This is a genomic window from Rhodococcus sp. NPDC055024, assembly GCF_053608585.1.
In genome coordinates this window covers 437,137-492,635 of sequence record NZ_JBSGVT010000002.1, presented here as the reverse complement: position 1 = coordinate 492,635, position 55,499 = coordinate 437,137, and the positions used below count along the sequence as shown (strand labels likewise).

Below are 55,499 nucleotides of genomic sequence, written 5' to 3'. Positions count from 1 at the left end.
ACGAGGCGAACTCGGAGACCCCGGCGTTGCACACGTCGGGGCTTGATCAGGACAGGCGCTCGAAGACCGCAGCCAAGCCCTGCCCGCCGCCGATGCACATCGTCTCGAGGCCGTAACGCGCTTCGCGACGGTCCATCTCGCGCAACAGGGTGGCCAGGATTCGTCCACCCGTGGCACCGACCGGATGTCCGAGGGAGATGCCGGAGCCGTTGGGGTTGATGCGCGGGTTGTCGGGTTCGAGCTTCCAGGTCCGCAGGACTGCAAGTGCCTGTGCCGCAAAGGCTTCGTTGAGTTCGATGACATCCATGTCCGCCAGGGTCAGTCCGAGGCGGCCGAGTGCCTTCTCCGACGCCGGCACGGGGCCGATGCCCATGGTGCGCGGGGGAACGCCCGCAACGCTCCAACTCGCCAGGCGTGCTAGCGGTCGCAGTCCGAGCGCACGGGCCTTGTCGACGGTGGTGACAATCGCCAATGCTGCGCCGTCGTTCTGCCCGCTGGCATTACCTGCGGTGACAGTGGAGTCGGGGTCGATCTTTCCGCGCATGGGTCGAAGGCGCGCAAGCGATTCCATCGAGGTGTCGGCGCGCGGATGCTCGTCGGTGTCGACGAGGAGGGCCTCACCCTTGCGCTGCGGAACGGATACCGGAACGATTTCCTCGGCGAAGACGCCGTTCTTCTGTGCTGCGACGGCACGCTGATGGGACTGCACCGCGAGGGCGTCCTGATCTTCGCGGCTGATCGAGAACTCGGCGCGCAGGTTCTCCGCCGTTTCGATCATTCCGCCGGGGACCGGGAAGTCGCGTCCACCGGCTGTGACGCGGGCGCGGGCCAGACGATCGTTGAGTGCAACACCCTCACCCTTGACGCCCCAACGCATTCCGGTCGCGTAGAACTCGGCCTGGCTCATCGACTCGGCACCGCCGGCGAGGACCAGATCACTGCCACCGGACTGAACCTGCATGACAGCCTGGATGATTGCCTGCAATCCCGACCCGCACCGGCGATCGACCTGCATGCCGGGAACGTCCACACCTAGACCGGCGTTCAGCGCCGCGATGCGTCCGATCGCCGGAGCCTCACCGTTCGGTGAAGCCTGGCCGAGGATGACGTCGTCGATCTCCGCGCCGGAAATGCCGGTACGCGTGACGAGTTCGGTGATCAGCGTCGAGGCGAGATCTTCCGGGGCAACGTCGCGGAATACACCGCCGAAGCGGCCGACAGGGGTGCGGAGCGGTTCACAGATGACAACGTCAGGCATTGGTTCTTCCTTGGGTCTGCCCGGTCAGCGAGTAGCTGCCGAGTGATTGTTGGACGACTGAGTACGTCCGAGATCGATGGAGATGGCGTCTGCGGTGGCGACTGCGGCCGGAACCAGTTCATCGCGAACAGCTTCGGCGCTGTAGCGGGCAGCCTGGGTGGAGATGTTGACGGCTGCGACCACGTCACCGGTTGCGTCCCGGATGGGTGCGGCAAGAGAGCGCAGACCCTCTTCGAGTTCTTGATCGACTATCGCGAATCCGTCGGCGCGAATCTTCTCGAGTTCGGCGCGTAGTCCGTCGGCCGTGGAGATGGTCTTGCCGGTCAGGCGGGCGAAGGACACTCGAGAGAGGTATGCGTTTAATGCGTCGTCGGGTAGGCCCGCGAGCAGGACCCTGCCCATGGACGTCGCATAGGCGGGAAAGCGCGTGCCGATGGTGATGGACACCGTCATGATGCGGCTGACCGGAACTCGGGCCACGTAGACGACGTCGTCACCGTCGAGGATCGACACGGACGTGGATTCACGGACCTTGACGGACAAAGCTTCCAGATGCGGCCCGGCAATCTCGGGGAGAGACAGACTGGACAGGTAGCTGTAGCCGAGTTCGAGGACGCGAGGCGTCAACCAGAACACCGAACCGTCAGTACGTACGTATTCGAGTTCGACGAGTGTGAGCAGGAAGCGGCGAGCGGTCGCACGCGTGAGATCGGTATGCCTGGCAACCTCGCTGAGGGTGCGACGCGGGTGCTCACCGTCGAAAGCCTTGATGACGGAAAGCCCACGGGCCAGCGACTGCACGTAGTCCGGGGACGGCCCCGGCGCTTGCTCGCTGCTGTTCTCACTCATGTTGTCTCGTTCTCCTCAGGTTCGGCCGAGAGGTCCGCGAGTGCTTGCTTTCCCAGCGCAAAAGCCAAGTTGCTGTTCGGCACACCCGCGTAGACCGCGGTGTGGAGAAATACTTCCACGAGTTCGTCGGGATCGATCCCGGCACGCAGCGCAGCGCGAATGTGCATGTCGAGTTCGTGTTCGTTCCCGACGGCGGTGAGGATCGCGAGAGTGAGGAGCCTGCGGGTGTGGTGATCGAGGCCGGGGCGTGACCAGATGTCGCCCCACGCCGTGCGAGTGATGAAGTCCTGGAACGGGGCCGTGAATTCGGTGGCACCCGCGATGGAACGGTTGACGTGGGCGTCGCCGAGCACCTGGCGTCGTACGGTCATGCCTGCCGACACCGCGGCGCTACGTTGGGCGAGCGCAGATGTGTGCGAGGCGATATGCGTGGCAAGTAGTTTGGTGACGCGCCCGGCCTGCTCGACATTGGTGAGGTGTGCACCGGGATCAACGACGTGCAGTACCGCGTCGGCGATACCGTCGGCGATCGCGCTCAACGTCGCCGGAGGCGTCGCTGGATCCTGCTCGCCCGCGATGAGGAGCGTCGGAGCGACGATGCGGGCCAGGTCGGCGCGGCCGTCCCACACCGAAAGTGCCTCGCAGCAAGCGGCATAGCCCTCGTCAGGTGTGGCCTCGACCATCGCGACGTGGCGCGCGACTAGTTCTGGATCGTTTTCGGCCAGTCCCGGAGTGAACCAGCGTCCGACCACGGCGGCCGCGATGGATGCAATTCCGTCCGCACGGACAGCCTTGGCGCGATCGATCCACGGCTGAGCCGGGGCGAACTGCGCGGACGTGCACATCAAGGTCAACGTCCCGACGCGAGTGGGGTGGTGCGCGGCGATCCACTGGCTGACGGCGCCGCCGAGGGAGAGCCCGACCAGATGAACGGATTCGAGTTCGAGCGAATCGAGGAGAGCGATGACATCATCGGCGAGATCGGCGATGGAATAGGGGCCTGCGGGGACCGGCGACTTGCCATGGCCGCGATGGTCGACGGCGATGACGCGGTACCGATTCGACAGCGCGTGAATCTGCGGCTGCCACATGGACAGATCGGACCCGAGTGAACCCAGGAGAACTACTGCGGGAGCATCAGGATTGCCGGTCTGTTGAAAGTTGAGCGCGACGCTCATCGAGATCCTCCTGTAGGGCGTTCGGTGAGGGCACGGTCGACCAGATCGGTGGCGTGGCCCAGATAGTGTGCGGGGTCGAGTAGTTCGGCGATCTCCGCTTCGGTCAAGTGCTCTGCGATGGCGGGATCACGATCCAACCTGGTTCCGGAAGTGGCTGCCGCGGTGACGATGTCGCGCGCTCGATCGGTGTGCGCGGACAGTGCCTTGGTGACCCGCTCGGCGAGAATCAGGCCACCGGTGATGTCGAGATTGCGTGCCATCGACTCGGTGTGTACTTGCAGACCGGTGAGGCTGACGGAAAGCTGGTGCGCTGCTCCGCCTGCCAGACGCAGGAGTTCGGTGACTGTTTCCCACTCGGCGTGCCAGGGGCCTGCAGCGCGGGCGAATTCGTGATCCATGTTCGACAGGGCTGTGGCGACCAGTGCAGGAGCACGTCGCGCTGCTGCGCGAGCGGTGATGGCCGCGACGGGATTCTGCTTGTGCGGCATGGCCGATGAGCCACCCGGAGCGCTTTCGGCGACCTCGGAGAGTTCGGTGGACGCCATGACGGTGATGTCGGTGGCGGGCTTGGAAACAGCGCCGGCGACGATACCGAGCGTGGTCGCGAGTTCTGCTATGGTCACGCGGTCGGTGTGCCAGGGAGCAACCTGCCTGGCCAGACCGAGTTCGTCTGCCAGTGCATCGGCGATCCTGAGCCCGTCGGGATACAACGCAGCGAGTGTGCCTGCGGCGCCGCCGAACTGAACCGGCAACGTGGACAGCACGATCTCGAGGCGGATCGCGGCGGCGTCGAGTGCCGTGAACCAACTCGAGGCCAGAAGGCCGAAAGTGGTCGGAAGTGCCTGCTGGCCCAAAGTTCTCGCGACCATCGGAGTGGAGCGATGGAGGCGGGCGAGGTGGGCGGCGGAATCGGCGGCGCGTGTCAGGTCGGCAAGAACCACCGCGCCCGCGCGTCGCGTCAACAGCATGAGAGCGCAGTCCATGATGTCCTGGCTGGTGGCTCCCGGATGCACCACGGAGGCAGGCACACCTTCCTGTCCCACCCTTTCGCGAAGCATCTTCACCAGCGGGATGACAGGGTTTCCACCGGCTGCCGACGCCCGGCCGAGCGCCACGATGTCCAGACCACCCGGTTGTGAGAGTTCGGCCGCAGCAGCAGCCACCGCAGCGCAATGTTCCCCGTCCGCCAATCCGACGGTGGCCATCGCGCAGCTCAGCGCGGCTTCCACGTCGAGCAACGCGGTGACCCACGCCTGGTCGGACAGGTGTTCCGCTACTCGGGTGGCCCCGAACACCGGATCGAACAGTGCGCCGCGAGTGGGCATGTGTACTCCTCTTACAGTTCGAAGAAGGGCGTCTCGACGCCGTTCGCGTCCTCGTCCTGAACATAGACCGTCCAGGAGTACCCACCGTCGACCTTGGTTGCAACCAACTTCGCGCGTTCGATTTCGCTCAGTGACGACAGGACCGGATCTGTTGCGTGTGCGTCGGCGTCGTCGGGGAAGTACAAGCGGGTGACCAGGCGGTCGAGCATGCCGCGCGCAAATACCGACACGTTGACGTGTGGGGCTTCGCTCACGTCAGCTTCGGTGGGCAGCGCACCGGGCTTGACGGTGTGAACCAGTGCGGTGCCCGTGGGATCCGCTGCGCTGCGGGCGAATTCGCGAAAACCAGCCGGAGTGAGGTCCACTGCGCCGCGGGGATCGTCCGGATGGTTGAAGCGTCCGAGCGTATCGGCCTGCCACGTTTCGATCATCGCATCTGCGACCGGTGTGCGGGCGCCGTCGATCACCGTGATGGCCAGCGTGATTCGTCCGGATGCGTCGGCCGGGGCGGCGTCGGGGCCATCCGTCCAATGGAGGCCGATGTGCCAGTACGGTCCGACGGTCTGAGAGGGCGTGACACCGAAGGGGGCAGTGGTGAAGTCGCCGGGGACGACCGGATAAGTGGGTGCGGGCTTCGCGGTGTGATCAGTCATCGTGGTCTTCCTCGTTCTCGAATACGGAGGCATTACGGCCGCGCAGGACGATGTCGAAGCGGAACCCGAGAGCCCAGTTGGGGACTGTGGCGTCGTAGTCGAAGACGCTGACCATGCGGTGACGTGCTGCTTCGGGTACCGCGTTGTAGATCGGGTCCTGGAAGAACATCGGATCGTCGGGGAAGTACATCTGCGTCACGAGGCGCTGCGTGAATGCCGTGCCGAACAGCGAGAAATGGATGTGGGCCGGTCGCCAGGCGTTGTCGTGGTTCATCCACGGGTAGGCGCCGGGCTTGATCGTGGTGAAGCTGTAGTGGCCGTTTGCGTCGGTCACACAGCGACCGAGCCCGTTGAAGAACGGGTCCAGCGGCGCGGGCCAGTTGTCGCCGGTGTGGCGGTAGCGTCCACCGGCGTTGGCCTGCCACACCTCGAGCAGCGTGTGGGGGACAGGCTTTCCGTCGCCGTCGAGTACGCGCCCGTGGACGACGATGCGTTGCCCCTGTGCTTCGCCGCCGTTGGCGATGGTCAGGTCGTTTTCGCCGGCTCCGACGCGATCTTCGCCGAATACCGGCCCGGTGAGTTCCGTGAGTCGCTGGGGGAGCAGCTTCAGCGGTTGCTTCGGGTGGCGAAGGGAAGTGGTCTTGTAGTCCGCGAAATCGGCCGGGGCGTTGACGCCTGTCGGCCGCTGGTACCTCGGCGGTAGATGCAGCATAGGGAACCTCGTCGTTCGGTTACGTGAAGTTGTTCGCAATGTGTACATGTGTTGCGCTCTGCGAACAGAATAGTTCGTGAATGTGACCCAGGCAATGCCGGGGGGCGAAAAATGTTCGTGATGCGCACGGGGGTTCACAATACGTACGCATCGCGCTACTGTGATCGACATGATGGACAAAGTCATTCCCACTGCTGCCGAGGCCGTCGCCGACGTGCCGGACGGCGTCACGATCGCTGTCGGAGGTTTCGGACTCGTCGGAGTGCCGGAGATCCTCATCGATGCGCTCCTCGCGCAGGGCGCGACGTCACTCGAAACGGTGAGCAACAACTGCGGCACCGACGGGTTCGGGCTCGGAGTGCTCCTGGAGAAGGGGCGCATCCGCCGTACTGTCAGCTCGTACGTCGGCTCCAACAAGGAGTTCGCGCGTCAGTACCTTTCCGGTGAGCTCGAAGTCGAACTGACGCCGCAGGGCACGCTCGCCGAGCGCATGCGCGCCGGGGGAGCCGGAATTCCCGCGTTCTTCACCCCGGCCGGCGTCGGCACCCAGGTTGCGGACGGCGGCCTGCCACTGCGGTACGACGGCAACGGCGGCATCGCAGTTGCCAGTCCGCCCAAGGAAACTCGCGACTTCGACGGCGTCACCTACGTGATGGAGCGCGGTATCGTCGCCGACTACGCACTGGTTCACGCTTGGAAGGGTGACCGGCACGGCAACCTCGTCTATCGCGCGAGTACCCAGAACTTCAATCCGGCTGCAGCAACGTCGGGTCGCATCACCATTGCGCAGGTCGAGCACCTCGTCGAACCCGGCGAACTCGACCCCGCCGAGATCCACACGCCCGGCATTCACGTTCAGCGCGTTGTCCACGTCGGCCCGGTGACGGTCGGCATCGAGAATCGGACGGTACGAGCATGACTTCCGTAATACCCACCAAGCTCACCCGTGAAGAGATGGCGGCCCGCGTCGCGCGCGAACTCGAGGACGGGCAGTACGTGAACCTCGGCATCGGTATGCCGACGCTGGTTCCGAACTACCTCCCGACCGACATCACCGTCGTATTGCACTCGGAGAACGGCGTTCTGGGCGTAGGGCCGTACCCCACCGAGGACCAACTCGATCCCGAGCTGATCAATGCAGGCAAGGAGACCATCACCGTTCTCCCCGGTGCGTCGTTCTTCGACTCCTCCGCGTCGTTCGGCATGATCCGGGGCGGCCAGGTCGACGTTGCCGTGCTCGGTGCCATGCAGGTCAGTGCCACCGGAGACCTCGCGAACTGGATGATCCCCGGCCACATGGTCAAAGGCATGGGCGGCGCGATGGATCTGGTCCACGGCGCAAAGCGCGTCATCGTGATGATGGAGCACGTCTCGAAGAAGGGCGAGCACAAGATCGTCGAGGAGTGCTCACTTCCGTTGACCGGTAAGGGCTGCGTCCAGCGAATCATCACCGACATGGCCGTGATCGACGTGACTGACGACGGTCTCCGCCTGGTGGAGACGGCTCCGGGCATCAGCGTCGACGACGTGGTTGCTGCCACCGGTGCGAAACTGATTCTCTGACACGTCGTTTCATCGATGTGCTCAGCCGCCGGGTCCTGACTTTCCACCGACCCGGCGGCAGCATTACGCCCCGACGTCGTTCAGTTCGCTCTCGACCGGAATCCAAAGTTCGAATCGCGCGACGGTGAAATCGTCGTTGTACTCGGTACGCATTATCTCGGGACCAGGCACGGAGCGAAAAGGGTTGGCCGGGAACCATTCCGTGTAGATGTCTCGCCACAGATACTGCACAGACTCGATTGCCGATCCGTCGGCGGTGAACACGGCCCACGTGTGTGCGTCGACCGAAAGCGCGTCGAAGCCTGAGGGCGCGGTTTCGCCGGTGACCACTCCCAGGTAGTAATCCAGTTCTGTGCCTTCGGTTCTGGGATGCGCCAAATTGTCGACAACACTGACGATTCCCTCCGGTTCTTGATCGGACAGCTCGCGCAGCCCTCGCAGCGCGACCTTGTCCACGGTGCGGGTGAAATCTTCGATGGCAGAATTGGGACCTTCGTGAACCAGTGGTACCCGGGTTTTGAATCCGACTACCGTCAAGGCGGGTTTGTCCACAAGCATGTAGTCCATCGGTGTGGCTCCTTCCAACGTCACGTGAATGACAAGCTTCGGTTGTGATTTGAGAACGGCGGGAGCGCGTTTGACTGCGCCGGGACTCACGCCGTGAAATGTGGTGAACGCTCGTGTGAAGGCTTCCGCGGACGAGTACCCGTACTTCACGGCTGTCTCCAACACTCCTGACCTGCTGACCGACAACTCGGCACCGGCCAGGGTGAGTCGACGTCGACGGATGTACTCCGACACAGGAATGCCGGCGAGGGCCGAGAACATCCTTCGGAAGTGATACTCCGAGGTGGTTGCCAGCCTTGCCATCTCGGCTGTGTCGATCTCGCCGATCAGATTGGCTTCGATGTACTCGAGTGCGCGGTTCAGCCCGTCGATCATCGTGTCTTCCTGTTCACGGGTTTCACGCTACGCAGATCGCCTCGGTCGTACCCGACTATCCGTGCCCGAAAAAGTAGGGCAGGAATGCATCTGGACAACTCAGTTAATCATCATTATCTTGAATCGAACATCGATGATTGACCAGGAGGCACAGTGAGCACCCGTTTTCCGCAGGCTGAATTGACCGAGGTGCCCGAGGACATCGCCACCAAGATTCTCGAGATCCAGGAGAAGTCGGGGTTCGTGCCCAACGTCTTCCTGATGTTCGCTCGTCGCCCAGCCGAGTTCCGGGCATTCTTCGCGTACCACGACGCGATCATGCTCAAGGAAGATTCCGCGCTCACCAAGGGTGATCGAGAAATGATCGTCACCGCGATCTCTGCGGCCAACAAATGTACGTACTGCGTTGTCGCGCACGGCGCGATTCTGCGTATCTACGAGAAGAAGCCGCTGGTCGCCGATCAGGTTGCGGTCAACTATCGCACTGCGGAGATCTCCGATCGTCAGCGCGCGATGCTCGACTTCGCCACCAAGGTGAACTCCGCCTCTCACGAAATCGCCGACGCCGATTTCGGTGCTCTCCATGAGCACGGCTTCGGTGACGAGGATGCGTGGGACATTGCGGCGATCACTGCCTTTTTCGGCCTCAGTAACCGAATGGCGAGTTTTTCCGGCATGCTGCCCAACCCGGAGTTTTACCTGATGGGGCGAGTTCCGAGGTCCTGATTCCCGCTCGCTGAACATAAGCTTTCAATTTTTCGGACCGACCGGTCGTAACGTCTGGAACTCAGCCGACGAAGTAAAGGCTGTCCACGCCGGAATTGCCGTCTTCGTAAAGAAGGCCGAAAGGTTGAGCGCTATGTCGGAGAAGTCCATCGCCCATTCTCGGAGGGTCCGCTCTGCGGCCGCCGGTGCCGTACTCGCACTCGGATTGGCGGTGGGCGGCACGGGAATTGCATCGGCAGAGCCGGAAACCGTGTGTACCCCGAGCGCAGATCCGCTTGTGACCTGCGCTGAGGAAGAGGCAGTTCCCACTACCGACGCCGACGCGGCGACAAGCACCGAGACCGTACCCGAGAAGGCCGAGGCCGGCGCTGCAGAAGCAGGTACTGCCGGAACCGCGGCAACGGACGCCGCAGCGCTGGCGGAAGCCGAAGCAAAAGCAAAAGCCGCAGCCGACGCCGCAGCGAAGGCGGCCGAAGCAGCCGCGACGGCAGGGGTCGACTCGTCCGCAGCGACAGACACTTCGGTGAAGGCGACCGAGGCAATGACTCAGGCGAGCGTCGAGGCAACCAAGGCGGCGGTCGAGTCGACCAAGGCCAAGGCGGAGGCCGGGGCAGCGGAACAGTCAGCCAAGGACGCAGAAGAGGCGGCCAAGGTTGCGGAGTCCGCTGCGGCCGACGCCAAAGAGGTAGCACAAACAGCTCAGGCAGAAGCAGATGCGGCCGCAGCCAAGGCAACGGAACTCGAGGAAGCAGCGAAGGCCGCCGGTTCGGGGACCAAGACCGAGGAGGCGGCACAGGCTCGCGCCGAGGCTAATGCTCTGAAGGCCAAGGCCGATGAGGCGAAGGCTGCCGCGGATGCAAACGCCAAGCTGGTTGCGGACAAGAACAAGGAAGCCGACGAAGCCTTCAAGAACTGGGACATCGCGAAGGGGCTCGCCGCAAAGGCTCAGGCGTTGGCCGCCGCATGGAATGCCAAGCAGCTCGCGATCACCGTCAAGGAAACTCAGAAGGTGGCCACCGCCGCCGAAACCACGGCCAAGGCAGCCGAGTCTGCAGCCGCCACCGAGGTAGAAGCTGCTACCGCCGCCCGTAAGGCTGCTGATGAAGCGGCAGCTACCGCAGCTTCTGCACAGAAGGACGCCGACGCTGCACAGAAGGCCGCGGAGACGGCCCAGGCGGAGGCCGATGCTGCAGGGGATGCGGCCACCGACAAGCGAGCAATCGCCGACGAAAAGGCTGCCGAAGCCGCCAAGAAGGCCGAAGCTGCCGAAGCGGCGAGCAAGAAGGCACAGGATCTCTACCTGGCGGCCGAAGACGCGAAGGCCGCGGCCGACGCCGCAGCTGCAAAGGCCAAGGAAGCTCAGGCCGCAGCTGCAGCCGCAAAGGCCGAAGCGGATGCAGCGCAGAAGATCGTCGACGAGCTCAAGGCAAAGGGCGAGAAGGAGATTGACAACGGAACAGGTGTCGGCGGTGAAGTGATCATCGGTGAGCACACTGACGACGGTTCCGGAGTCACGAAGGTAGACGAGACCACCGCTGTAGTGAACAAGACCGGCGTGAAGCTGGTCGGCTACTACAACAACAAGGGCGCCTTCGACGTCGTCGACTACTACGTCACCGACGCCGACGGTGATCCGGCACTTGCCGGAAGCCTGCCCCCGGTCGATCTTGCTCTCGGTGACACTGCAAGTAGCACCAGCGGTAGCAGCAGTTCCAATCTGCCTGCTGTGCTGATCGGCGTCGGAGTCGTGGGCGCCGCAGCCGCAGCAGCTACGACGGTGGTTGTTCGTCGCAAGCGTCATGACGGTCCGGGCAGCACGTCTGCATAGCGCCGGCCTCTCGGCGGTAGCGATCCTCGCACTCCTCGTATCCGGATGTTCGGGCGAGAACTCGGGATCGCTACCCGACCGCTCGCCGGTGCAGTCGCACATCGCGGCTGCACCGGCTTCGGTGAACGTCGACCCGGCCGAACCGGAACGGATCGAATTGAGGTCTGCGTCCGGGGCTACGTACCTGAGCAGTCCGTTGCACGCGGAGAAACTGATGCGCGGCGGCGAGAGTGGACAGCAGCTGAATCCGGTCGACGAGCTGCCGGTGTGGTGGGGCGAGAGCGGACTGCCGGGAACCTCGACCGCACAGACCGTTGTTGTCGTCGGGCACAACTACACCACTCGCGAAGCACCGTTCCGGGCGCTACGCGTAGTGGAGCCAGGTGATCGCGTCCTGCTGGAAACACCGAACGGAGTGCTCGAGTACGACGTCGAAACCGTCGGGCCGCTGCACAAAGGTTCGCTGCTGGGCGCACACGAGTTGCGCGAATCCGTTCCGGGACGGCTGATCCTCGCCAATTGTGATGTCGTCGAGGGGGAGTCGACGCCGGACAACTACATCGTCGTCGCTCAGCTGGCAACGCACTGAATCCGCGACAGTGCAACAATGGGTACATGGATTCTCTCGGTCTTCTCTCGGAACTGGTAGCCCTCGACACGGTCTCCGGAGAGGCAGCTCCCCAGCGCAGAGCCATGGATTCGATTGTCTCGTTGGTGCTCTCGCGTGCGCCGCAGGCAAAGGTGGAGTCGGATCTGACCGGCAAACATCCCTGGGCCTTGATCACCAACGAAGCAGCCCCCTCGGCGGCAAGACTGCTGTTCGCCTGCCACGTCGACACGGTGCCGGTGGGCACTGTCTCCGACTGGGAGTTCGATCCCTATGCCGCGCAGGTCGACGGTGAATTGTTCCTCGGCAGAGGAACATCGGACATGAAAGCCGGCCTTGTTGCCGCTACTGCCGCGGTTGTCGACGCCTTCGAACGTGGAGTCCCGGTCGCACTGCTGCTGACGAGCGACGAGGAAATCGGATCGCTCGGTGCGGTTCGTTCGGCCGACGCCGTAGCTGATCTCCAGGTCGGGGCAGTCATCGTTCCCGAGGCGACGGGCAATCGAATCAACCTGGGGCACCGCGGTGCACTGTGGCTCGAGGTATCCGTCAAAGGAAAAGCCGCGCACGGAAGTACGCCGCAGCGCGGAACAAACGCCGTCCTCAAACTGCTCGACGTGGTCGGCCGAGCTCGACAGGAGCTTCCGCTGTCGTCGGACGCCTTCCTGGGTGCCGAAACCTGGAACCTCGGCTTGGTCGGCGGAGGTTCAGCTCCGAACATCGTGCCGGACAGTGCACGTGCGGTGATCGATCACCGCACGGTGGGAGACGGCGCAGACCTGCTCGCATGGTGGCGCGCCCAACCGGAGGTCGACTCGGTAGAGACGTCGATTCACCTGGGAGGTGTGCGTACCGACGCGTCGGATCCGTGGTTGGCCACCTTGCCGATCCCTGTTGCAACCGAACCGGTTTCGTACTTCACCGACGCTTCGGTGCTCGCAGCGGCCGCCCCAGGAGCTCCCGTCGTTATCTGGGGGCCGGGCACTCCCTCGCTGATGCATGCGGCCAACGAAAGCGTCAAGGTCTCGGAACTGGACGGTGCAATTGCTGCTTACGGTGCGGTGGCCGCTGCTTGGCCGACGGTGGACTGACGGACAATCAGTTCAGGAGCAAGCGCGATGTGGGCTGTCGACTCGGAAGAGTTGTTCATCGCCTGATCCAGAAGTCGCACAGCTTCTTCCGCGATTCTTTCCTGCGGTTGCCCGACGGTGGTCAACGGCGGATTGCACAGTTCGGAGAAGGGGATGTTGTCGAAACCGGTGACCAGAACGTCACCGGGGACGTCGATGCCCAGTGTGTGGCAGGTTTGCAACACGCCGAGTGCGATCAGGTCGTCGGCGCAGACCAGAGCGTCGGGGCGAGTTTTGCCGGTCAGGATGGTGTTGGACGCCGTGCGCCCCCATTCGATCGAATATTCGCCGAGTTGTGTCCACTCGTCACGAGTTTCGATGCCCATCCGATCCGCATGGCGGAAGAATCCGGCCCGGCGAAGTTCGGTCGACGAATTGGTCAGCTCGGAACTGATGAAGGCAGCCGATCGCGCGCCACGCTCGGACAGATGCTCCATCACGAGTGATTGTGCGGCGTCGTCGTCGACACCGACCCAATCCGTTTGGGTATCCATGGCAAACCGGTCCAGTTGAACGACCGGAAGCGTTGCCGCGCTGGCTCGGACTGCTTCGGCACTCAATTCGCCGTGGCACGGGCTGATGATGATTCCGTCCACCTGCCGCGAAACGAGCGACTTCAGTCGCTGCGCTTCCACGTCGGGGTCGGAACGAGAATCGCACAGGAACAGTTGTAGTCCGCGCTGCGCGAGGACGTGTTCGACATTGACCACCAACGAAGTGAAGAAGGGGTTCGCGATGCTCGGAACCACCATTCCGACAGTGTCCGTCCGATTACGACGCAGTGAGCTGGCGATGATGTTTCCCGAGTATCCGAGGGAATCCGCGGCTCGTTTGATCGTCGCTGCAAGCTCGTCCGAGACAGGGCGGGAGCCGGACAGTGCCCGCGACACGGTGGCAGTTGACACCCCGGCCAGTTCCGCGACATCGCGAATGGTCGCCTTGCGCATGCGTCCCCCGTTTTCTGCTCGATTCGGGTCCGAGGTTATCGAACCGCACGGTCCAGTGTCCCGCATGTAACGCGATTGAGGCAATCGTTTACATATTCGAATTGTGAAATCCTTGACACAACCCGGTGTTGATCGCATAACCTGCTAAATCATCAAGGCAATCGATTACATCGTGTGCAGATCTTGTGCATGGACATACAGCGCAAATCTTGCGCATGGAATGGGGTAGCTGAAGTGACCGCATCACCGCTCGGAGTCTTTCCGCCCAAGCCCTCGGCGTTGGCAGAGATGTTCACCGGCACGCCTTCTCTCATCGGGGCCATCCACCTCCCTGCTCTGCCGGGCAGCCCGCACTACACCGGGCAGCCGGTTTCGGAAATTGCTCGCTTCGCTGTGGAGGAAGCACACGCGTACGTCGACAACGGTTTCGACGGTGTGATCGTCGAAAATCATTGGGACATACCGTTCCTCAAGCCCGGAGAACACGGATACGAGACGGCCGCCAGCATGGGCGTCATCACGGCAGCGGTGGTCGCCGAGTTCGGCAAGGCGGTCGGCGTCAGCATCTTGTCCAACGCCGGCGAGTGCGGAGTGGCCGCGGCGTGGGCGGCGGGCGCGAGTTTTGTGCGCGTCAATCAGTGGGCCAATGCCTACATTGCCAATGAGGGCTTTATCGAGGGTCAGGCTGCCAAGACGACGCGCTTTCGCCATCGCATCGGCGCCGACCCGGTCCGGATCTTCGCTGACGTGCACGTCAAGCACGGTGCGCATGCCATTGTCGCGGACCGCACTGTCGCGGAACAGACCGAAGACGCCGAGTTCTTCGACGCAGACGTTCTGATCGCGACGGGTTCGCGCACCGGTGACGCCGCTTCGGTCGACGAAGTTTCCGTGATCCGAGACAACACCGTTCTTCCGGTGATCATCGGATCCGGCATCACGGCTGCCAATGTCGCAGCGCTGATGAAGGAATGCGACGGTGCCATAGTTGCATCTTCGGTGAAGGACAATGGACGCTGGTGGGGACGGGTCGCAGGCGAGAAGGTCCGCGAACTGTCCCGGGCTGCAGGAAAGTAACCATGATTGTCTTTTGTGGATACGCCAACAACGATGTGACGGTGCATGTCCCACACGTACCGGTCCTCGGGGAGCGCGTTCAGGCAACGGCCATCAGTCAGATCGACGGTGGAATGAATGCAAATGCTGCGGTATCCGCGGCCCGAATGGGCGCGCAGGTGATCTTTGCCGGTGCCGTGGGCCCGGACGCGCGGTCCACCGAGTTTCTCGAAGCACTCGAGGCAGATGGCGTCGACACCAGTTGGTCGCCGCGAGATGCGTTCCTGTCGACGGCAGTTGTTCTCATCGCGCAGGACGGCGATCGCTCCATCATCAGCCAGGATGACCCGAACGATGCCGAACGCATCGGAGTTGTCGTTACCCGATTGGCCGCTGCCGGCGGTGGACGACTGTTCCTCGACGGATACCGTGCGGTCTTCCTCCCGGATGAATTACCGGGAAGCGTAAGTCTGGTAATCGATCTGGACGGTTGTGAAAACAAAGCCGCGGCACTGTGCGCGTTCGCGCTCGCTGACCACGTCGTCGTAGGGCGTGCCCTGTGGGAAGGCGAGTTCGGGATCGGTTTCGATCAGTGGCAGGCACTGGCCGCCGAGCACAATACTCACCTGCTGGTGACCGACGGCTCGCGAGGTTGGACGCTGGCCACACCGGACGGCGAGGTGACGAGCGAACCGGCAGTAGTGGTCGACGTCGTCGATGCAGTCGGGGCCGGCGATTGCTTCGGCGGTACGTACATCGCTTTTGTCGACGCCGGGCGCTCGCCGGTGGACGCCGCACGACTCGCGGGAGCCTCGGCTGCCTTGGCTTGCGCCACCGCAGGACCCCGCGGATGCCCCACCCGAGATGAATTGGACAGCTTCACAGCAACATTGACCCCTCACACCCTTTTGGAGACTCGATGATGAAACGTGCTTTGCCTCTGCCTCTGGCGCTGGGAGCTGCAGTCGCGCTCACGCTCACCGCTTGTGACTCGGCTTCGTCGAGTGACTCGAAGGACGCATCGGGTGGCTCGTCCATCCCGCAGCCGACCCGGGTCGCCGAAAGCTGTGACGGGACGAACGGCAAGCTCAAGGTCGGTCTCGTGACCATCAACCTTCAGGCGCTGTACTTCAACCAGATCAACAATGCCGCGAAGAACGTCGCGGACAAGGCAGGCGTCGACCTGCAGATCATCAGCGGCAACGACGATTCCGTCGCGCAGGCCAACGCCTTCGACAATCTGATCGCCGCCGGTGTCGACGCGATCATCGTCGATGCAATCGACACGGACGGAATCAAGCCGTCGGTGGTCAAGGCCAAGAACGCGGGCATCCCTGTCGTCGCGGTCGACGCGACCATCGACGATCCGGCACTGTCGACTCAGGTCGGTACGGCCAATGCAGAGGGCGGTGCCAAGATCGGAAACACCTTGGCCGATGTCGCGAACAACACCGGAACGGTCGGTATCGTCGGCGCGCTCAACAGCACAGTCCAGCTGGAGCGGCAGAAGGGCTTCACCGAGACCGTAACCGGCCGCGGAATGACCGTCGGCACTGTCGTGGACGGACGTAACATTCAGGAGAACGCACAGACCGCAGCGGAGAACCTGCTGACCGGCGGTGGCGACATGAAGTACGTCTACGCAACCGGTGAGCCGGCCTTGATCGGACTCGTCGCGGCGGTCAACAGTCAGAAGGCGCAGGATCGCATCGAAGCAGTCGGTTGGGATCTTTCGGATCAGGCGGTAGGCGGACTCAAAGCCGGTTGGCTTAAAGGCGTGGTCCAGCAGAACACCTTCGAATTCGGCCACGAGGCAATGAATTCGGCAATCGACCTGGCTTGCGGACGCGGCGCTCCGGCAAACATCCCCGTTCCCACCCAGATCGTGACTCCGGAGAACGTGGCCGACTACATGTACTACTTGGAGAAGTAATCATGGCACCTCCACTGATCGAACTCTCGGGCATCACCAAGTCGTACGGACCGGTGAAGTCCCTTCAAGGAGTGGACCTTCGGCTGGCGAAGGGTGAGGTACTCGGAGTGGTCGGCGACAACGGCGCCGGTAAGTCCACTCTGATGAAGATTCTCGCCGGTGCGGTTCAGCACGACGGCGGTGAAATGCGCGTCAACGGTGAACCAGTACGCTTTTCGACGCCGCTCGACGCGCAGCAGAAGAAGATCGGAATCGTCTACCAGGACCTGGCTCTGTGCGACACGCTCGACGTCGCCAGCAACCTGTTCCTCGGCCGAGAACCGCGAAAAGGCCCCTTCCTCGACCGGCATGCCATGCACGAGAAGGCGGCTCACATTCTTGCCGACCTGCATGTCAAGGTGAAGTCGACCTACCAGGAGATCGGGCAACTGTCCGGTGGACAGCGGCAAACCGTCGCGATCGCCCGCGCGGTCTCTTTCCGGCCCGACGTATTGATCCTCGACGAGCCCACCGCTGCGCTTGCCGTCGCCGAGGTCGAGTCGGTGCTCAAGCTGATCACGGACGTGGCAGCGGCCGGGGTGGGCGTCATTCTCGTGACGCACCGCCTGCAGGATCTGTTCCGCGTGTGTGACCGAATCACGGTCATGTACGAGGGGCAGAGCGTCGATGACGTTCCGATCGGCGACCTCAACATCGAGTCTCTCGTCGGACTCATCACTCGAACTCCGGTGCCGCAACGGACACCGGCAGCAGCACAGGGAGTTACGGCATGACCACTCTCGAGAAGACCCAGGCACCGGTCGAGCGAAAGCTTGCCGCCAAGCCGTCGTTGTGGGACAGCGTCAACAAGCCGACGCTTGCGATGCTCGCGGTGACAATTGCTGTTGCAGCTGTCTTCTCGGCGACCACGTCGTCGTTCCTGACATTCACGAACCTGTCGAACCTGGCAACCCAGATCGCTCCGGTTCTGATCATCGCGGTAGCAATGACTTTCGTGATCACGGCCGGACAGATCGACCTGTCCGTCGGTGCGATCGTCGCGTTCGTCGCGGCGATGAGTGCCGAACTGATCCAGGCGGGCGTCGATTCGTCCTTGGTCTTCGTCGCCGCCCCGGTGATGGGTGCGGCCTGGGGTCTGGTCAACGGTTGGCTGGCCGCCTATCAGGGTATTCCGCCGTTCATCGTGACTCTGGCGACGATGTCCGTCATCCGCGGCATCGCGCTGTACCGGACCGAAGGGTTCTCCGTTCCGGTTCCGGCCGACACCTACTTCGCGAAGCTCGGAACTGCGGAATTCCTCGGGTTCTCCGCCAGCGCCTGGATCGCTCTCGTCGTCGTGGTCATCGGAGCAATTGCGCTCAACCGCATGCGCTTCGGACGCTACGTCACCGGTATCGGCTCCAACGTCGAATCCGTACGACGGTCCGGCGTCAACACGCGTCGTGTGCTCATGATGACGCTCGTCTTCACCGGCCTGGCTGCCGGCATCGCGGGACTGCTGATCGCGGCTCGACTGGGCTCGGGTTCGGCCAACTCTGCAACGGGATTCGAGCTCACCGTGATCACCGCTGTGGTTCTCGGTGGCACCAACCTGTTCGGCGGTCGCGGAACCGTGATCGGTACCGTCATCGGTGCCGTTCTGACCGGCATCATCGCCAACGGATTGACCCTGCTCGGCGTGAGCCCGTTCTTGACGCCGATCATCACCGGTGTCGTTCTGCTACTGGCCATCTGGATCAACATGCGCGGACACACACTGAGCGCGCTGTGGCGACACCTGCAGTCCGCACCCTCGGGGCCTGCACGCTCATGAGTAAGGTTCGTACCGTCACGGGAACCGTGGACAGCTCGGAACTCGGGCTGGTTCTCCCACACGAACATCTGCACAACGACGTCACCGGTGCGTACACCGAGGCCCCGGATCCGGTTGTGGCACAGCGGTTGGCCGGTCCGGTACGCGCCGAGGATGCCTGGCTTCTTCACGACAATCCGTACTACAGTCTCGACAATTGTCGAGTCGACGACGGATCGGCCGTGGTGGAAGACCTTGCGGACTTCGCCCGCCTCGGTGGTCGGACGATCATCGATCTGACACCGCCGGGACTGGGCCGGGCGCCGGAGAAGTTGGCGGAGTTCTCGCGAAGGTCCGACGTGCGAGTGATCATGGGTTCGGGGTGGTACCTCGAGACGACCCATCCAGTCGAGGTCCACGAACTCGGTGTCGACGACCTGGCGGGTTCGCTCGTCGAGGAGTTCGATCCGGCAAAGGAATTGGCGCCGGGAGTGATCGGGGAGATCGGTATCTCCCCGCTCTTCACTCAGAACGAGGCCAAAGCGTTGCGGGCGGCGTGCATCGCTCAGCGTGAGGTGGACGTGCCCCTGTTCGTCCACCTTCCGGGATGGCAGCGCGTCGGACATCACGTTGTCGACATCGTGGTCAACGAGATGGGCGTCGATCCGCAAGCAGTGGTCCTGTGCCACATGGACCCGTCGGGACACGACACCGACTACCAACGATCGCTCGCCGACCGCGGAGTTTTCCTCGAGTTCGACATGATCGGAATGCCTTTCGACTTCCCCGGAGAGGGCCTTTCTCCACATCCGGCGGAAACAGCCACTGCGGTAGCCGGATTGGTGACTTCCGGCCACGCCTCACAACTGTTGCTCAGTCACGATCTCTTCCTCAAATCAATGCTCAGAAAGCACGGCGGTAACGGATTCTCCTACGTACCACTCGCCTTCGCCGCACGGTTGGTGCGCGCAGGCGTAGATCCCCAGCAAGTGTCCGCACTGATGCGAGACAACCCGAGGTCGCTCTTCGAGCAGGCCGCGAAAGGAAACAGAAGCAGTCATGGGTAAACGAGTACTGATCGCCGGCGAGAGCTGGATGACGACGTCGACGCACGTCAAGGGCGTCGACGAGTTCAGTGTCCATTCCTACGTCGAGGGAGTCGGTCCGCTGAGGGATGCGCTCACCTCACGTGGCCACGACGTGACACACATGCCCGCACACCTGGTGCCGACGCAGTTCCCCGGTACCGCAGAAGCACTGTCGCAGTTCGACGTCGTCGTTCTCTCCGACATCGGAGCGAACTCACTGCAGCTGGCTCCCGGCGTGTTCGACCAGTTCCGCGCCGGCGAGGATCGCCTTGTTGCGCTTCGTGACTGGGTGAACGCCGGTGGCTCACTGATGATGATCGGTGGCTACCTCTCGTTCTCCGGGTTCCAGGCGCGAGCAGCTTTCCGCCAGACCGCGATCGCCGAGGTACTGCCCGTGACGATGCTTGCCGAGGACGATCGCGTCGAGACACCGGCCGGGATCGTTCCCACCGTCGTCGATGCTGCTCACCCTGCTCTCGGTGGTGCCGGCGATTCCTGGCCGGCGCTACTGGGATACAACCGCGTCGTCGCGAAAGACGGTGCTGCGGTTCCCGCCACCATCAACGGCGATCCGCTTGTCGCTGCAGGTGAATACGGCGCCGGACGGTCGATCGTCTTCACCTCGGACTGCTCGCCGCACTGGGCTCCACCGGAGTTCTGTGAGCAGTGGCCCGGATACACCGACCTGTTCGACGGCTTGATCAGTTGGGTCGCCGGCAAATGAGTCGGTCCTCAGACCTGCTCGCGCGGCAGCAGAGTAACCTCGCTGCCGCGCGGGCGGTTCCATTCATCGAGGACACCATCGGCGGGACGTTGAGTGATGAGGGATTCCGCCGGTACCTCGTGATCGAAGAGGCATTTGTACTGACGGCCGTCAAGGTGTTGGGGTTGGTGGTCGCCGAGTCCCCGACGCTCGACGATGCGCTCGACCACGTGACGTCGATGTCGAACCTGGTGGGCGAACAGCGCGAATATTTTGCGCTGTTGCGTTCCCGTTTCCCCTACGAGGGTGACGCAGCGGCTCTGATCGAGGAGTCGTCTGTGCTGTCCACGCACGCCTTGGCCCTCGCCCGCGACGAGGGCAGGGCAGCTGCCCTGGTGGGCATGTACGCCGCGGAAACCCTGTATCTGTCGTGGTGCCGGGAGGCTGCGGCCGTCAAGGTCGAGCGCGAACCAGCGTTGCAGGACTGGGTGGACATGCATGTCGCTCCGCCGTTCGTGTCTCAGGTGGCGGTGCTGGCGTGCGAGGTGGACGCCATGCCCGAGTCCGTGAGCGACGAGAACCTGGATCGGTGGTTCTCCGGCATGCTGGCCGCGGAGATCGATTTTCACAAAGTGGCTGTGTGAACCCCTGCTGTGCGCCTTTGTTAACCCCCGGCGGTTAATAAAGGCGCACAGCAAAAGGCCCGTAGGTCGCTTTCGCAACCTACGGGCCTTTCCTTTGTAGCGGGGACAGGATTTGAACCTGCGACCTCTGGGTTATGAGCCCAGCGAGCTACCGAGCTGCTCCACCCCGCGTCGGTGTGAAACCAACAGTACACGACTTCTGGAGGTGCAATTACCACCCCCTGTCACCGGTCGGTGTGGGCGCTTTCCGAGTAGTAGCCGCGGATGTGGCCGACTATGCGCTGACGTGCGAGTTCGCCGTCACCCGCGTTAACCGCCTCCACTAATCCCCGGTGTTCGTCACGAAGACGCGTGCAAGTGCTCGGCCAGCTGTCGATCTGTACGCCCCCGAGAACGTAGGCCTCGATCGACTCGCGCAAGCCGGTCATCATGGCCGCGATTACCTGATTGCCCGCCGCGTCGGCGAGCGCCACGTGGAACTGGGCGTCGAGTAGCAGGAATTCCTCGGCCGAGAGGGTTGCGTCGTCCATCGAGTCGAGCAGTTCGACGGCCGCGCTGAGGTCGGGCGTCGGAGTCCGCGATGCCAGGGACTGCATGACCTCGGATTCGAGCACGAGTCTTGTCTTCACTACATCCGAGACCGGAAAGCCTTGTGCTGCAACCTGCATCCGCATCAGCATGGTCATGCCGCCGGTCGGTTTGGCGACGATCATCGCGCCGGACGTCGGGCCGGATCCAGTCTGCGCCTTGAGGAGTCCGAGTGCTTCCATCACTCGCAACGCTTCCCGGACCGATGACCGTCCGACGCCCAGTTCCGCTGCCAGGATTCTCTCCCCGGGCAGGCGCTGTCCGGGAGACACCTCGCCTGAGACGAGCCGACGTTCGAGATGGCTCAGTACTTGTTCCCACGCTCGCGGGCTCGGCTCGGTCGGCATGAGGCAAGAGCATAACCGGGTGGACGTCGTTTATGGGGCGGCCTGAAGAGGGATGCATTACTGTGGTCAGACCACACCGACAGATTGCGGGGATCCACATGCGAGTAGCGCTGTTTGCCACCTGCATCGGGGACACGATGTTTCCCGACGCCGTCAAGGCCACCGCCCTCCTGCTCGCCCGTCTCGGGCACGACGTCGTGTTTCCGTCCGGGCAGACTTGCTGCGGGCAGATGCACGTCAACACCGGCTACCAGCCCGGAGCGCTGCCGCTGGTCGCGAATTACGCCGATACGTTCGGTGACCCGTCGATCGACGCGGTTGTCGCGCCGTCGGGATCGTGCGTCGGTTCGATCCGTCATCAACACGAGATCGTTGCCGAGCGCTACGGCACCGCGTCGCTGTGTGGGCAGGTGGAGACCGTGAAGGCAAAGACGTACGAGCTTTCCGAATTCCTCGTAGATATTCTCGGTGTCACCGATGTGGGCGCGTACTTCCCGCACCGGGTCACCTATCACCCGACCTGTCACTCACTGCGCATGTTGAGAGTGGGAGACAAACCACTTCAGTTGCTGCGCAACGTCCGCGACATCGATCTGGTCGAACTCCCGGAAGCAGATTCCTGCTGCGGCTTCGGCGGCACGTTTGCCATCAAGAACGCGGAGACCTCGACGGCCATGCTGGCGGACAAGATTCGCCACGTCGCGGACACCGGCGCCGAATTCTGCAGCGCCGGAGACTCGTCCTGCCTCATGCACATCGGCGGCGGTATGTCGCGACTGCAGATGGGCGCCAAGACCATTCACCTCGCGGAGATTCTGGCGTCGGTGGAAAGCCGGGTGCACGCATGAGCGCTGTGACGCTGGGTCTGCCCAGCTTCCCGCCGAGGTCGCCCGAGGGTGCAGGGTTCCTGCGAGGTACTGAGAAATTCCCCGTCGCAGCACATCACGAGCTGGCCAACGCGCAACTGCGACGCAATATCGGCAAGGCGACGCACACCATCCGTGCCAAGCGCATCAACGTGACTGGAGAGCTTTCCGATTGGGAAGACCTGCGTGATGCGGGTTCGGCGATCAAGGCCGACGTCATGGCGCGGTTGCCGGAACTGCTCGAACAGTTCGAAGCTGCAGTCATCGCGCGCGGTGGGCAGGTGCATTGGGCGGCGGATGCCAACGAGGCCAACGCCATTGTGACCGAACTTGTCAAAGCCACCGGCTCCGAAGAGGTCATCAAGGTCAAGTCGATGGCCACGCAGGAGATCGGTCTCAACGAGCATCTCGAAGCCCACGGAATCACCGCCTACGAGACCGATCTCGCGGAATTGATCGTCCAACTCGGCCACGACAAACCGTCGCACATCCTGGTTCCCGCGATCCATCGCAACAGGTCCGAGATTCGCGAGATATTTCTTCGAGAGATGCCAGATGTCGATCCGAACCTCGGGGAGAACCCGGCCGAACTTGCCGCCGCGGCACGAAAGTTCCTGCGCCACAAGTTCATGACGACGCCCGTCGCCGTCTCCGGTGCCAACTTCGGCATCGCGGACACGGGAACACTGACCGTCGTGGAGTCGGAGGGCAACGGGCGAATGTGCCTGACGCTCCCGAAAACACTGATCACCGTCATGGGCATCGAGAAGATTCTGCCGACGTATCAGGATCTGGAGGTCTTCCTTCAACTGCTGCCGCGGTCGTCGACGGGGGAGCGGATGAACCCGTACACCTCCTTGTGGACCGGCGTGGCGCCAGAGGGCGGTCCACAGGAATTCCACCTGGTCCTCCTCGACAACGGCCGGACCGCCGCACTTGCCGACAAGATCGGACGGGAAGCCCTGAGCTGCATACGGTGCTCGGCGTGCCTGAACGTGTGTCCCGTCTACGAGCGCACCGGTGGTCACGCCTACGGATCTACCTATCCAGGACCGATCGGCGCGGTTCTGACTCCGCAGCTCGCGGGAATGCATGGCAAAGACGATCCCAACTCGACGCTTCCCTTTGCCTCGAGTCTGTGCGGTGCATGCTTCGACGCCTGCCCGGTCAAGATCGACATACCCTCGCTGCTGGTCGAATTGCGTCACCAGAAGGTCGAGCAATCCGGTGTCACGGCAGAGTCTTTGGCGATGAAAGCCGCGTCTGTTGCGATGTCGACCGAGGGCCGGTGGACGCTCGCTCAGAAAGCTGCCGGGCTCGGACGCGTCGTGGCAGGCAAGAAGGGGAAGATCTCCACGTTGCCACCTCCATTGAACGGTTGGACCGCGGCCAGAGACATTCCCGCACCACCCAGGCAGACCTTCCGATCCTGGTGGGACTCAGACGAAGGACGCGATGCATTGGACGCGGCTCGTCGTGACGGGAAGGCAGACAGATGAATTCACGTGAGGTGGTACTCGGTCGCATTCGTGATGCGATCACCTTGGCGCCGGCCCGTGAGAGCGAGATACCGCGTAACTACCGGACTGGTAGAACCATGTCCGACGAGAAGCGCATCGAACTGTTCGTCGATCGACTCGAGGACTACAAGGCTCACGTCTACCGATGTGCTGCAACAGAAATCGCCGAGGTCGTCAGCGGAATACTGAGCGAACACGAGCTGTGTACGCTGGGCATCCCCACAGGACTCGACCGATCATGGGTAACCGGGTTCGACGGAACGCTGATGGTGGACAGCTCGGACGTGCCGGCTCCCGAACTCGAGAAGCTCGACGCCGTTGTCACCGGCTCGAAGGTCTCCTGCGCCGAAACCGGCACCATCTTCCTCGACGCCGGTCCATCGCAAGGGCGTCGTGCGTTGACACTGGTGCCGGACACACACATCTGCGTCGTGTATCGCAGCAGTGTGGAAGTGGGAGTGCCGGAGGCGATTGCGAAACTGACGCCGGAACGCCCCACCACCATGATCAGCGGCCCGTCGGCGACCTCCGACATCGAACTCGAGCGCGTCGAAGGTGTCCATGGTCCGAGGAATCTTCACGTCGTCATCGTCGACGGTTGATTCCCGTCGAGCGGGAACTCGGAGGCAGCGGGCCACATCAGCGTCTAACGTCCCGGCCATGACACAACTCTTGGCAGGCAAGGTCGTTTTCATCACCGGTGCAGCGCGGGGTCAGGGACGCAATCATGCGATCCGGCTCGCGCAGGAAGGTGCCGACGTCATTGCTGTCGACGTGTGCGCGTCGGTGTCCGAGGACGTGGGCTACGCGGCCGCAACCGAAGCTGACCTCGATGAAACGGCGCGCCTGGTTCGAGCCGAGGGACGCGAGATCGTCACTGCTGTAGCGGACGTCCGTGACCTCGAGGCGCTCCGCGCGGCAGTCGCGTCGGGCGTCGAAAAATTCGGTCGCCTCGACGTCGTGATCGCCAATGCGGGCATCGCAACGTGGAATCGTTTCTGGGAGATGCCGGAAGAGCAGTGGTCGACGCTCGTGGACATCAATCTCAATGGTGTCTGGCGCACCATGGCGGCTGCGGTTCCCGCAATGATCGAGGCGGGCAACGGTGGCTCCATCGTGATTGTGAGCAGTGCTGCCGGTGTCGCCGAAGCGCCCGGTTGCGCACACTACTCGGCTGCCAAGCACGGCCTCGTCGGATTGGCGCGCACTGCGGCAACGGAGTTGGGCGGCTTCGACATTCGAGTCAACAGTATTCATCCGGGGGCAGTGGAGACCGAGATGGGCAACGATCCCAACGTCGGCAAGGTACTCACGGCGTACCCGGAGTACATGAATTCATACAAGTGGCCGCTGACCTCGGTCCCGCGCACGACGGTCGAGGACGTCTCCAATGCCGTGGTCTACCTCGCGACAGATCTCTCCCGCGCGGTCACCGGGACGAAGATCGTCATCGACATGGGTCAGACGATGGCGTAGTTGCGCTCAGAGGAGATTGAACTGCGCGACCTCGATGGTGTTCTCGACTGCCTCCGAGAGTGTGCGGATACGCTCGTCGGCGCCTGGCGCGGTCAAAATCGCCAGGCGATCGGCGTCACCCATCGGAATGCTCCTGGCGAGGGCATACAGCCGAGAACCCAGCGGATCCAAGGGATCCGGTGGGACGGGCATTCGCGGAGTCTGTTCGCCGGCCCGAAGTGCGAGCTTTCCCAACATTCCGTACATGAATTCGATGCGCTCGAGGAGTGAGTCGTATTCGTAAGCAGTGACTGGTGTTCCGTTGTTCTCGTCAGGCCACAATTCGACCTCGGCAAGTGGGTAGGGATCGTCCGGCAGCCATCGATTGACCCGGATGCGGTCTTCGGTACGGCAATACAACTGATACCGCCCGGCACCCATTGCGACATGGGATTCGATCCGAGCCAGAGTGCCGACGTCGTGGCGTGATTCGCCGCCACCGACCTCGTGGCCACGGGCGATGAGCACTACTCCGAACAGTGGGCCGTCGGCAGCTTCGAGAACGTTCTCGACCAGTGCGCGGTACCGAGGTTCGAAGATGTTCAGCGGCAACACCTCACCCGGTAGCAAAGCGGAGCCGAGCGGAAACATGGGGAAGATGGGCATCAGGGGATTCTCAACCTCGGAATCGGAGGGGCGGGGAAATCGCCGGGGCGATCGATTTCGGCGAGCAGGTGTTCGGACCACGTCAGCAGACCGGGGATGTCGAGGCCGTGTGGACTCTCGACCTCGTAGTGCCTGATGCGATCGTGACCCTGACCGAGGAGCGAGACGGCGCCGGTGGTGTTGCCCCGCAGGAGATGAGTGAGCCCGACGGCCAGTTGAGCCAGTCCCTGCCACAGGTCACGTTCCTCGGGCGGCGCGCTTTTCCACGTTCCTTCGAGAATCTCGTGTGCATGGAAAGGCATGCCGTGGTCGAGGAGGCGCTGAGCCTCGGTGATCGACTCGTCTGGTGGCAGGCGTACATCGTCCGGAATGCGCGGGACACCGCCCGCTGCGTCGCGTGGCAGTGGACGTCCGAGTCCGTCACGGGGCCGCGAATTGAGGGGTTTCCCAGCGGCGTCCCGGTCGCGTTCGGTCATACACTCAGCCTAACGGCAGCGCCCCGGACGAACTCGCCAAAAGTTTTTTCGAGTCGCCTGTCGATTCCGGGGAGAACCGTTCGTCGTCATGTTGTAAGGCAAGAAAGCCGCAAGAAAAACAACAGACCAAGGAGTCAGTCATGAAGTACATGTTGCTCATCTACACCGCACCCGGCGGAGACACCGAACCCCAGTGCACGTTCGAGGACTGGCAGCAATACGACAAGGAAATGAAGGACGCCGGCATCTGGGTGTCCGGCGATGCCCTCGCCGACCTGACCACCACGACGACGGTTCGAGTCTCGCAGTCCGGGGAAAAGACCGTCACCGACGGGCCCTTCGCAGAAACCCGCGAGATCCTCGGCGGCTACGACGTCATCGACGTTCCTGATCTGGATGCGGCGCTTTCATGGGCTGCGCGGTGCCCCGGCGCGCGCGACGGCGGCAGCGTCGAGGTGCGTCCGCTGGCCGGGTTCGGGGACTGATTCGCCGTGGACGAGCAGGCCGAGAACTCCATCGAGTCAGTGTTCCGGGAGGAACGCGGACGGCTCTTGGCCTCGCTCGTCCGCCGTTTCGGTGATCTGGATCTGGCAGAAGAAGTCACCTCCGAAGCCGTCGAGTCTGCGTTGGTGCACTGGCCCGTGGACGGTGTGCCGGCCAAACCCGGCGCCTGGCTGCTGACCACGGCGCGTCGCAAAGCCGTCGACAGGCTTCGTCGTGATCAGGCCTATGCGGCGCGCTTGGCGGTGATGCAGGTGGACGCCGATCGTGCCGACCCTGCGCCGCCCACGGTCGACGGGGAACTTCCCGACGAGCGGTTGCAGCTGTTCTTCACCTGCTCGCACCCGGCGCTTGCCGAGGACGACCGAATTGCGCTCACCTTGCGTTGCCTCGGCGGGTTGACGACGCCTGAAGTTGCCCGCGCCTTCCTGGTGCCTTCGGCGACGATGGCGCAGCGGATAGTGCGCGCGAAGAAGAAGATCCGTCAGGCTCGGATTCCCTTCCGGACTCCCAGCGCCGAAGAACTCCAGGAGCGTCTGCCCGGTGTTCTGCAGGTGATCTATTCGGTGTTCACCGAGGGGTATGCAGCGAGTTCGGGGCCGGATCTGCAACGCGTCGACTTGGCGGTAGAGGCGATCAGGCTGGCGAGGATCTTGTGCGCTTTGCTTCCCGATGAGCGCGAGATTGCCGGGTTGCTTGCATTGATGCTTCTCGTCCACGCGCGTCGGGATGCCCGTACCGACGCGCGTGGCGGGATCGTGCTCCTCGAGGACCAGGATCGCGGGTGCTGGGACCAGCCGATGATCGAGGAAGGCAGCGACCTCGTCGTGGTCGCGTTGACCGGGGGAGCGCCGGGGCCCTACGGGGTGCAGGCCGCTATCGCCGCACTGCACGACGAGGCCACTGATGTGGAGAGCACCGACTGGCCACAGATCTGCGCGCTCTACGGAGTGCTGCTCACACTGACTCCGTCGCCGGTCGTTGCCCTCAATCGGGCAGTTGCGCTTGCGATGCGCGACGGCGAGGAGGTCGGGCTGGCAGCGTTGGAGGAACTGGCAGCCGAGCCCAAACTTGCCGACTACCACCCGTATCACCTCGCGCGCGCCGAACTACTTGCTCGGTTGGGGCGCACCGACGCAGCGGCATCCGCGTACCGACAAGCTCTGAAACTCGTTGGTACGGAACCGGAGCGGGCCTACCTGGAGCGTCGGTTGGGTGAGATCTCTGACTGATCGGCGGCTATCGCGGGACGTCGAGATCGAAGTACAGGGTCTCGGACCAGTAACCGAGACCGAGCTCGCGGAGCGCTTCCTCGACGCTCTCCTGAGTCGGCGTGAACAGCCGCTCCCAGAAGCGCGGCTTGACGGGTGTGAGCGTGGCCAAAGCTGCCTCCATCTCCGCATCGATGTTCGCCAGACCGGCCATCAGTGCCTGGCCTTGTTCTGCGAACGGTTCGTCGTCCATGTCGAAGATCTCGCCGCATTCGAGAACGAAGTAGTGGTCGGGTTCGGTGTGGCTGCGCAGGAAGCTCAGCGCTTCACCGGCCATCGCGCCGAGTTCGGGGTGGTCGATGCGGCCGAGGAAGTCTTCGAGCCGGGCGATACCAGGACCACAGGGCGCGGTGACCGCGATCAGGTCGGGAACGTCGTCCCAGATGATCGACTGGCGAGCGAAAAGATTCACGGACACAAGGATCCTGGGAACCAGCGGTATCGCGTACGACCACTCCGAGATTCCCTCGAGGCCCCGGGCGCGAGCGGCAGCCGGATTTTCTTTCGGGGCAACAGGGGTCGTGTAGAGATAGGTGCGGTTGGCCACTGGCTGATTCCTTTCTGCGGTCGGCGTCACCTGATTCAGGCGGCGCCCACCATCCTCAATGCCAGGTCTCCGTACAGTTTTCCGATGTCTTCCGGATCCGTGTAGTTGCCGGCCGGGAACCAGCGGCACACGTCGACGCACAGGGACATCAAGGCGAGGGTGACGCCTTCGGCGTCGGGGATCGTGAAATCACCCGACTGGACGCCGGCGTCGACAACCTCCCGGACCACCCGCGTCGTGCTGCGACGAAGCGCGACGACGGTTCGGTAGTGCTCTGGTGTGAGTGCAGTGAGTTCGTATTGGACGACGCGAGCGAGTGAGTGGTGCCCGGCCTGCCAACTGGCGAAGGTGCTGACCAGTTCCTGGAGGCGAACGGACGGCTCTTCGCCCGGACGGTCGGCGCCCTTGACCACCTTCAACGCTTCGGTGTGACCTTCGAAGCTGATCGCGAAAAGCAGCTCTTCTTTCGAGCGGTAGTGCGGGTACATGGCGGCGGGACTCATGTCGAGTCGCGCGGCGATGTCACGCGTGGTGGTGCCGCCGTAGCCCGCGGAGGCAAAAGCGTCCACGGCTGCCGCGCGGATACGGGCCGCAGCTTTGGAGGGGCTGATCACCACGTCAGGTGAATCGCTCACGGTTTCCTCCAGGTGTGACGGATTTCGATGTTGACAATATCCCGCTCTCGATTCACTATAAGCAGATGCTTAGATTCTAAGCGGATGCTTGGGAACATCGTTACGTGTGGCATTGCCACGCCGAAAGGAAGCAACTCGTCATGCGTCGCACTCTGTACGGACCCGATCACGAGGCATTTCGCGAATCTGCCCGCGAATTCGTCAACCGGAACATCCTTCCGGTCGCAGAGAAGCTGATCGACCAGCGCTTCATCGATCGTGAAATCTGGCTCGAAGCGGGACGCAACGGCTTCCTCGGACTCGAGGTTCCAGAGGCGTACGGCGGAAGCGAAGCCGGCGACTACCGCTTCAACGCGGTTCTGGCCGAAGAGCTCTCGCGCGCCAGTGCAGCTGTTGCCTCGAGCTTCGGCATTCACGCCGACGTCGTTGCTCCCTACCTCGTTCAGCTCACCACCGAAGAGCAGAAGCAGCGTTGGCTGCCCAAGTTCTGCACCGGTGAGATGCTGACGGCCATCGGCATGACCGAGCCTTCCGGTGGATCCGACCTCGCCTCGCTCAAGACCACTGCGGTCAAGGACGGCGACGACTGGATCATCAACGGCTCCAAGACCTTCATCACCAACGGCTACAACGCCGACCTCGTGATCGTGGCGGCGCGGACCAGTCCCGAGAAGAAGTCCAAGGGCATCACCCTCTTTGCCGTCGAGACCGGCATGGAGGGCTTCGAGCGCGGACGCAAGCTCGACAAGGTCGGCCAGCACGAGTCCGATACCGCCGAACTGTTCTTCGAGAACGTTCGCGTGCCGTCCACCAACATCATCGGTGAGATCGACCGCGGCTTCATCCACATGATGGAAATGCTGCCGCAGGAGCGCGTCGGCGCTGCGGTGTCCAACATCGCGCACGCCGCTCCGATCCTCGAAGAAACGCTGCAATATGCCAAGGACCGCAAGGCTTTCGGTCAGCCGATCGGCTCGCTGCAGTGGAACAAATTCCTTCTCGCGGATCTCGTGACCCGCATCGAGGTCACCCAGGCCTACGTCGACAACTGCGTCGCGGCACACGCTGCCGGCGAGCTGACCGCCATCGACGCCGCCAAGGCGAAGTGGTGGACCGCGCAGGTGCAGAACGAGGTCCTCGATCACTGCGTCCAGCTGCACGGCGGCTACGGCTTCATGACCGAGTACCGCGCCGCTCGCGCGTGGATGGATGCTCGCGTCACCAAGATCTGGGCCGGATCGAACGAGATCATGAAGGAACTCATCGGCCGCGATCTCGGCCTGTAATTTCGTAACTGCAGTCGATACGTCACTGAAGTCCATACGTCACTTCCCGAACCCGACGACACAGGAGCATCACCGCGCATGTCTGTTCTCGACAAGTTCTCTCTGACCGATCGAGTGGTCATCGTGACCGGTGCGTCGTCGGGCCTCGGGGTGGCGTTTGCGAAAGCCGCAGCAGAGGCCGGCGCGGACGTCGTCCTGGCAGCTCGCCGCGTCGACAAGCTCGAAGACACCGCCAGGCTCGTGCGTGACGCCGGTCGCGAAGCGTTGTGCGTGGCCACCGACATCGTCGATCCGGCACAGGCTCAGAACATGGTGGACGCCGCGATGGAGAAGTTCGGCCGCGTGGACGTCCTGGTCAACAACGCCGGCGTCGGAACTGCCGTTCCAGCGACCCGCGAGACCCCGGATCAGTTCCGCGCCGTCATCGACATCAACCTCAACGGGTCGTACTGGGCAGCGCAGGCGTGCGGCCGCGTCATGCTCCCGGGCAGTTCCATCGTCAACATCTCGAGCATTCTCGGACTGACGACGGCCGGACTGCCGCAGGCTGCCTACGCGGCGAGCAAGGCAGGCGTCGTCGGATTGACCCGCGACCTCGCACAGCAGTGGGGAACGCGCAAGGGCATTCGTGTCAACGCGATCGCGCCCGGCTTCTTCAAGTCGGAAATGACCGACCAATACAACGACGGTTACTTGGACGCGATGGCTCCGCGCCTGATCCTCGGCCGGATGGGCGATCCGGAAGAGCTCGCAGCCACGATGGTGTGGCTCGCATCCGAGGCCGGCGGATACGTCACCGGCCAGACCATCGCCGTCGACGGAGGAATCACCATCACCTGACGCCGATGCCGAGATGTCGCCGGCTTTGCCGTATAAGTAGCTGGTGACCTCTCGCGCCGAACCTCAGGAGAACTGGGAAGACCGTCCGCCACCATCGATGGCAGCGACGGAGCTTCTGCGTGACCTCCCGGTGACCGCTCGCGGCGTCCGTACCAGGGCTTCTCTGGTTGCAGCGGCTCGGACTGTGTTCGAACGCGCGGGGTATCTCGATGCCCGGCTGACGGACATCACCAAGGAAGCGAACTGCTCCACCGGCACGTTCTACACCTACTTCGACAACAAAGAGCAGATTTTCGCCGCAGTTCTCGACGTTGCGCAGGAAGACATGCTGCACCCCGGCATGGGTCGGGTCCGTGACGTCGACAATCCGTATGCGGTCCTCGAATCGAGCAACCGTGCCTACCTGACAGCGTTTCGTCGCAACGCCAAACTGATGGGGCTGCTCGAGCAGGTGTCGCACATCGATCCGGCGTTCGCGAAACTGCGTCGGGACCGAGCCGAGACCTTCATTTCGCGTAATGCGCGGGCCATCGAACGTTTGCAGGCTGCAGGCAAAGCGGACCGTTCACTGGATCCGCTGCTGGCATCGCGAGCGTTGTCGGCGATGGTGAGCCGTCTTGCCTACAGTTCGTTCGTCTCGGAGGAACCTGGCGCCGACGGCAACCCTGTCCCGTTCGAGGACGTCGTCAAGACAGCTACTCAGGTGTGGGCCAACGCCTTGGGCCTCGAAGGCGACCGCGGGTAGTTTCAGCCTTCGCCGCGGGCCGCGAACTGCTCCTCGAGGCTGCGGCGCAACGTCTCCTCGCTGTTCTTGACAGCGTTCTCGACGAACGGCCCGATCAAGCGGCCGAGTGCCTTGCCGGCAATGCCGCCGGGGAGTTTGTAGGCGAAGTCGACGGAGAGTTGGGTCTTGGAATCGTCGATCGCGGCGAACTCCCAGGTGGACGAGTTGGATACACCGCCGAGCGAAGACAGCTTGATGATCCGATTCTTCTCCCACTCGGTGACCTCGAGCTTGGATCGCAACGTGCTTGGCCCGACCTGCATGGCAGCGTCGAATGTGGCGCCGAGCCCCTGATCGAACTCTCCGAACGGGGTGAACTCGGAAACACCGAACATCCACGTCGGGACGTTGCGGTAGTTGTCGATGTAGTCGAAGGCGACATCAACCGGCACGGCAGCAACCGCGGTGTGGCGAACATGGATCATGACTGGTCCCTGTCTTTCGGTGAACATCGACTGTAACCAATGGCACCGACGTGTTCGGCGGCGGAGCAAGAGCGATCTACGGTATCGGTATGACGAACGAGCTTCCGGTACGTGGGTCCTGGCGCGATTACGAAGACCTGGGACTGCCGAAACCGCTCGCTGCGGCACTGGAGGCGTTCGTCGAGCAGGGCTATCACGGGACTTCGATCCGCGACGTTGCGTCGCGGTCCGGGCTGTCGGTGCCGGGGCTCTACCACCACTACCCGTCCAAGCAGGCTCTGCTGATCGGTTTGGCGACGGTCGTGATGACGGAGTTGTTGGAGCGAAGCCGAGCCGCCGAACTCGACGCCGGGGACGATCCCTCTGACCGCTTCGACGCGGTGATCGAATCTCTGTTGCGGTTCCACATGTTTCGACGCGAGCAGTCGTTCGTCGCTTCCTCCGAGATTCGCAGTATGGAGCCAGACAGTCGGGCGAGCTACATCGCGCAGCGCGACGAACAGCAGAAGCAGGTGGACCGGATCGTCCTCGACGGCGTCGCTTCGGGAGTGTTCCAGGCAGATCACCCCGAGGATGCCAGTCGCGCCGTCGTCACGATGTGCGTCGCCGTGGCGGTCTGGTACCGCCCGGACGGTGAGTTGTCTCCGGATGAGTTGGTGGAGAGGTATTTGGAGATAGCGAGGCGCATGGTGGGGGCGAAGCGGGTGGGGGAGTGATGGTGGGGGCGAAGCGGGTGGGGGAGTGAGTGTGGGGGCATGCAATTGAAAAGCGATGTCGTAGAGCTAAATTCGGGATGAGCGGTTTCGCTGCATACGTCCGACCAGCCGAATGCCGTTCTCTCCCTTATATGCCGGTACTCTTCTTGTGCCTCTCGGCAGTCTCGGTCACGTCGTTGCTGTCTCGAAGCGTCACTCGTCGGCTAGCGAAGCCTGTGGAAATATGTCACTGACCACGGGCGTTCATAGCTGGAAGGTCTTCGGTGCGGCGAACTGCCAACGCACGAATTTGTCCTCCGAGACGAAGTTTTTTGCCTGATTTCATTCGAGTCGACCAACCTGCCCCCCGGGTGTGCGCCACTACGATCAGTCCATGGTTCTGGACAGCGAGGCCACGCAGATGGCTGACACCTTGGGTAGTGCTTCTGGTGACGGCCCCGACTTGCTAGCGATCCGCGATCTCTCGATCGAAATTCGGCGCGGCGATCGAATCGTACGACCGGTGTCTCGCGTGAGTTTGCGGCTGCGCCGTGGCGAAACTCTTGGCGTTGTAGGCGAATCCGGCTCTGGGAAGTCGATGACCGGACTGGCGATCATGGGCATGTTGCCGGCCGGCGGTGCCGTGACCGGCGGCTCGATCATGGTGGACGGCAGAGAACTCGTCGGCCTGCCGCAGTCCGAGTACAGGCAGGTCCGAGGCAATGACATCGCGATGGTTTTCCAGGACTCGATGTCCGCGTTGAACCCCACCCGTCGGATCGGTGATCAAGTTGCAGAACCGGTGCATCTTCATTGTGGCGGGACCAAACGCGCTGCGCGCCGACGAGCTGAAGAGGTGCTGGCTCTGGTCGGGATACCCAGGCCGTCCGAGCGGATGAACGACTACCCTCACCAACTCTCCGGAGGTATGCGCCAACGGGTGATGATCGCCATGGCGCTGGCGTGCGAGCCTCGCATCATTATCGCCGACGAGCCGACCACCGCACTCGATGCCACGATCCAGGCGCAGATCCTCGATCTGCTCGACGACTTGAAGTCACAGCTCGGTATGGCGATGATCCTGGTCTCTCACGATATCGGGGTGATCGCGGGGCACGCGGACCGCGTCGCGGTGATGTACGCGGGGCGCGTTGCCGAGACCGGCCCGACAACCACTCTGTTCGGCGACATGCGGCACCGTTACACACAGTCGCTGCTCGCTTCGATTCCCACGATCACTCACGACAAGCAGGACGAGCTGTACAGCATTCCCGGGTTCCCTCCAGACATGGCGCTGCCAATGCTTGGCTGCCCGTTCGCACCCCGGTGTGCCTCAGCCACCGATCGTTGCCACGAGGACGATCCGCAGCTGACGATCGAGCCAGCCGGGCATGCCTACGCCTGCTGGCATCCGGCCGCCGGGCCGATCACCCGTGTGCGGTCCCGGATTGCGCCCGCAACTGCCGGGCTCGGTGGATCGGAGTCGGTTCCACGGCTGCGCGTTCGTAATCTGGTGCGCGAGTATCCAACCGGTAGATCAGGACTGTTCGGTGAGCGACGCACCGTCAAGGCAGTTTCCGGAGTCAGCTTCGATGTCGCTGCCGGTGAGACCTTCGGGCTTGTCGGAGAATCCGGATGCGGCAAATCGACGCTCGGCAGGATGATCGTCGCGTTGGACCAACCGACCCAGGGCGAAGTGTTACTCGAGGGCGACTCGATTACCAAGATGGGTTCGCGCGAACTCGGGCGCCGTCGGGCCGAATTGCAGATGATGTTTCAAGATCCCCACGCTTCTCTCGACCCCCGGATGCGGATCGACACCATTCTGCGTGAACCACTGGCCATCCAGAACATCGGCACCGGAGCGCAGCGGGCTACCCGTGCCCGGCAACTGTTGGATCAGGTGGGTCTCCCGGCGAGCGTGATGGAGCGCTATCCACATGAGCTGTCCGGGGGACAGCGTCAAAGGGTGGGGCTGGCGCGCGCACTTGCGCTCGATCCGTTGGTGCTCGTCGCCGATGAGCCGGTGAGTGCGCTGGATGTTTCTGTGCGCTCACAGGTTCTCAACCTGATGCGACGCACCCAGCGCGAGTTCGGACTCAGCAGCGTCGTGATCTCTCATGATCTTGCGGTGGTGCGCTATCTCGCCGACCGTGTCGGAGTGATGTACCTCGGCAGGCTCGTCGAAATCGGCACGTGCGAAGAGGTTTACGCGACGGCTGCCCATCCCTATACCGCTGGGCTTCTCGCAGCAGTCGCGGATACCGATCCGCTGGCCGCTGGCCGTGACGGTGGCACGCCCATCCGCGGCGAGTTGCCCAGCGTCATCGCTCCGCCGAGCGGATGCCGCTTCCGGACACGATGCTCGCAGGCGACCGACCTGTGCGCCGCGGCGGAGCCGCCGCTGGAGTCGATCAGTGATACCCATCAGGTTGCCTGCCACTTTCCGCTGCAGCCCAAACGGTTCGAGCAGCTTGCCGATCTCGCCACGACATAGGCTCGTCAGTCTCATGCCGGTATGAAATCGGTTGCACGGCAACGAGAGCGGAGCCATGCGAATTTGTGCTCGTCCGCCGACTGGATGGGCAATAGCTACTACACGCTGGTACGTCTCAGCGATCTTCTTGAAGTGGGCGGGATCGAGCCCCCACGTGCATGACTGACAGGAGCAAAGAATGACCACTCTCACTACCCACAGAGCGCTGCGTGGGGTGTTCGCTGCAGCAGCAGTCTCGTTGCTGATCGCCGGATGTACGAGCGTCGAGCCCGCCGGAACAGGTTCCGGCGGAGATGCTTTCGGATCCTTACCCGAAGCCGTCGGGCAACCCACGGCAGGCGGCACGATCACCGTCGCATCGCCTGTGGGGCTCGCACCCAACGTCATCTACCCGAACTTCGCCAGTTCAGATGTTCAGTTCGCTACCCAGCAGGTGATGTTCAAGTACCTGTACGCCGCAGCCGACGTCGGCTCGAAGGATTCGGTCAACTCTGCACTGAGTCTGGCCGAGCTGCCCACGGTCAGCGACGACGGCAAGACCTTCACGATCAAGATGAAGGATTCGTACCAGTGGTCTGACGGGAAACCGGTCAATGCCGATGACTTGATCTTCTCGATCGAGTTGATCAAGGGCGCGATCGCCGAGAGTCCCGCCAACTGGAGCGGTTATGTCGCGGGCAGTTTCCCGGAGAACTTGGTCAGCGCCACGGCGACCGACCCGTACACCGTTGAGCTGCAGCTGAATCAGGCGATGAATCCGGACTTCTTTCTGAACAATGTGGCGGCGCCGCTGCTGATTCCGCTTCCGTCGACGGCGTGGAACATCGCGTCCACGGGCGGGCAACACCTTGACTACACGGTGCCCGAAAACGCCAAGGCGATCTACAACTACCTGTCCGGACAGGGACGTGCGCAGTCGACCTTCGCCAGCAATCCGTTGTGGCAAGTCGTCAATGGCCCCTTTCGGCTGCAGAGTTTCGAATCTGCTACTGGTGCATACACACTCGTTCCCAACTCGAATTACACCGGACCGAGCCCCTCGACGGTCGAGGCAGTGAAGTTCCTGCCGTTCACCTCCACATCAGCGATGCTCAATCAGCTCAAGGCAGGCGAGCTGACAGTCGCTGCTCTGGATGCAAGTTTCGCGTCGCAGGCCTCCGATCTGGAAAAACAGGGGTATCACGTGTACGGCCGACCCGGCCCGACACAGTTCAATCCGGTGGTGATCAACTTCAAGAACACCACGAACAACTTCGACAAGGTTATCGCCCAGCTGTACATACGGCAGGCGTTGCAACATCTTATCGATCAGCCCGGTTACATCAAGAGCCGCGGGATCTACGGCGGCGCCGGTGCACCGTCGTACACGCTCGGTCAAGCCGGCACTCGCTTCGCCCCGTCATTCGGGGAGGACGCCCCGTACCCCTATGACCCTGCCGCGGCCGAAAAGCTTCTCACCGAACATGGTTGGGAGGTCGGCGACGATGGGACAAGGACGTGTGTCAGTCCCGGAACCGGTCCCGGCAACTGCGGTGCCGACATCCCTGCCGGACAGACCCTCAGCTTCAATCTGCTCTATGCGAACTCGCCAGCGAGCATCGCCAACCGCAATATCGCGTTCATCTCCGCGGCACAGCAAGTCGGCATCACGATCAGCGGGGAGGCCAAGTCCCTCAACTTCCTCTACGAGAACGCCGACAACAATGCCGCGCCGGCCTATCAGGACCAGTGGGCCCTGGCAGACGAAGGGAGTTTCAACGCAGCGGCCTACCCCTCCGCAATTCGCTATCTGGCGACCGGAGCCTCGTACAACCTCGGCCATTACAGCGATCCCAAGGCTGACGCCCTGATGGATGCCTCGAAGAACTCGACCGACCCGAACGCGATGGTGACCGAGACGACCTTCGTCGGAGAGAACTTGCCCTACTTGTTCATGCCGAACCCCTCCACCATCGCTGTTTGGAAGTCCGACATCTCCGGTCCGCCGACCGCGTTTGCGAACATCACGCGCTACGGATTGGGCGTCCTGGACCCACAGCTCTGGTACTTCCACTCCTAGATCACCACAAGAAGGCCGTCAGCAGACTTCGTAGAATAGAAAGACGACAACATGGCATGGTACGTGCTTCGGCGCCTGGCGATTTCGCTCCTGGTATTGATTGGGATCTCCGCGGTGGTGTACTTTCTGCTCCACTTTGTGCAAGGCAGCCCTGGGCGTGCAGTGTTGGGCCAGAGGGCATCTCCCGAAGCAGTGGCCGCGTTCAACAGTGAGCACGGCTTCGATCGACCGATCATCGAGCAGTACCTCAGCTACCTCAACGAGCTGGTTCACGGTGACCTCGGCTACTCCTACAAGTTGAACCAAAGTGTCGCGACGCTCCTGCAGCAGAACGCCGGCCGTAGCGCCATGCTCTCGTTGGCGGCTCTGGTACTGGCGCTCGTCGTCGCGATACCCCTGGGGATCTGGCAGGCAGTCAAACGCAACAGCATTGTCGACCACACAGCCACTGCCGCGTCGTACACGCTGTATGCGACGCCGCAGTTCCTACTCGGCCTGATCCTCATCGCGCTCTTCAGTCAGGCCATCCCGATCTTCCCTTCCCAAGCGTCCCAGTCACCTTCGCCGTGGGTGATCTTCACAGACCCCAAAGCCATGGCGCTGCCGGTCATCACGATCGCCCTCACCAGCGTCGCAGTCTTCTCCCGCTACCAGCGAACTGCCACTCTGGATCAACTCGGACAGGACTACATCAAGGTGGCGCGAGCCAAGGGACTGCCCGAGCAGTTGGTCCTGACCCGACATCTGTTGCGTAATTCCTGCCAACCGCTCATCACAGTGGTGGGTCTGTCGATTCCCGCACTACTGGCCGGAAACCTGATTGCCGAGACTGTATTCAACTACTCGGGCCTCGGTCTGCTGTTCCTCAACAGCCTCCAACGTGAGGACTACCCGGTACTACTGGCCTACACCCTGATCGGTGGCACATTGACGGTATTCGGAAACCTCATCGCCGACGTCGCGCTAGCCATCACCGACCCCCGGATCGAGCTGTCCGCATGAGTACACCAACACAAGTGCCCACAAAATCGGCTGAGAAAAGTACACGCATGGAAGTGCCCGCGAAATCGGCGGCGTTGAGGGCCATGCTTCGTCGATTGCGAGCACATCCGCTCGGCCTCGTCGGCCTGCTACTGCTCTTGTTGCTCACTGGTTTCTGCTTTCTCGGGCCGTACATCTATCACACCGACCAGACCTATGTGAGCCTCGCGGATGCCGCGCTGCCGCCGACCAGCGAACATCCCCTCGGCACCGATGCCAACGGTTTCGATGCTCTCGGGCGCTTGATGAAAGGCGGCCAGGTCTCCCTGCAGATCGGACTGCTCGCCGCGGTTACCGCAACCGTGATCGGCACCCTGTACGGCACCATCGCCGGCCTCGCCAAAGGCTTCCTCGACGGTGCCATGATGCGCCTGGTCGACATCTTGCTGTCGGTGCCGTTCCTGCTCGTCGTTCTCATTTTGTCTGCACGATTCACCGCCAGCGCCGTATCGCTGGGTCTGATCATCGGTGCGTTTTCATGGCTTGTGCCCGCCAGATTGGTTCGAGGCGAGGTCTTGTCGCTGCGCGTCCGAGAGTTCGTGCTGGCAGCTCGGGTAATGGGTGCATCGCGTCCGAGACTGATCCTGACGCATCTGGTCCCGAATGCCCTCGGCGTGATCATCGTCAACATCACCTTTCAGGTTGCCGACGCCATCCTGATCGTCGCCACCCTCGGGTTCCTCGGCTTCGGGCTGTCCTACCCCTCGACGGACTGGGGTGGCCAACTATCGGACGGTGCCACATACATCGCCGATGGTTACTGGTGGCTCGTCTATCCAGTCGGCGCATGCATCATTCTCACCGTGCTGGCCCTGAACCTGCTCGGAGAGGCTCTTCGCGAGATGTTTGCGCGCCAGACCAATTGACAGCGGTACTCGGCGCGATCGGATCGCCAGATGCCGAGTGCCTACACATAACCAGTCACAGAGGAGCAAAAGTTGTCGATTTTCAACGCGGAGGAACAGACGATGTCCATCGATCTCGTGGTGCGTGGTGGCATGGTTGCTGACGGAACGGGGGGACCCCTTCGCCGCGCCGACGTCGCGATCAGCGCTGATCGGATCGTAGCGGTCGGCGAGGTTCCCCCCACCAATTGTCAGGAACTGTCGGCTGAAGGCGCAGTCGTGGCACCCGGGTTCATCAACGTGCTCAGCCACGCCTACGACATGCTTCAACTAGATCCGCGCGGGCTGTCAGATCTCTATCAAGGCGTCACCACGGAGGTCTTCGGGGAAGGCTTCTCCATGGGACCGGTCAGCGGGGAGATGGGTGAGATCATCGACGCCGAACCGCTTCCCTCAGGCGTACGGAGGAACTGGCCGCGACTCAACGACTTCCTCGATCACCTGGCGACGGCCGGCGTTGGCCCGAACATCGCCAGTTTCGTTGGTGCCCATAACCTTCGCATGATCCATGCCGGCGCGGACAATCGGTCCCTTACCGAAGAAGAACTCAGCTCGGCGTGCCGAATACTCGACGACGAGCTCACCGCGGGCGCCCTCGGCGTCGCCTCGGCGTTGATCTACTCGCCGGGCAGTTACGCAAGCACTGCCGAGCTCACCGCATACGCGAATGTGCTCGCCCAGCACGATGCGCTCTATATCTCGCACATTCGTAACGAGGCGGATCGGTTGCTCGACGCCATCGACGAACTGATTGACATCGCTCGTGTAACATCAACGCGCGCAGAGGTTTACCATATCAAAGCCTCAGGTCGGCAGAACTGGCCGGCGATGAGCAAGGCGATCGACAAGATCGAGGCCGCACGCCTTTCGGGTCTGAGCGTCAGTGCCGATATCTATCCCTACGAGGCTGGTGGGACACTTCTGAGTGCGTGCATTCCGCCGCAGTTTCACGAGGGCGGCCGCGTGGCGCTGTTGACCCGACTGGCAGAACCCGGGACTCGTGTCGCCATCAAAGACGCGATTGCTATGCCGGCTGCGGACTGGGAGAACCTTTACCTGGGTTCGGGAGGTGCCACCGGGATCTTGATGCTGAAAGGAATCGAGTCAGATGTCGGGGGACGCACCTTGGCTGAGATCTCGACCGACCGTGGAGACTTCGATCCGATCGACACGTTGCTCGACCTCGTGACGGCCGACCCGGATCTACTCGCAACTTATTTCGAGATGACTGAAGAGAACATTCATCTCGCACTGCAAAGTCCCTGGGTATCTATTTGTTCTGACTCGGAAGCTTCGCCCGCAGAGGCGCCGTTCAACGAGGCGCCCACCCATCCTCGCGCGTATGGTGCATTCGCTCGGGTCCTGGGCCCGTACGTCCGTGCGGGTGTTCTCACTCTCGAAGACGCCGTCCGACGCATGACCAGCCTGCCCGCGGAGAATCTCCGACTGCTCGATCGGGGTCAGGTTCGGGTGGGCGCCTTCGCGGATCTCGCCGTATTCGAGCCGGAAGCGGTTGAGGACCTTGCCACCTATCGCGAACCACATCGCTACGCAACGGGTATGCGGCATGTGTTGATCAACGGCGCAATTGCATTCCAAGATGGCGTACCTACCGGCCGGCTCGCCGGCCGCGCGCTGCGTCGGGGCGGATCGTACGAGGGATGACGGGACAAATGTGGGCGAATGACGGCCATCCCTGGCGGTACTTCCAGATCAGGTAGGTAGCGGTCACCTCAAACCCCTTCGCCGAAGGTCTGCGCCCAGCTGGATCTGTAACCGTGACAGGCATTTGCCTGTCACGGTTACAGATCTGTTCGAGGCTGTATCTGGTGCCGGGGGTGCTCGTGTTGAATGTGGCAGCCGTTGAATGTGACAGTGGATGAATATCTTTGGAAAGCTGCCGGATTCATGTAACTAATTGCCTTGCAATATAATTGAAAACAGATGGGTCGACCGAAATTCGGTCGACCCATCTGCTGTGCTACGGCGTTACGACAGGCTTGCTCCGCCTCCGAAGAACGAGACGAGACCAAGGGCGGCGGTAATGCCGCCGATCACTCCAGCGATACCGCTGAGAACCGTGACGGCATTGTCAATTGCAGTCAGGTCAGATTCAGATGAACCCATTGAAAGCTCCTTGCTTGTAGGGGATTTGCGAAGGCGGAATACGAAGACGGATCAGATTCCGCGAATCGCGGGGAATTTGTTACCCGCATCACAGTAGGTGTGAACGCGACTTCAGTCAATAGATCTATCCTGAAATCTGTTGATACAAAACGTCTTAACGTTTTGTCTGACATCGGCATGACCCAAATATGGAAGGATGCGCGAAGTTCGTCGAAGGCCTGAAGCCTGATCTGCGTGTCTCCGGGCCGGAGTTGGGGTGAGAGAGACCTCGAGATGCCCGTTCCTTCTGAACTTGCGAAACGGGCCCTTGGTGGGTGGGTTCTTCAGCACTGATGGGGCAGTGAGGGTCACAAAGATCTGAGCATGTCGCCCGGGGTGAGGCGTCCGGCAACATGCTCAGATCTCTGCGTGAAGTTCAGGTCTTCGTTTCACATGGGTGTTGCTGTTACACATAAGGATTTGCATCCATTGTGGACGAGAAGAACTCAGGGAAGGGCTAACTGATGGTGAAACGTTCGGTTTTCGAGGAGTTGGCGCACTGCGCCGGCCGATTGCAGTGACTCGCTCCGGCTGGGACTATGCATCAACCTTCTTGAAAAGCCTTGTCATGTAGAGATGTTCGTCTCCGTCGACCGTGACGCGCGCAGCTTCGAAGGACGCACCTGCAAGCTCGATGAGGAACCGAGATCGAGACAAAGGCTGGACTGGCAGCGGAGGCATCGGCGGCTCGCCGGTGATCTCTACTTTCGCAACCATACGGACCTGGTACTCACCATCGTCCCTGCGGCTCAGTTCGATTCGATCCGTTGTCGTCTCGTAGGCGCCGACTAGCTCCGACAAATCAGTCTCGCCGGGCTCCGCTTCCGGTTCCGGGTAGGTCAGACCGAGAGCGTGTGCGATCTCAGTCTCGATGTCGTGAGCCAGTGCGGCACCGCGGTGCGAATTTGTCAGCACCCCGATTGCGATGCCCAGCTCGGGGAATGTATGCAACTGAGCGATCTGCCCGATCACGCCACCGGAGTGATGTACGCATGCCACGCCACTCCAGTCGGAGATGATCCATCCCAATCCCCAACCCTGATCAACGGTGGACAGGCCGGTGAGGTCGAACTGCGGTACCCGCATCGCGGCCACCGACTTTTCCGAGAGGATTCGTTCGCCCGTCAACCCCAGCCCGTCGCGCAGGTGCGCCGCCGCGAACGCCAGTAGATCGCCCATGGATGCGGTGATGGTGCCGGCCGGTCCCACTGAACGTGGAAGTGCCCAGCGTGTAGTCGGCAGCACCTTCTCTGCTGACTCCTGGTCTGGGTTGGCAAGATGGCCGACGGCCGCACGGAACAGGATGGCATCATCAGATCTGGTGACCGTTTGGGTCAAACCCAGTGGGCCGTAGATTCTTTCAGAGAGTGCCTGGTCCCAGGTCTGCCCTCGTAGTGCCTCGACGATTCGGCCGGCGACGACGAACGCGGTATTGCTGTAGCTGAGGTGCCCTCCGGCCGAGGTGACACTGATTGCGCTCGCCAACCCCGCGACGTATTTTTCGAGGCAGTCGTCGCCGTCGCCGGTGTCGGTGAAAACATCCCCGTCGATACCAGAAGTGTGCGTGAGCAATTGGCGGACCGTGACATTCTTCGTATTGTCGGCATCGGCGATCGTGAATTCCGGAAGCACCTCGACGACGGGGGTGTCGAGGGTCAGCAAGCGCTCGTCCACCAACTGCATGACGAGAGTCGTCGTCCATATCTTCGTGATCGATCCGATCTGAAACAATGTGTCGGCGTCGACCTCCACCTTCGTCTTGAGGCTAGTCAGACCGGTGGTCAGCACACGCACGTCCGCGCTGCCGTCATCGGCCAGTGCAATAACACCAACCTGGGCACCCGGCACCGAGTGCTTGACAGCCAATTCGTCGAGTCGTTGCTGCCAATGCGGCGAGTTCAGCAGGTCTGCAGCCAATTTCGTGGGCATATCGATTTTCCTTGTTCGGTTTCGGAGTTGATTTGGTTCAAGTTCTTCTGCGACCGCCACCGAGTCAGCTGGCTTGGCAGATCGTTCACAGCCGGATCTGGAAAGACATCTGAACGGAGAATTTGTCGGTGCACTCGAGGAATCGGTTTCGTCGAATGGCAGCCCTGCGCTCGGGGAGGCGTTACGACAACCATCGCTGCGACTTGGTACCGGCTGATCATGGTGCAACGGTAAGCGTGTGTCGATGCAAAGTATTCGTCGGCCGCGACGAGGCCGATAGTCAAGATCCATCTGATCGGACAAAGCCATCGGCCAATCCACGGTCTGCCGGTCATGGGGCAGGAAGGCGATGGCGCCTGTAATGCTTGCACTGATTGTCCGTTCGGCTGCACGAACAGACCGCGCGAGTGTCGTGCCGCCAGACCACGACTGTCGACACTCGGCTAGCAACAATCATGGAATCAGTCGCCCCACCCGAGCCGAAGGACGAACACCATGTCGAGAGAAACGCTTGTCATCCCCATCGAGGATCAGTTGGATGCCGCGATGGCCCGTGCTGCGAGCCTGGCGCCGGCACCGGGCTCGCAGGCTGCGTTGATGCGCCACGGTGAGCTGATCTGGACAGGCACTCATGGCTTGGCGAGGGTCGACCAAACCGTCCTTGTCTCCGACGAAACGCCGTTTTGCTTGGCCAGCTTCGGCAAACTGATACTCGCAGCATGCACGTTGCATCAGGTCGAGCGCGGAGTCATCGGACTCGACCGGCCGATCTCGATGTATCTGGGCCCCGATGTGCCCGGCGCTGACACAGTGACGGTTCGTATGTTGCTCACGCATACGTCAGGCTTTCCGGATATCTATGCATCGCCGGGGATGGAGGTGCTGTTTCCTCCCGAGTTGGAGGAATCCCTGTGTGACGCTGCCGGTTCGGACCCCGCTGTGCGCAATGTCTACGATCCGAACCGGCCGTTCACTTGGACGATGCTGGCCGAGGCTCTTGGTCCCCCCGTCGATTCGGGACGCCGTTGGGACTATTCCAATACCGGATACATCGTGCTGGCCCGGGTACTGGTGCAGGCGCTCGGCGGCGAGGAGCAGATGGAACGTGCCTGTTCGGACCTCATTCACTCAGCCGGCGGCCACTATTCGATGAACGACGATTTACTGACCCTGCGACGGTCCCCACGCTTGGCCGAGTCGTTGGCCCGCGGCTACCAGCGGTTGTCGGACGGCTTGTTCCACGACACTTATGCAGCATGGCAGCCGTCCGGCATACCGTCTGACCTTTTCGGTCTTCCGTTCGGCGACGGCCTGTTCGCGGGTACCGCGATCGGAGCAGCACAGTTTCTCGACAGCTTGTTCGTTCGCAAGACGCTGCTCGGTTCAGCGACCCTGGAGCAGATGATTTCGGCGACGCCGCAGGCCATTGCCGGACCGGCAGAACCAGTCCGGATCAACAGTTACGGGATGGGAACGTTCCGCACACAGGTGGGTAGCACCGTCTGGCAGGGCCATAGCGGTACGTACGGTGGGTACACCGCAATGGGTGCAAGTGAGATGTCAGCCGGCGTCACGCTGGTCGCAGTCACAAACGGCCTCCCTGCTGTGGGTGCTACTCCGTCCGCTGGGATAGTGGAAACTCCTGCCGGGACAGTGTGGAATGCGCTTGCCGCGGTCTGTGCGGACCATTTCGAGTCGGGGCGTTAACTACGGAGGATTCGCCGAACTTGATTCGATCGGAGGAAAAAACGCGTCGATTTATGTCCGCTGCGACGATACTAGTGATCTATCACACGCCATAGTATTCGTGAATGCTCAGCTCAATCGCGACAAACCGCCGCAGTCTTGGCCGGATTTTGGACCATCTCGGCGCGACGCTCCTCGAGAAGTTGGCCGGATCGATCATGGACCACCACGCGCTCGGAGGCGTGGTCATCTACGATTCCGCCGACGATCTGGTGATAGCTGAACGCTCGATCGTGCTTGGTGTCGGGGTCCACGATCATGACGGGATCTGCCGACTGCTGCGCGAACTCGGAAATCGCAACGCTGCGGCGCTGGTCGTGCGCGCACCGATCACTGTTGATGCTTCGATGACGCTCGCAGTCCAGCGATCGGGTGTGACGCTGCTCGGCCTGGTGGAAGGAGCATCCTGGACGCAGTTGGTCGCGATGTTGCGCACGTTGCTCGCAGAAGACGATATCGGCGGCTCCATGACCGAGTTCATCGGCGGGATGCCCTCCGGTGATCTGTTCTCGCTCGCCAACGCGATTGCAGCCTTGCTGGACGCGCCACTCACGATCGAGGACAGAAGCTCCAACGTCCTGGCGTTTTCAGGACGCCAGGACGAAGCCGACCTCTCCCGTGTCGAAACGATTCTCGGCCGCCGGGTCCCAGAGCGTTACCTCCGTTCACCTGAGTCCCGAAGCGAGTTCGAGCAGCTCCATCGCAGCGAGGATCCGGTCTTCCTCCCTGGCTGGACTCTCGATGACGACGAGCACGCCATGGCGCGCGTCGCCATCGCCGTGCGCGCGGGTGAGGAGGTGCTCGGCTCGATGTGGGCCGCCGTCCGTGAGCCTCTGAGCGACGAACGCAACCAGGCTTTCGCTGATTCCGCGAAGCTGGTCGCGCTGCACATGCTGCGCTTTCGTGCCGGAAGTGATGTCGAGCGACGGCTACGCGCAGACCTGGTGAACACTGCGCTCGAAGGCGGCCCGTCGGCACCTGAGGCGGCCGGGCGACTCGGCCTCATCGGTCGACCGGTGGCGGTACTTGCACTCGGCCTGAACTGGACAGCGGAAAGTGCCGGGGCCGCCGACAGCGCACCGATGCACGCCGCCAGTCTGCAGCGCGCCGCCGACGCCTTGGCTCTTCACCTGACGGCTCTGCAACCTGGCTCGGCCGTTGCAGTGCTCGGAGACCGGGCCTACGCGATCGTGCCGCTACTCGGTAACGCTCCGGATCATGCCAAGCGGACACACCTCATGGCTCAGGGGTTTCTCGACCGAACCGGTCAAAACCTTTCGGCATTGATCGGAATCGGCCCACTCGCCATGGACGGTGGGAGCCTTCCGAATGCCCGACGCGGTGCCGACCAAGCGCTGCGAGTGCTGCGGCACGAGGGAGGGAAACGCCGCGTGATTGCCGCGGAAGACGCTTACATCGATTCATTGATGCTCGATTTTTCGGATCTGGTCGCTGCGCGAGGCAACGCAGTTTCACTGCCCATCGCGCGGCTGCTCGCCTACGACGCCAAGCACCAGGCACACCTGGTGAAAACCTTGCGCTACTGGCTCAATGCATTCGGTGATGTCAGCATCGCTGCCCGACAGGCCTACGTCCACCCGAGCACGTTCCGCTATCGGATCCGTCGTGTCTCAGCGGTCAGCGGTCTCGATCTCAACGACCCGCAGCAACGATTCGCAGCCATGCTGCAGCTGCGCCTGCTGGAAGTGCGGCAGCTTCCCGGCAATACCCAGGAGATTCCTGACGCCTGCGACAACACTGTCGAACTCGGCCAGTGATGTTGGTCTGGGCGAACCATCCCTGACCCTCCGATATGCGCGGATGGACGATTCAATCGCGGCAGGACTGCGAAAGGCTGGGGTGAATCAGTCGATCGAAGGAGCCTTGTGTGACCCCCGTGCTAGCGACATTTGAACAACTGTCGAAGCAGATGCTGATCGATATCGGCACTCTGGTCAGGTGTGAGTCCCCGTCGTCGGACCTGGAAGCCGTGGCTGCCAGCGCCGACGCTGTTGCTCTGGTTGGAACCGCACTGTTGGGCGTCGAGCCGGAACGCGTCATCGTCGACGGATGCACTCATCTGCGATGGCGTCTCGGCGAAGGGCCTCGCAGAGTATTGCTGCTGGGTCACCACGACACCGTGTGGCCAATCGGCTCGCTCGAAACTCATCCATGGTCTGTCGAGGATGGAGTCATACGCGGACCTGGATCGTTCGACATGAAGATTGGCGTTGTCATGGCGCTCTACGCAGCCGCACACGTCGACAGGGGAGCACCGATAACCGTGCTTGTCACCGGCGACGAAGAGACGGGTTCTGATACTTCCCGCGCGCTGATCGAACAGTCTTGTCGAGACGTCGCAGCAGTACTGGTACTCGAAGCATCGGCCGATGGAGGCGCCTTGAAGACGGCGCGGAAGGGAATCTCCGACTATCGAGTGGTGGTGTCGGGACGCGCGTCGCACGCAGGGCTCGAGCCGGAGGCCGGCATCAATGCCGCCCTGGAATTGGCGCATCAGATCATCAGGATCGCCGCAATCGGTTCGACAGAACTCGGAACCACCGTGGTGCCGACAGTCGTCTCTGGTGGCACCACGACCAACACAGTGCCGGCATCAGCCGAGGTCACGGTCGACTCACGTGCATGGAGCCGGGAGGAGCAGCAGCGCGTCGATCGCGAGATCAGGGCACTACGTCCGGTTCTTCCAGGTGCCAGGCTTGTTGTCACCGGAGGTCCGAACCGACCTCCGTTGGAGCGCGAGATGTCCGCTGAATTGTTCGCGATTGCTGCGCGAGTCGCAGACGAGGCCGGACTCGGACGCCTTGGTGAGTCCCACGTGGGTGGAGGGTCCGACGGAAATCTGACGGCAGGTCTGGGAGTGCCGACCCTCGATGGTCTCGGAGCAGTCGGCGGCGGGGCCCACGCGGATCATGAACACGCGCTCGTCGAGGAGATTCCCGTGCGAACTGCGCTCGTGACAATGCTGGTGAATCGACTGACCGAACCAGTGCCGTCAGACGAACGAGTGCCGAAGAAATAGTGGAGCTGGACAGTGTTCCGCTCGCCCGAATGGGCAATCCTCGACTTATGACCACTTTTGCTGAACAAGCGCGAGACGTCGCGCGAACTGAGACGTCGCGGATTGCCGCGATCGCCGCCGCTCAGGCGGCAGACCGATCAGGAGTGGCGATCCGCGCGCTGATCTCAATCGACGACATGCAGAGGGGTGTCGAACTGATCGATCAGATCTGGCGGCCAACTGACGGAATGTCGATCATGAACGTCGAGGTTCTTCAAGCGCTTGCCGGTACCGAAAGCTATGTCTGTGGGGTTTTCGCGGGCGACCAGATTCTCGGCATATCTGTCGGGATGTGGGGCGTGCCGTCGACTTTGTCACTGCACAGCCATATCGCCGGGGTGGCGGACAGTGCGCGCGGCCGAAATATCGGGTTCGCTCTCAAACTCCACCAGAGAGCCTGGGCCATGGCGCGGGGCATCAAGACCATCACGTGGACGTTCGACCCCCTGGTCAGCAGGAATGCGCACTTCAACCTTTCCAAGCTCGGCGGCACTGCTCGCGTCTACCACGTCAATCATTACGGGACGCTGCTCGATGACCTCAATGGCGAAGACGAGACTGACCGCCTCAAACTCGAATGGGACCTCGCGAGTTCTCGCGCCTCGCGCTGCGCAGCACTCGAACAACGAAACAGCGCCCAGGTGCATACAGAGCCAATGCTGTCGAGAGACTCCCTTGGCCGGCCGTCACTGGAGGACACGTCCGCGGACCATGTATCCGTGGCGGTGCCCACCGACATCGAGGCGCTTCGTCACTCGGATCCTGGGCTCGCCTCCGAATGGCGCCTTGTGATGCGCGAAGTCCTGGGAACCCTGCTCGCCGAAGGTGGGCAGGTCGAGGATTTCGACCGGCGTGCCAACGCGTACATCGTGTCGAAAGGGACGGCAGTATGAAGATCGAGAGCTTCGAAATCAGGCGGGTTCAGATGCCGCTCACGTCGCCTTTCCGTACCTCGTTCGGCATCGAGACCGAACGGGAAATGTTGGTGGTGCGGGTTCGCACTCCAGACGGCGACGGCTGGGGCGAATGCGTCGGCATGTCAGACCCGCTCTACTCCTCGGAGTACGTCGATGGCATCGACGACGTGCTCACAAGGTTCCTCATCCCCGATCTCTTGTCGATGGATGAGGTCTCGGCGCACCTCGTGGCACCTCGCCTCGCCAAGTACAAGGGGCATCGCATGGCAAAAGCCGCCCTCGAGATGGCGATCATGGATGCGGAGTTGCGGAGCCAGGGCATTTCGTTCGCGCAAAGTCTGGGCGCGGTGGTCGATCATGTCCCGAGTGGAGTCTCGGTCGGAATCATGGACTCCATTCCAGAACTACTTGATGCTGTCGGTTCCTATATCGACGAGGGATACGTCCGGATCAAGCTCAAGATCGAACCGGGGTGGGATGTCGATCCGGTCCGCGCCGTGCGTGAGCGCTTCGGCGACGAGGTAATGCTTCAGGTTGACGCCAACACCGCCTATACCCTCGGCGATGCCCCACAGCTGGCGAAGCTCGACCCTTTCGGATTGCTCCTGATCGAACAACCGCTTGACGAGGAGGATGTCCTGGGGCACGCGGACCTCGCGGCTCGCATCAAGACGCCGATCTGTCTCGACGAGTCGATAGTGTCGGCCAGGTCTGCCGCCGATGCCATCCGGCTCGGCGCGTGCTCGATCGTCAACATCAAGCCCGGCCGTGTCGGCGGCTATCTCGAGGCTCGACGCATCCATGATGTGTGCGCCGCAAACAACGTGCCGGTGTGGTGCGGCGGAATGCTGGAAACGGGTCTCGGAAGGGCGGCGAACGTTGCGTTGGCTGCACTCCCCGGTTTCACCTTGCCCGGTGATGTTTCCGCTTCCGACAGGTTTTATCAAGTCGATCTGACGGAGCCGTTCGTGCTTGAAGGCGGTGGGCTCCGTGTCCCCGATGGACCAGGGCTCGGCGTGGACCCACTGGAGGATCGGCTGAAGGAATTCACGGTTCGTGCAGAGGAAGTCCAACGCTGAGATCGCAGAACTCTGCGAATCGTCACCCGGAGTTCTTCAGCAATTCGAGCGCCGCGTCCCGACCGCCGCCGAAGGGGTCGGTGCCGATACCGATCCCGTCTGCGACGAGGGCACCTTCGTGAAGCAGCATGATTGCCTCGGCGAGGCGTTCGTCGGCTTGCCCGTCCGTCGCCAGAATGCGCCGAAAAAGGTCCAACATCTCCCGCTTCTGTTCGGCGATAACAGTGAACACCTGATGTGAGCGATCACTGAACTCGGCGTGGGCGTTGATCATGCTGCACCCCTTGCCTCCGCTCGCCCCGGACCAGGAGGCGGAAGCATCGAATACCGCACTCAACTGTTCGGCGCGGCTCTCGCCGGCGGATTCGAGTTTCTTGTCGCGAAAGGCTCGCCACCGCCGATCTCGGTCCTTCAGGTACTCCACGACGAGACCGTCCTTCGAGCCGAACCGCTCGTACAGAGTTTTCTTCGTGACCCCGGCGTCCAGTGCGACGGTATCCACGCCTACGGCACGAATTCCCTTTTCGTAGAACAACTTCGACGCCGACTCCAGGATGCGACGCGCTTTCGGAGTCAACTCGGGTACGGATTCCTCTGCCATGGACAAAAGTATACCGATCTGTATAGTCGAACGTGTGAGTAAACAGATCGGTATACCTCGGATCGTGATCCCGAGATCTGTCGTGACGGCTACCTTGTCGGTCCTGTTCGTCGCGTGCTGGAGTTCGGGTTTCATCGGAGCCAAACTCGGGGCCGGCAGTGCCGAGATCCCCACGTTGCTGATGTGGCGTTTTCTCCCGCTTGTTGCGGTACTGCTCCCGATTGTCTGGCTCTCCGCCCGGCGCCGGAACACGATGCCGACACCGCGGGCTCTCGGCAGGCAGGTGGTGATCGGGATGCTCTCCCAGAGCGGCTACCTGTTGTCGGTGTACTGGGCAGTCGATCTCGGTGTGAACACCGGAACCACCGCACTGATCGACGGTATTCAGCCGCTGGTCGCGGCGGCTCTGCTTGGTCCGCTCCTCGGTGTTGCAGTCCCGCGGATGCAGTGGGCCGGATTGGCGATCGGACTGGGCGGCGTCGCACTGGTCACGGCAGCCGACGCAGGAGCCGGTACATCTGCCCCGTGGTGGGCGTACGCGATCCCGTTCCTGGGGATGCTCAGCCTGGTTGCATCCACCTTCGTCCAACAACGCGCTCCCACGTCCACGCCGCCACTGCAGGCTCTGGCCATCCACTGTTCGACCAGCGCAATAGTTTTCACGACACTGGCGGTGGCCTCAGGTGTCGCCGTACCACCAAGCGTCAACACATTCTGGATCGCATTGCTCTGGTTAGTCGTGCTGTCCACGTTCGGTGGTTACGGGCTGTACTGGATATTGGTCCGTCGCATCGGCATCACGTCCGTCAACACCTTGATGTTCTTGATCGCCCCCGTCACCGCGGTCTGGGGCGCGTTGATGTTCGGAGAATCCTTCACTCCGTTCACCGCGCTCGGCTTGGCGGTGGGGATCCTCGCCGTCGTCGTGGTCACCCGGGTGGACAATCACCAGAAAAAGCGGGGCGAGGGCGAAAATGACTGTCCGGTAAGGGCTCCGATCACTTCGCGCTGATGACTCCCGACCGGGATGTGAACCGCTCGCGCAGCGCGGTGAGTTGCTCTGCGGTGAGCTTGAGTCCGTTGATTGCGTAGTCCTCGACGGTGCCGAAGTGCGTGCGCATTTCGTCGAGAGCGGCGTCGAAGTAGCTGTCACGGACTCCGAGGAGGGGCCGGAGTAGTTCTGCGTCAACGCCTTTGCTGGCGGCGAAGTCGAGGATCGGTTCCGTCATGGGAGCCAGATCGGTATTCGTCTCCAGATAATCGGCGCGTACGTCGGCTTCGTCGGCGCCGAGGAGGAGCAGGAAGGAGGTAGCGGCCCATCCGGTACGATCTTTGCCGGTAGTGCAGTGGAAAAGTGCTGCCCCGGTGCGTTTTTCGTCTATGAGATCGAGGTAGAACGTGCGATAGGCGTCGAGAGCGGACGGCAGGCTGACGAAGTTGCGGTTCGCTTCCTCCATCTGCGCGATCCCACGGCCGCCGCTGATGGTCTCGGCGTACGCGAGCGGGTCCGTCATGAGTAGCCCGGTGGCAGCAGCATTTTGGGCATTGTCGGCGAGGACGTCGAGCCAGACCGTGCGTGTCGAGTCGGGGAGATTGTCGAGTGCGCCCTCGCGCTCGGCGGCGGTCCTCAGGTCGTAGACCGTCCGGACGTCCAAGTCGGCGACCGCGGCAACGTCGTCGCCGTCGAGTTTCGCGAGCGTCGCCGAACGGTAGAGCGCGCCTGCGCGGACGGTGCCGTCAGTAACGGGAATGCCGCCGAGGTCCCGGAAGTTCGGGGCGGTCTTCAGGAGAACGCGACGATCGAGCGGGTGAGTTGGCATGGCTGACTCCTTGTGGGTTCCGTTTCACTGATCATTCATGCCTTTTGCACACTGCGCACGAGCTTTTCGGCATTGCGTCTCTTGATCCACTTGTCGATGACAAGAGCCATGAAGATCCAGCCGCCCAACGCGGTGATCACCCACACGATGATCGGTGCGAGGATCCAGGACCCGACGCCGCTGATCGCAATGCCGTCGGGGACCAGGGTGGCAACCCAGAGCGCTAGCAGTGTGGCGACCAAGCCGACACCACCCGCGAGCGGAGCCGCGTAGTGCAGTGCCACGCTGAGCACGAATGGGCCGAGAATCATGTGGGCGAGGGTGAATACACCGATAGCGGCCAAGAAGCCGTTCACGCTCAGGCTGACCCCGGGAAGAGTGAAATGTACGACGATCAGCGCGATCGCACCGAGTACGCATTGCGAAATGAGCTGAAATAACAGACGCATGGGTTGTACCTCCGTGATCAGGTCGAGTCACCCGAGAGTGGGTGTGCGTGGCAGATAAAGGCTTCGCTAGAGCGCTTCGGGACGAGGAGCCGTCCAGGTGCCGTCGAGCACGGAGGGGCGGGGGCGGTACAGGCGCAGCACGTAGTTCCAGCCGGGCATGATGGGCAGGGCGTTCGCGGCGCCGTCGAGATGGACACCGAAGCGAATGGTGGTGCTGCCGTCGGAGTCGGGGGTGGCGGTGAGGCTGTTGATGCTGTTGACACCCAAAGCGTTTTCTTCGAAGTACCCCGCCGCGTTGTACAGCGAGACCGACCAGAACGCATCCACGGGAACGTCGTTCAGGCGGAGGCGGTATTCCCCGACGGGGAGACGTTCGTCGAAGTTGACGTAGGTGGCCTCGTACTCGGGGAGGCCGCCCCAGCCGGAGGCGGTACCGAGCAGGTGCCGGATCGGGTCGACTTCTGCTGCGGTGCCGAATGAACGGTCGTACGTGGTGATGCCACGAGCGAGGGCGAGGAGTGCGTCGCGGGTCTCGGTCTGCGCCTGCTCGTCGTAGTCGGGCAACGGGAACTCGCCTGTTCCGCCGCCGTCGATGGTGAGGGCGTCCTGCAACCGGTTCACCTCGGTGACGTCTTCGGGGCTGTTCGGATCGACGAGGATGCGCACGATCAGTGCGGCGTAGTCGGTTCCGACCAATTCGCGCGTGAGCAGGTGCTCTCCCGGATCGCGCAGGATGACGGGACCGTAATGATCTTGACTGACCACCCACACGGAGATGTAGCGCTTGCCGGTATCGGGCACCGTGATCGTGACGTCTTCGCGCACATCGACGATCGCGCTGCTGTACAGGGTGTCGCGGTTCTGGCGGATGATCGGCTGGTCGTCGAGCGACCCGAGATCACGAGTGTGGTTCCACGTGCCCAGGCCGACGCCCGCGGCCAGGCGAGCGAACATGAGATCGGATTCTGCCCGATTGAAGTTCAGGACGTTGACTGCGGTCGCGGACATAGCGGGTTCCATTCGGTGTCGGGTATGGAAGCGAGAGCGGGAATCCCTCGCCCCTGTCGGGGTGAATCAGTCGAGCAGTCGAGCTTTCGCGGCTTGGAACTCGGCCTCGCTCAGCAGGCCTTGTGATTTGAGGTCGCCGAGTTTCTGCAATTCAGCGACGAAATCGACCGGGGAGGCGGGTGCGGGTGTGGGCATCGGGAGTACGGCCTGCTGCTGGGCAAATTCGTACTGCGCCTGCTCGTATTCGGCTTGGGCTCTCCTTTGCCGGCGGGTGGCCATACCGTCGCTGACGGCGGTCGCGGTACCGGTCACGACCGCGGTGCGTGCGGCGAGGCCCAGCAGTCCGGGGCGACCTCTTCTCGGGATG

Annotated in this window: 57 protein-coding genes and 1 tRNA gene (2 of these 58 only partly in view); 36 read left to right on the top strand and 22 right to left on the bottom strand. The window is 62.4% G+C overall.

Features of this window, described 5'->3' with window-relative positions:
- On the top strand, positions 1-46 hold the end of the coding sequence (locus ACWF6P_RS08810; RefSeq protein ID WP_452620764.1) for a MarR family winged helix-turn-helix transcriptional regulator. 494 nt of this gene lie to the left of the window's left edge; the window shows 46 of its 540 coding nt (coding positions 495-540); the start codon falls outside the window, past its left edge; its stop codon occupies positions 44-46.
- On the opposite strand, the gene ACWF6P_RS08805 is transcribed toward ACWF6P_RS08810, so the two are convergent.
- Genes ACWF6P_RS08805 through pcaH form a run of 6 tightly spaced genes read right to left on the bottom strand, consistent with a single transcriptional unit; the run spans position 47 to position 5,975 of the window.
- Positions 47-1,258, bottom strand: a complete 1,212-nt coding sequence (locus ACWF6P_RS08805; RefSeq protein ID WP_452620763.1) for an acetyl-CoA C-acetyltransferase — start codon at positions 1,256-1,258, stop codon at positions 47-49. It abuts the gene before it with no gap.
- Between the two features lie 24 nt (positions 1,259-1,282).
- Positions 1,283-2,107, bottom strand: coding sequence for an IclR family transcriptional regulator domain-containing protein (locus tag ACWF6P_RS08800; RefSeq protein ID WP_452620762.1), 825 nt, complete (start codon positions 2,105-2,107; stop codon positions 1,283-1,285).
- Positions 2,104-3,285 (bottom strand): bifunctional 3-oxoadipate enol-lactonase/4-carboxymuconolactone decarboxylase PcaDC, encoded by a 1,182-nt coding sequence (gene pcaDC / locus ACWF6P_RS08795; protein ID WP_452620761.1) that lies wholly within the window; start codon positions 3,283-3,285, stop codon positions 2,104-2,106. The genes ACWF6P_RS08800 and pcaDC overlap by 4 nt, the downstream gene beginning before the upstream one ends.
- Positions 3,282-4,610: a 3-carboxy-cis,cis-muconate cycloisomerase gene (gene pcaB / locus ACWF6P_RS08790; RefSeq protein ID WP_452620760.1), complete on the bottom strand. Its 1,329-nt coding sequence runs from the start codon at positions 4,608-4,610 to the stop codon at positions 3,282-3,284. Before pcaB ends, pcaDC begins: the two co-directional genes overlap by 4 nt.
- 11 nt (positions 4,611-4,621) lie before the next feature.
- Positions 4,622-5,263: a protocatechuate 3,4-dioxygenase subunit alpha gene (gene pcaG, locus ACWF6P_RS08785; RefSeq protein ID WP_452620759.1), complete on the bottom strand. Its 642-nt coding sequence runs from the start codon at positions 5,261-5,263 to the stop codon at positions 4,622-4,624.
- Positions 5,256-5,975, bottom strand: a complete 720-nt coding sequence (gene pcaH / locus ACWF6P_RS08780; protein ID WP_007730015.1) for a protocatechuate 3,4-dioxygenase subunit beta — start codon at positions 5,973-5,975, stop codon at positions 5,256-5,258. The genes pcaG and pcaH overlap by 8 nt, the downstream gene beginning before the upstream one ends.
- 172 nt (positions 5,976-6,147) lie before the next feature.
- Here pcaH and ACWF6P_RS08775 point away from each other — a divergent pair, with 172 nt between their 5' ends.
- Both ACWF6P_RS08775 and ACWF6P_RS08770 read left to right on the top strand, forming a co-directional pair.
- On the top strand, positions 6,148-6,894 hold the full coding sequence (locus ACWF6P_RS08775) for a CoA transferase subunit A (RefSeq protein ID WP_378542923.1): 747 nt from the start codon (positions 6,148-6,150) through the stop codon (positions 6,892-6,894).
- The gene (locus ACWF6P_RS08770; RefSeq protein ID WP_452620758.1) at positions 6,891-7,538 is read left to right on the top strand and encodes a CoA transferase subunit B; all 648 of its coding nucleotides are present in this window, start codon (positions 6,891-6,893) and stop codon (positions 7,536-7,538) included. The genes ACWF6P_RS08775 and ACWF6P_RS08770 overlap by 4 nt, the downstream gene beginning before the upstream one ends.
- Positions 7,539-7,601: 63 nt before the next feature.
- Here the strand turns inward: ACWF6P_RS08770 and ACWF6P_RS08765 are convergent, their stop codons facing one another.
- Entirely contained in the window at positions 7,602-8,480 is an 879-nt protein-coding gene (locus ACWF6P_RS08765) for an AraC family transcriptional regulator (RefSeq protein ID WP_452620757.1), read from the bottom strand.
- A gap of 153 nt (positions 8,481-8,633) precedes the next feature.
- Between ACWF6P_RS08765 and ACWF6P_RS08760 the strand changes: the two genes are divergently transcribed.
- The 4 genes from ACWF6P_RS08760 to ACWF6P_RS08745 all read left to right on the top strand — a co-directional run bounded on the left by ACWF6P_RS08760 (position 8,634) and on the right by ACWF6P_RS08745 (position 12,732).
- Positions 8,634-9,206 carry a peroxidase-related enzyme gene (locus tag ACWF6P_RS08760; RefSeq protein ID WP_452620756.1) on the top strand — a complete coding sequence of 191 codons (573 nt, stop codon included), beginning with the start codon at positions 8,634-8,636 and terminating at the stop codon, positions 9,204-9,206.
- 133 nt (positions 9,207-9,339) lie between these two features.
- Complete coding sequence (locus tag ACWF6P_RS08755) at positions 9,340-11,034, top strand: hypothetical protein (protein ID WP_452620755.1); 1,695 nt, start codon at positions 9,340-9,342, stop codon at positions 11,032-11,034.
- Entirely contained in the window at positions 11,006-11,623 is a 618-nt protein-coding gene (locus ACWF6P_RS08750) for a class F sortase (protein ID WP_452620754.1), read from the top strand. Before ACWF6P_RS08755 ends, ACWF6P_RS08750 begins: the two co-directional genes overlap by 29 nt.
- A 26-nt stretch (positions 11,624-11,649) precedes the next feature.
- The gene (locus ACWF6P_RS08745) at positions 11,650-12,732 is read left to right on the top strand and encodes a M20/M25/M40 family metallo-hydrolase (protein WP_452620753.1); all 1,083 of its coding nucleotides are present in this window, start codon (positions 11,650-11,652) and stop codon (positions 12,730-12,732) included.
- Here ACWF6P_RS08745 and ACWF6P_RS08740 read toward each other — a convergent pair.
- On the bottom strand, positions 12,693-13,718 hold the full coding sequence (locus ACWF6P_RS08740; RefSeq protein ID WP_141488323.1) for a LacI family DNA-binding transcriptional regulator: 1,026 nt from the start codon (positions 13,716-13,718) through the stop codon (positions 12,693-12,695). The genes ACWF6P_RS08745 and ACWF6P_RS08740 overlap by 40 nt on opposite strands.
- 234 nt (positions 13,719-13,952) lie before the next feature.
- On the opposite strand from ACWF6P_RS08740, the gene ACWF6P_RS08735 reads away from it, so the two are divergent.
- Genes ACWF6P_RS08735 through ACWF6P_RS08700 form a run of 8 tightly spaced genes read left to right on the top strand, consistent with a single transcriptional unit; the run spans position 13,953 to position 20,934 of the window.
- Positions 13,953-14,795, top strand: coding sequence for a BtpA/SgcQ family protein (locus ACWF6P_RS08735; protein ID WP_378542304.1), 843 nt, complete (start codon positions 13,953-13,955; stop codon positions 14,793-14,795).
- A 2-nt stretch (positions 14,796-14,797) separates the two neighbouring features.
- Positions 14,798-15,697 (top strand): carbohydrate kinase family protein, encoded by a 900-nt coding sequence (locus ACWF6P_RS08730; RefSeq protein ID WP_452620752.1) that lies wholly within the window; start codon positions 14,798-14,800, stop codon positions 15,695-15,697.
- A complete protein-coding gene (locus ACWF6P_RS08725) occupies positions 15,694-16,707 on the top strand; it encodes a substrate-binding domain-containing protein (RefSeq protein ID WP_452620751.1) in 1,014 nt (337 codons plus the stop codon). Before ACWF6P_RS08730 ends, ACWF6P_RS08725 begins: the two co-directional genes overlap by 4 nt.
- 2 nt (positions 16,708-16,709) lie before the next feature.
- Positions 16,710-17,480, top strand: coding sequence for an ATP-binding cassette domain-containing protein (locus tag ACWF6P_RS08720; protein WP_372025254.1), 771 nt, complete (start codon positions 16,710-16,712; stop codon positions 17,478-17,480).
- Positions 17,477-18,520: an ABC transporter permease gene (locus ACWF6P_RS08715; RefSeq protein WP_372025252.1), complete on the top strand. Its 1,044-nt coding sequence runs from the start codon at positions 17,477-17,479 to the stop codon at positions 18,518-18,520. The genes ACWF6P_RS08720 and ACWF6P_RS08715 overlap by 4 nt, the downstream gene beginning before the upstream one ends.
- The gene (locus ACWF6P_RS08710) at positions 18,517-19,566 is read left to right on the top strand and encodes a phosphotriesterase family protein (protein ID WP_452620750.1); all 1,050 of its coding nucleotides are present in this window, start codon (positions 18,517-18,519) and stop codon (positions 19,564-19,566) included. The genes ACWF6P_RS08715 and ACWF6P_RS08710 overlap by 4 nt, the downstream gene beginning before the upstream one ends.
- Entirely contained in the window at positions 19,559-20,311 is a 753-nt protein-coding gene (locus tag ACWF6P_RS08705) for a glutamine amidotransferase (RefSeq protein WP_452620749.1), read from the top strand. The genes ACWF6P_RS08710 and ACWF6P_RS08705 overlap by 8 nt, the downstream gene beginning before the upstream one ends.
- Positions 20,308-20,934 (top strand): TenA family protein, encoded by a 627-nt coding sequence (locus ACWF6P_RS08700; protein ID WP_452620748.1) that lies wholly within the window; start codon positions 20,308-20,310, stop codon positions 20,932-20,934. The genes ACWF6P_RS08705 and ACWF6P_RS08700 overlap by 4 nt, the downstream gene beginning before the upstream one ends.
- Before the next feature lie 97 nt (positions 20,935-21,031).
- On the opposite strand, the gene ACWF6P_RS08695 is transcribed toward ACWF6P_RS08700, so the two are convergent.
- Together ACWF6P_RS08695 and ACWF6P_RS08690 are read right to left on the bottom strand one after the other, a co-directional pair.
- Positions 21,032-21,105 (bottom strand) — tRNA-Met (locus ACWF6P_RS08695).
- A gap of 53 nt (positions 21,106-21,158) precedes the next feature.
- Positions 21,159-21,869, bottom strand: coding sequence for a FadR/GntR family transcriptional regulator (locus ACWF6P_RS08690; RefSeq protein ID WP_452620747.1), 711 nt, complete (start codon positions 21,867-21,869; stop codon positions 21,159-21,161).
- A 98-nt stretch (positions 21,870-21,967) separates the two neighbouring features.
- Here ACWF6P_RS08690 and ACWF6P_RS08685 point away from each other — a divergent pair, with 98 nt between their 5' ends.
- From ACWF6P_RS08685 to ACWF6P_RS08670, 4 genes are read left to right on the top strand one after another with little or no spacing between them, the layout of a single operon-like run.
- Positions 21,968-22,717 carry a (Fe-S)-binding protein gene (locus ACWF6P_RS08685; RefSeq protein ID WP_452620746.1) on the top strand — a complete coding sequence of 250 codons (750 nt, stop codon included), beginning with the start codon at positions 21,968-21,970 and terminating at the stop codon, positions 22,715-22,717.
- Positions 22,714-24,234, top strand: a complete 1,521-nt coding sequence (locus ACWF6P_RS08680; protein WP_452620745.1) for a LutB/LldF family L-lactate oxidation iron-sulfur protein — start codon at positions 22,714-22,716, stop codon at positions 24,232-24,234. The genes ACWF6P_RS08685 and ACWF6P_RS08680 overlap by 4 nt, the downstream gene beginning before the upstream one ends.
- On the top strand, positions 24,231-24,857 hold the full coding sequence (locus tag ACWF6P_RS08675; RefSeq protein WP_452620744.1) for a LutC/YkgG family protein: 627 nt from the start codon (positions 24,231-24,233) through the stop codon (positions 24,855-24,857). The genes ACWF6P_RS08680 and ACWF6P_RS08675 overlap by 4 nt, the downstream gene beginning before the upstream one ends.
- Before the next feature lie 58 nt (positions 24,858-24,915).
- Entirely contained in the window at positions 24,916-25,731 is an 816-nt protein-coding gene (locus tag ACWF6P_RS08670) for a mycofactocin-coupled SDR family oxidoreductase (protein WP_452620743.1), read from the top strand.
- A gap of 6 nt (positions 25,732-25,737) precedes the next feature.
- Here ACWF6P_RS08670 and ACWF6P_RS08665 read toward each other — a convergent pair whose 3' ends face one another.
- Positions 25,738-26,376, bottom strand: coding sequence for an LON peptidase substrate-binding domain-containing protein (locus ACWF6P_RS08665; RefSeq protein ID WP_003940076.1), 639 nt, complete (start codon positions 26,374-26,376; stop codon positions 25,738-25,740).
- Positions 26,376-26,852, bottom strand: coding sequence for a DUF309 domain-containing protein (locus ACWF6P_RS08660; RefSeq protein ID WP_378446925.1), 477 nt, complete (start codon positions 26,850-26,852; stop codon positions 26,376-26,378). The genes ACWF6P_RS08665 and ACWF6P_RS08660 overlap by 1 nt, the downstream gene beginning before the upstream one ends.
- Before the next feature lie 140 nt (positions 26,853-26,992).
- On the opposite strand from ACWF6P_RS08660, the gene ACWF6P_RS08655 reads away from it, so the two are divergent.
- Positions 26,993-27,337 (top strand): YciI family protein, encoded by a 345-nt coding sequence (locus ACWF6P_RS08655; RefSeq protein WP_003939718.1) that lies wholly within the window; start codon positions 26,993-26,995, stop codon positions 27,335-27,337.
- A gap of 6 nt (positions 27,338-27,343) precedes the next feature.
- Complete coding sequence (locus ACWF6P_RS08650) at positions 27,344-28,585, top strand: RNA polymerase sigma factor (RefSeq protein WP_452620742.1); 1,242 nt, start codon at positions 27,344-27,346, stop codon at positions 28,583-28,585.
- Between the two features lie 7 nt (positions 28,586-28,592).
- On the opposite strand, the gene ACWF6P_RS08645 is transcribed toward ACWF6P_RS08650, so the two are convergent.
- Positions 28,593-29,171 (bottom strand): DUF7822 domain-containing protein, encoded by a 579-nt coding sequence (locus ACWF6P_RS08645; protein WP_452620741.1) that lies wholly within the window; start codon positions 29,169-29,171, stop codon positions 28,593-28,595.
- Between the two features lie 35 nt (positions 29,172-29,206).
- Positions 29,207-29,806: a TetR/AcrR family transcriptional regulator gene (locus ACWF6P_RS08640; RefSeq protein ID WP_452620740.1), complete on the bottom strand. Its 600-nt coding sequence runs from the start codon at positions 29,804-29,806 to the stop codon at positions 29,207-29,209.
- Between the two features lie 140 nt (positions 29,807-29,946).
- On the opposite strand from ACWF6P_RS08640, the gene ACWF6P_RS08635 reads away from it, so the two are divergent.
- The 3 genes from ACWF6P_RS08635 (at position 29,947) to ACWF6P_RS08625 (ending at position 32,677) form a co-directional block, all read left to right on the top strand.
- The gene (locus ACWF6P_RS08635) at positions 29,947-31,092 is read left to right on the top strand and encodes an acyl-CoA dehydrogenase family protein (protein WP_007730036.1); all 1,146 of its coding nucleotides are present in this window, start codon (positions 29,947-29,949) and stop codon (positions 31,090-31,092) included.
- Positions 31,093-31,170: 78 nt separating this feature from the next.
- Complete coding sequence (locus tag ACWF6P_RS08630) at positions 31,171-31,932, top strand: SDR family NAD(P)-dependent oxidoreductase (RefSeq protein ID WP_279217828.1); 762 nt, start codon at positions 31,171-31,173, stop codon at positions 31,930-31,932.
- Between the two features lie 97 nt (positions 31,933-32,029).
- Positions 32,030-32,677 (top strand): TetR/AcrR family transcriptional regulator, encoded by a 648-nt coding sequence (locus tag ACWF6P_RS08625; RefSeq protein ID WP_378629783.1) that lies wholly within the window; start codon positions 32,030-32,032, stop codon positions 32,675-32,677.
- 2 nt (positions 32,678-32,679) lie between these two features.
- Here ACWF6P_RS08625 and ACWF6P_RS08620 read toward each other — a convergent pair whose 3' ends face one another.
- The gene (locus ACWF6P_RS08620; protein WP_378531259.1) at positions 32,680-33,141 is read right to left on the bottom strand and encodes an SRPBCC family protein; all 462 of its coding nucleotides are present in this window, start codon (positions 33,139-33,141) and stop codon (positions 32,680-32,682) included.
- Between the two features lie 89 nt (positions 33,142-33,230).
- Between ACWF6P_RS08620 and ACWF6P_RS08615 the strand changes: the two genes are divergently transcribed.
- The 6 genes from ACWF6P_RS08615 to ACWF6P_RS08590 all read left to right on the top strand — a co-directional run bounded on the left by ACWF6P_RS08615 (position 33,231) and on the right by ACWF6P_RS08590 (position 42,003).
- Positions 33,231-33,857: a TetR/AcrR family transcriptional regulator gene (locus ACWF6P_RS08615; protein ID WP_452620739.1), complete on the top strand. Its 627-nt coding sequence runs from the start codon at positions 33,231-33,233 to the stop codon at positions 33,855-33,857.
- Positions 33,858-34,230: 373 nt separating this feature from the next.
- Positions 34,231-36,333, top strand: a complete 2,103-nt coding sequence (locus ACWF6P_RS08610) for a dipeptide ABC transporter ATP-binding protein (protein ID WP_452620738.1) — start codon at positions 34,231-34,233, stop codon at positions 36,331-36,333.
- Between the two features lie 178 nt (positions 36,334-36,511).
- Complete coding sequence (locus ACWF6P_RS08605) at positions 36,512-38,392, top strand: ABC transporter substrate-binding protein (RefSeq protein WP_452620737.1); 1,881 nt, start codon at positions 36,512-36,514, stop codon at positions 38,390-38,392.
- 51 nt (positions 38,393-38,443) lie between these two features.
- Complete coding sequence (locus ACWF6P_RS08600) at positions 38,444-39,394, top strand: ABC transporter permease (RefSeq protein ID WP_452620736.1); 951 nt, start codon at positions 38,444-38,446, stop codon at positions 39,392-39,394.
- A gap of 47 nt (positions 39,395-39,441) precedes the next feature.
- Positions 39,442-40,299 carry an ABC transporter permease gene (locus tag ACWF6P_RS08595; protein ID WP_452620735.1) on the top strand — a complete coding sequence of 286 codons (858 nt, stop codon included), beginning with the start codon at positions 39,442-39,444 and terminating at the stop codon, positions 40,297-40,299.
- Positions 40,300-40,401: 102 nt separating this feature from the next.
- Positions 40,402-42,003, top strand: coding sequence for an N-acyl-D-amino-acid deacylase family protein (locus ACWF6P_RS08590; protein ID WP_452620734.1), 1,602 nt, complete (start codon positions 40,402-40,404; stop codon positions 42,001-42,003).
- A gap of 324 nt (positions 42,004-42,327) precedes the next feature.
- Here ACWF6P_RS08590 and ACWF6P_RS08585 read toward each other — a convergent pair whose 3' ends face one another.
- Together ACWF6P_RS08585 and ACWF6P_RS08580 are read right to left on the bottom strand one after the other, a co-directional pair.
- Positions 42,328-42,465 carry a hypothetical protein gene (locus ACWF6P_RS08585; protein WP_378542337.1) on the bottom strand — a complete coding sequence of 46 codons (138 nt, stop codon included), beginning with the start codon at positions 42,463-42,465 and terminating at the stop codon, positions 42,328-42,330.
- A gap of 576 nt (positions 42,466-43,041) precedes the next feature.
- The gene (locus ACWF6P_RS08580; RefSeq protein WP_452620733.1) at positions 43,042-44,433 is read right to left on the bottom strand and encodes a serine hydrolase domain-containing protein; all 1,392 of its coding nucleotides are present in this window, start codon (positions 44,431-44,433) and stop codon (positions 43,042-43,044) included.
- Positions 44,434-44,928: 495 nt separating this feature from the next.
- On the opposite strand from ACWF6P_RS08580, the gene ACWF6P_RS08575 reads away from it, so the two are divergent.
- From ACWF6P_RS08575 to menC, 5 genes are all read left to right on the top strand, one after another.
- Positions 44,929-46,140, top strand: coding sequence for a serine hydrolase domain-containing protein (locus tag ACWF6P_RS08575; protein WP_452620732.1), 1,212 nt, complete (start codon positions 44,929-44,931; stop codon positions 46,138-46,140).
- Positions 46,141-46,244: 104 nt separating this feature from the next.
- Positions 46,245-47,957 (top strand): PucR family transcriptional regulator, encoded by a 1,713-nt coding sequence (locus tag ACWF6P_RS08570; RefSeq protein ID WP_378542343.1) that lies wholly within the window; start codon positions 46,245-46,247, stop codon positions 47,955-47,957.
- Between the two features lie 110 nt (positions 47,958-48,067).
- Complete coding sequence (locus ACWF6P_RS08565) at positions 48,068-49,219, top strand: M20 family metallopeptidase (RefSeq protein ID WP_452620731.1); 1,152 nt, start codon at positions 48,068-48,070, stop codon at positions 49,217-49,219.
- A 47-nt stretch (positions 49,220-49,266) separates the two neighbouring features.
- Entirely contained in the window at positions 49,267-50,151 is an 885-nt protein-coding gene (locus ACWF6P_RS08560; RefSeq protein ID WP_452620730.1) for a GNAT family N-acetyltransferase, read from the top strand.
- Complete coding sequence (menC, locus tag ACWF6P_RS08555; RefSeq protein WP_452620729.1) at positions 50,148-51,254, top strand: o-succinylbenzoate synthase; 1,107 nt, start codon at positions 50,148-50,150, stop codon at positions 51,252-51,254. The genes ACWF6P_RS08560 and menC overlap by 4 nt, the downstream gene beginning before the upstream one ends.
- Positions 51,255-51,276: 22 nt before the next feature.
- Here menC and ACWF6P_RS08550 read toward each other — a convergent pair whose 3' ends face one another.
- On the bottom strand, positions 51,277-51,855 hold the full coding sequence (locus ACWF6P_RS08550; protein WP_452620728.1) for a TetR/AcrR family transcriptional regulator: 579 nt from the start codon (positions 51,853-51,855) through the stop codon (positions 51,277-51,279).
- Positions 51,856-51,937: 82 nt separating this feature from the next.
- Between ACWF6P_RS08550 and ACWF6P_RS08545 the strand changes: the two genes are divergently transcribed.
- On the top strand, positions 51,938-52,867 hold the full coding sequence (locus ACWF6P_RS08545; RefSeq protein WP_452620790.1) for a DMT family transporter: 930 nt from the start codon (positions 51,938-51,940) through the stop codon (positions 52,865-52,867).
- On the opposite strand, the gene ACWF6P_RS08540 is transcribed toward ACWF6P_RS08545, so the two are convergent.
- The 4 genes from ACWF6P_RS08540 to ACWF6P_RS08525 all read right to left on the bottom strand — a co-directional run.
- A complete protein-coding gene (locus ACWF6P_RS08540) occupies positions 52,854-53,675 on the bottom strand; it encodes a tyrosine-protein phosphatase (protein ID WP_452620727.1) in 822 nt (273 codons plus the stop codon). The two genes, ACWF6P_RS08545 and ACWF6P_RS08540, sit on opposite strands and share 14 nt — an antisense overlap.
- Before the next feature lie 35 nt (positions 53,676-53,710).
- Positions 53,711-54,124, bottom strand: a complete 414-nt coding sequence (locus tag ACWF6P_RS08535) for a phage holin family protein (RefSeq protein WP_452620726.1) — start codon at positions 54,122-54,124, stop codon at positions 53,711-53,713.
- 66 nt (positions 54,125-54,190) lie between these two features.
- Positions 54,191-55,132, bottom strand: a complete 942-nt coding sequence (locus ACWF6P_RS08530; protein ID WP_452620725.1) for a DUF1214 domain-containing protein — start codon at positions 55,130-55,132, stop codon at positions 54,191-54,193.
- Between the two features lie 66 nt (positions 55,133-55,198).
- On the bottom strand, positions 55,199-55,499 hold the 3' portion of the coding sequence (locus tag ACWF6P_RS08525; protein ID WP_452620724.1) for an SHOCT domain-containing protein. Its footprint extends 8 nt past the window's final position; only the last 301 of its 309 coding nucleotides appear in the window; its start codon lies beyond the right edge, outside the window — the gene reads right to left on this strand; the stop codon is at positions 55,199-55,201.

Bases quoted from the DNA above. Each gene is read 5' to 3' on its own strand.
- ACWF6P_RS08805 (WP_452620763.1), bottom strand. From the start codon at position 1,258: ATGCCTGACGTTGTCATCTGTGAACCGCTCCGCACCCCTGTCGGCCGC.
- ACWF6P_RS08800 (WP_452620762.1), bottom strand. From the start codon at position 2,107: ATGAGTGAGAACAGCAGCGAGCAAGCGCCGGGGCCGTCCCCGGACTAC.
- pcaDC (WP_452620761.1), bottom strand. From the start codon at position 3,285: ATGAGCGTCGCGCTCAACTTTCAACAGACCGGCAATCCTGATGCTCCC.
- pcaB (WP_452620760.1), bottom strand. From the start codon at position 4,610: ATGCCCACTCGCGGCGCACTGTTCGATCCGGTGTTCGGGGCCACCCGA.
- pcaG (WP_452620759.1), bottom strand. From the start codon at position 5,263: ATGACTGATCACACCGCGAAGCCCGCACCCACTTATCCGGTCGTCCCC.
- pcaH (WP_007730015.1), bottom strand. From the start codon at position 5,975: ATGCTGCATCTACCGCCGAGGTACCAGCGGCCGACAGGCGTCAACGCC.
- ACWF6P_RS08775 (WP_378542923.1), top strand. From the start codon at position 6,148: ATGGACAAAGTCATTCCCACTGCTGCCGAGGCCGTCGCCGACGTGCCG.
- ACWF6P_RS08770 (WP_452620758.1), top strand. From the start codon at position 6,891: ATGACTTCCGTAATACCCACCAAGCTCACCCGTGAAGAGATGGCGGCC.
- ACWF6P_RS08765 (WP_452620757.1), bottom strand. From the start codon at position 8,480: ATGATCGACGGGCTGAACCGCGCACTCGAGTACATCGAAGCCAATCTG.
- ACWF6P_RS08755 (WP_452620755.1), top strand. From the start codon at position 9,340: ATGTCGGAGAAGTCCATCGCCCATTCTCGGAGGGTCCGCTCTGCGGCC.
- ACWF6P_RS08750 (WP_452620754.1), top strand. From the start codon at position 11,006: ATGACGGTCCGGGCAGCACGTCTGCATAGCGCCGGCCTCTCGGCGGTA.
- ACWF6P_RS08745 (WP_452620753.1), top strand. From the start codon at position 11,650: ATGGATTCTCTCGGTCTTCTCTCGGAACTGGTAGCCCTCGACACGGTC.
- ACWF6P_RS08740 (WP_141488323.1), bottom strand. From the start codon at position 13,718: ATGCGCAAGGCGACCATTCGCGATGTCGCGGAACTGGCCGGGGTGTCA.
- ACWF6P_RS08730 (WP_452620752.1), top strand. From the start codon at position 14,798: ATGATTGTCTTTTGTGGATACGCCAACAACGATGTGACGGTGCATGTC.
- ACWF6P_RS08725 (WP_452620751.1), top strand. From the start codon at position 15,694: ATGATGAAACGTGCTTTGCCTCTGCCTCTGGCGCTGGGAGCTGCAGTC.
- ACWF6P_RS08720 (WP_372025254.1), top strand. From the start codon at position 16,710: ATGGCACCTCCACTGATCGAACTCTCGGGCATCACCAAGTCGTACGGA.
- ACWF6P_RS08715 (WP_372025252.1), top strand. From the start codon at position 17,477: ATGACCACTCTCGAGAAGACCCAGGCACCGGTCGAGCGAAAGCTTGCC.
- ACWF6P_RS08710 (WP_452620750.1), top strand. From the start codon at position 18,517: ATGAGTAAGGTTCGTACCGTCACGGGAACCGTGGACAGCTCGGAACTC.
- ACWF6P_RS08705 (WP_452620749.1), top strand. From the start codon at position 19,559: ATGGGTAAACGAGTACTGATCGCCGGCGAGAGCTGGATGACGACGTCG.
- ACWF6P_RS08700 (WP_452620748.1), top strand. From the start codon at position 20,308: ATGAGTCGGTCCTCAGACCTGCTCGCGCGGCAGCAGAGTAACCTCGCT.
- ACWF6P_RS08690 (WP_452620747.1), bottom strand. From the start codon at position 21,869: ATGCCGACCGAGCCGAGCCCGCGAGCGTGGGAACAAGTACTGAGCCAT.
- ACWF6P_RS08685 (WP_452620746.1), top strand. From the start codon at position 21,968: ATGCGAGTAGCGCTGTTTGCCACCTGCATCGGGGACACGATGTTTCCC.
- ACWF6P_RS08680 (WP_452620745.1), top strand. From the start codon at position 22,714: ATGAGCGCTGTGACGCTGGGTCTGCCCAGCTTCCCGCCGAGGTCGCCC.
- ACWF6P_RS08675 (WP_452620744.1), top strand. From the start codon at position 24,231: ATGAATTCACGTGAGGTGGTACTCGGTCGCATTCGTGATGCGATCACC.
- ACWF6P_RS08670 (WP_452620743.1), top strand. From the start codon at position 24,916: ATGACACAACTCTTGGCAGGCAAGGTCGTTTTCATCACCGGTGCAGCG.
- ACWF6P_RS08665 (WP_003940076.1), bottom strand. From the start codon at position 26,376: ATGCCCATCTTCCCCATGTTTCCGCTCGGCTCCGCTTTGCTACCGGGT.
- ACWF6P_RS08660 (WP_378446925.1), bottom strand. From the start codon at position 26,852: ATGACCGAACGCGACCGGGACGCCGCTGGGAAACCCCTCAATTCGCGG.
- ACWF6P_RS08655 (WP_003939718.1), top strand. From the start codon at position 26,993: ATGAAGTACATGTTGCTCATCTACACCGCACCCGGCGGAGACACCGAA.
- ACWF6P_RS08635 (WP_007730036.1), top strand. From the start codon at position 29,947: ATGCGTCGCACTCTGTACGGACCCGATCACGAGGCATTTCGCGAATCT.
- ACWF6P_RS08630 (WP_279217828.1), top strand. From the start codon at position 31,171: ATGTCTGTTCTCGACAAGTTCTCTCTGACCGATCGAGTGGTCATCGTG.
- ACWF6P_RS08625 (WP_378629783.1), top strand. From the start codon at position 32,030: ATGGCAGCGACGGAGCTTCTGCGTGACCTCCCGGTGACCGCTCGCGGC.
- ACWF6P_RS08620 (WP_378531259.1), bottom strand. From the start codon at position 33,141: ATGATCCATGTTCGCCACACCGCGGTTGCTGCCGTGCCGGTTGATGTC.
- ACWF6P_RS08615 (WP_452620739.1), top strand. From the start codon at position 33,231: ATGACGAACGAGCTTCCGGTACGTGGGTCCTGGCGCGATTACGAAGAC.
- ACWF6P_RS08610 (WP_452620738.1), top strand. From the start codon at position 34,231: ATGGTTCTGGACAGCGAGGCCACGCAGATGGCTGACACCTTGGGTAGT.
- ACWF6P_RS08605 (WP_452620737.1), top strand. From the start codon at position 36,512: ATGACCACTCTCACTACCCACAGAGCGCTGCGTGGGGTGTTCGCTGCA.
- ACWF6P_RS08600 (WP_452620736.1), top strand. From the start codon at position 38,444: ATGGCATGGTACGTGCTTCGGCGCCTGGCGATTTCGCTCCTGGTATTG.
- ACWF6P_RS08595 (WP_452620735.1), top strand. From the start codon at position 39,442: ATGGAAGTGCCCGCGAAATCGGCGGCGTTGAGGGCCATGCTTCGTCGA.
- ACWF6P_RS08590 (WP_452620734.1), top strand. From the start codon at position 40,402: ATGTCCATCGATCTCGTGGTGCGTGGTGGCATGGTTGCTGACGGAACG.
- ACWF6P_RS08585 (WP_378542337.1), bottom strand. From the start codon at position 42,465: ATGGGTTCATCTGAATCTGACCTGACTGCAATTGACAATGCCGTCACG.
- ACWF6P_RS08580 (WP_452620733.1), bottom strand. From the start codon at position 44,433: ATGCCCACGAAATTGGCTGCAGACCTGCTGAACTCGCCGCATTGGCAG.
- ACWF6P_RS08575 (WP_452620732.1), top strand. From the start codon at position 44,929: ATGTCGAGAGAAACGCTTGTCATCCCCATCGAGGATCAGTTGGATGCC.
- ACWF6P_RS08570 (WP_378542343.1), top strand. From the start codon at position 46,245: ATGCTCAGCTCAATCGCGACAAACCGCCGCAGTCTTGGCCGGATTTTG.
- ACWF6P_RS08560 (WP_452620730.1), top strand. From the start codon at position 49,267: ATGACCACTTTTGCTGAACAAGCGCGAGACGTCGCGCGAACTGAGACG.
- menC (WP_452620729.1), top strand. From the start codon at position 50,148: ATGAAGATCGAGAGCTTCGAAATCAGGCGGGTTCAGATGCCGCTCACG.
- ACWF6P_RS08550 (WP_452620728.1), bottom strand. From the start codon at position 51,855: ATGGCAGAGGAATCCGTACCCGAGTTGACTCCGAAAGCGCGTCGCATC.
- ACWF6P_RS08540 (WP_452620727.1), bottom strand. From the start codon at position 53,675: ATGCCAACTCACCCGCTCGATCGTCGCGTTCTCCTGAAGACCGCCCCG.
- ACWF6P_RS08535 (WP_452620726.1), bottom strand. From the start codon at position 54,124: ATGCGTCTGTTATTTCAGCTCATTTCGCAATGCGTACTCGGTGCGATC.
- ACWF6P_RS08530 (WP_452620725.1), bottom strand. From the start codon at position 55,132: ATGTCCGCGACCGCAGTCAACGTCCTGAACTTCAATCGGGCAGAATCC.